Origin of the sequence: Microcoleus asticus IPMA8, assembly GCF_013179805.1 — a bacterium.
Lineage (GTDB): Bacteria > Cyanobacteriota > Cyanobacteriia > Cyanobacteriales > Microcoleaceae > Microcoleus > Microcoleus asticus.
Genome location: NZ_SRRZ01000052.1, coordinates 1 through 46,392 on the forward strand (window position 1 = coordinate 1; position 46,392 = coordinate 46,392).

The following is a 46,392-nucleotide window of genomic DNA, read 5'->3' on the forward strand; positions in this document are numbered from 1 at the left end:
AAGTTTGGTGATTTTGAGCCAACATTCTCATGAAACTAATGATCGATCGAACCCTCGATCGATTTATGAATGATTTGCGATCGCTATATATGTCAACTTCGCAGAAATGACCCAGAATTGACATTAAACCGAAAACCACGGCAGCCCAAGCAATCAATTTGAGAATGTATAATAAAAGATTAATAAATAAAAGTAAAATTTTACCTTGATTTCCCACCAAAAAATACCAACATTTAAATCTGATTCTTAATAAAAATATCCAAATATCATCACAAATTTCTTTGAGCCTGCGATTGCCCATAGCATTCTCCATTTAGCATGATTCTTACTCCCTCAGTAAGCTTTACAGAGCTTTAGGCGCTCTAGCTGCTGTTACAAGCCTAAGCCGTAAGGCGATATTTTACCGGAATTAGGGCTATTTTAAAAGTACCGTTGGCGATTGTGCTGAGTATAAACCCATTTGCGCGATCGACTACCTCTAAAGGAATATTAAAAAAAATATTTTTCAGAATTTATTAACATTTATTATAGTAATTGTAAGGTGCCGACCCTAAATATTCTCTGATTCTCCCAAAAAATCAAGACTGGCGCACCCTACTAGAATTGGTCGAACAGTCAGATTCACGCAAGTCAACCGCCAACACATAGTGAGGAAAATTGACAGATGACCGCCGACAAAACCGGATTCAGCATTAGCGCGACCGCCATTCGCCGCCACATCGGCACCCTCATGCTGACACTTGCTATTATAATCGTGGGCTTTTTCTACATCACCCAACTGCCCGTTGACTTGCTACCATCCATCACCTATCCCCGCATCGGCGTGCGCTTAAACGCCCCCGGAGTCTCCCCAGAAGTAGCAATAGACGAAGTGACCCGCCCCCTCGAACAAGGGCTTTCCGCCACTGAAGGCGTCATGCAAGTTTTCTCCCGCACTCGCGAAGGACAAGTCAGCGTCGATTTATTCTTCAAACCGGGGGGCAACATCGACCAGGCCCTCAACGACGCCACCGCCGCTGTCAACCGCATCCGCAACCGACTTCCCGATACAGTTGAATCGCCCACTCTCTTCAAAGTTGACCCTTCCCAGCAGCCGGTTTACGAATTTGCCCTCACTTCCGACTCCTTGCAAGGAGTTGATTTGCGCGTATTTGCCGACGAAGAATTATCCAGGGAATTAAACGTAATTCCTGGAATAGCAGCAATTGACGTTGCCGGCGGCGTGCAAGAAGAAATTCAAGTAAATATTGACTTAAATCGCTTGCAATCTTTAGGGGTCAGTATTTCCGACGTTTTATCAGCCCTCGAAGCCCGCAACCTCGACACTTCTGGCGGGCGGCTGCGGCAAGAAGCAGCAGAACCTTTAACCCGCACCGTCGGGCGATTTCAGAACGCGAAAGAAATTCAGGCAATTTCTTTTCAAGCATCGGGTTCCAATCCGCCAAAACGAGTTTTTTTGCGCGATTTTGCTCAGGTAATTGACGGTACAGAAGAAGAGCGAGTTAAAGTATTTCTCAATCAGAAAGCAGCAGTAAAAATTAGCATTCAAAAGCAGCCGGATGCCAATACAATCTCAGTTGTAGACGGCATAAAAAAGCGGCTAGAAGAATTAAAAGCATCCGGGGCAATTCCCGAAGGTACGACTATCGTCAATACCTTCGACGAGTCTAAGTTCATCCGCGATTCTATTAGCAACGTCCTATTTTCTGGTTTAACCGGGGCTGTTTTAGCGGGGGCATCTGTATTGCTTTTCCTCGCTTCCCTTCGCCAAACTTTGATTATTGTCCTGGCAATTCCCCTCGCAACTTTAATGGCGATTATCCTGATGGGAGTTTTTGGCCTATCTCTGAACGTTTTCAGTTTGGGCGGTTTGGCGCTGGGTGTGGGAATTGTGGTCGATAACTCGATCGTGATGCTGGAGAATATTGTCGAAGGAACCAGCAATAAAAACAGTGGAAACGGCAAGCAGCGCTTAAGTAACAAGCAGTTGATGCAGCAAGCAGAAAAAAGCAGCCAAGAATTAGAATCAGCTTTATTTGCTTCCACTATCACTAACTTAGTTGCCGTACTGCCATTTTTGCTAATAGGCGGCTTAGTTTCCTTACTTTTCAACGAATTAATCCTCACCATCACCTTTTCCGTCGCCGCCTCTCTGATTGTCGGATTGACAGTTGTACCGATGATGGCTTCTCGACTGCTAGCGCTGCGGGTATCCAGCGGTTTGAGCAACTTTTGGCCGCTGCGCGCATTCGATCGAGCTTTTACCAATGCTACCGCCGGTTACGGTAAATTTTTATCTGGCATAGTGCGGTGGCGGTTGATTATAATTGCAGTAGCGATTATTGGATTGGGCGGTGGCAGTTGGCTGATGGCCGGTCAAATCCCTCAGGAAATATTGCCCAGAATTAATACCGGTCAAGCGAGATTGTTCGCTTTGTTTCCTGCAGGCACAAATTTGGCAACCAACCAAAGAATCATGGCAGAAGCTGATAAAATTATCCTCAGCCAACCAGAAACTCAATACACTTTGACGACAGTGGGCGGGCTGTTGTTCGGCAACAACACTGTTGAGAATGTGCTGCGCGGCGGCTGCAACATTACGCTGAAACCAGGCACCAATACATTGGATTTTGTGCAGCGAGTTACGCAAGAATTGAATAAAAAAATTGATTTGCCCAAAAATACTCGTTTGCGTCTGAATCCAGAAAATGTGCGGGGTTTGGTTTTAACTAATTCGCCTGTGCGCGGCGCTGAAGTTGATGTCATGCTTCAGGGCGAAAACGAACAAATATTGCAGCAAGCCGGCCGCGAGATATTGGCAACTTTGGATCAGAAGGTAAATTTAGCTACTTTTCGCCCGGATGCAGACCCGCAGCAAACGGAAGTGCAGATTCGCCCCAACTGGGAACAAGCGGAAATCTACGGGTTGAATGCGAGGCAAATTGGAGAGGCGATTCAGACAGCAATTCAAGGTTCTGTTCCTACGCAATTGCAGCGGGGAAACCGTTTGGTTGATGTGCGGGTACAGTTCGATCGCGCTGCTGTTCAATCGATTTCCGCACTAAAATTTATCCCTTTAACTGCTAGGGATAACAGCATTATCCGCTTGAGCGATGTGGCGAATATTGAACTGGGAAAAGCGCCTGGGGAAATTCAAAGGCTTAACCAGCGCCAAGTTTTCATGATTGCTGGGAATGTTAATAAGGGATCGAGTTTGGGCGATGCTTTGAAACAAGTGGATGCAGTTTTGTCGGAAATCAAATTGCCGCCAGGAGTGCGAGTGATACCTAGTTCGGCGGCGGAAACTAACCGGGAATTGCAAAGTTCGCTGATTGTTTTGGGATCTTTGGCGGCGTTTTTGGTATTTGTGGTGATGGCGGTGCAGTACAATTCGCTTGTCGATCCGCTGGTGATTATGTTAACGGTGCCGCTGGCTTTGGCTGGGGGGATTTTCGGGCTATATGCGACTAAAACTGCGATCGGCGCAACGGTGATTGTGGGGGCGATTTTGCTGGTGGGAATTGTGGTAAATAATGCGATTATTATGGTGGAGTTGGCGAACCAAATTCAGGAAGATGAAAAGGTCGATCGCACAACAGCAATTCTCAGGGCGGCACCTCAGCGCTTGCGTCCGATTTTGATGACAACTATTACTACAGTTTTGGGTTTATTTCCCCTAGCTTTGGGCATTGGAGACGGTTCGGAATTCTTGCAACCTTTGGGGGTTGTGGTGTTTTCTGGTTTGTCGCTGGCAACTTTGCTGACGCTGTTTATTATTCCCTGTTTCTATATTTTGCTGCACGACTTCTTTGGGATGTTGGCAGCGAAGAAGAAACCGCAGGCGGTTGCTATTCCCGTGCAAAAGACGGCGGGAAAGACTCCGAATTGGTAAAATCCCGAGATCTTGCACCATTTTCAAGAACAGGCAAGATGCCTGTTCCACGAATGAGTTTTCTTGTGGGATGAGCATCCTGCCCGCCCGTAAAAGGATTATTGAAAATGGTGCAAGATTTTAGTTAAAATAGAGCCTATCTACGCAGCATATCTAAATATCTTGATGCTGATTTTACCAAAATATGAAAGACAAATTGACTGGTCGTTCTCATACATAAATCAACCCATTAATTCCGAGTGGGCGACGATTGTCAGTGGCGATCGCAAAAAAGTTACTTTAGTCGATCGCAACTTGTCGCCAAAATACGAATACCACCTTCCCGATGAAATTAGCTGTTTAGCCCTAAGTCCCAAAGGCGATTTGCTGGCAGCAATTATGGCAAATGGCAATCATTTAGCAATTGTGACAGCAGAAAACCAGCTAGTTTTTGAAGAACAACTACCTAACCCTCCTGTTAAAGTTTCATATTTGTATAACGATAATGGATTTCAGGACTGCTGGTTTGATACAGACGGCGTGCGTTTTTGGTGCATGAAAGTAATTGGGTTCGAGGAAGTCGAAATTCAAATTCGCGATACCAATTCATGGCAAATCCAGCGAAAGTTTTTGCTCAAAGACCCTTTTGGTGGCAGTACCTTTTCGTTTTGCCCGCACCCAGAAAATCAAATGTTAGCTCTTTGGGCTGCTTCCGGTCAGAACGGACAGCAAATCTACTGGCTTTATGATGATGGTGTGACAATTCACGGCGTGGAGATTCCGTTTCCCGATGTAACAGGGCCCCCAGAATTTCATCCTGCTGGTGGCGAATTTTTGGTTCTAAATAGTTGTGAACGACAACTCAGCCGATTAAGTTTTCCTGACTGCAATCTAATTGGAATATGCGAATGGCCTTGGCCTGATGCGGATGACGGTTTTGGGTATCATATGTGCTACCTATCGGACGAGCGCGTTCTAATTAACACTGGTAATGGGAGAATGTACCTCATCGATATTGACAAAATGGAGATATCAGATGAACTTATTTTAATTGGTCACGAACCGCGTCCGTGTAAAGAACTTTATCCTACTCTTAAGGATCTTAAAGAACAGCTTTGCGGTGATTTGCACCATTTCTATCGTTTTGATTCAGATAGCATTGTGTCGGTTCACTCACAACTGCCGAGTCAAAAACCTGACTGTAAACAGAAGACATTAGTTATCTTCGGGGGAAAAGAGCTGTTTGGTTCGCTGGCGAAGGTACAAGAATCCGCACCCTACAGTAAATTATTCATTCAATCTTTAGGCATTTCTTAAGGATTTTTAATTTTTAACAACAGGCAAGATGCCTGTTCCACAAAGAAAGAATCAGTTTTATTGTGGGGTGGGCATCCTGCCCGCCCCTAACGCGACTGATATCAGATCCGGTGGCATCGGAATTAACATTACCCACAATCAGGACACGGCAGTGCCGTTTCCCTACAATTAATCGGGCGATATTTAAATCTCTGATGGAGTGCTGATGATTATTTTGGAGTAGGGAAACGGCATTGCCGTGTCCTCCGTTGGCTATCATATCGCTCATGAAACCGGAATTGATATGACGCACCCTACGAGAATTAGTCTGTCAGGTGTATTTGACATCATAAATTGTTTATGTTACAATATGTACTACACGCAAATTAGCAAAACAAACTTAAACAAAAATGCCCTACGAAAAATTAGACATATCAACCCCAAAACCCGTGCTATCTTGGGCAAATCACGCCCTAGGCGAAAAAGAAACCAAGATGGCCGCAAACGTAGCATCTTTGCCCTTTGTATTCAAACACGTCGCACTAATGCCCGACGTACATTTAGGAAAAGGTGCTTTAGTCGGTTCCGTAATTGCCACAAAAGAAGCGATTATTCCCGCTGCTGTGGGCGTGGATATTGGCTGCTTTACTGATGATACACAAATTCCTCTAGTTGATGGCAAATCTTATGCGATCGGGGAATTGGCCAGGAGTGAAAAAGAATTTTCGATCTACTCCTGTACAGCAACAGGCAGAATTGTCGCTGCTAAGGCTACAGCCAAATTAACTAGAAAAAATGCCGAACTGGTTAAAGTGGTACTGGATAATGGAGAAGAAATCAAATGCACTCCCGATCATCAATTCATGTTGCGGAATGGTGAATACCGAGAAGCGCGGGATTTGACAACAGGAACGTCATTGATGCCTTTTTATTCCAAAATAGATAAGGATGGGTATACCTTAGTACAGCAAAATTATTCAGGTAGATGGCAAAAAGCTCATTGGATGATTGCTCGTTCTGGTTTGTTAGGATACATACCATCTTTCCACAATCAGAGAACTGTGATTCATCACAAAAACTTTGATGCCACAGATAATAGACCAGAAAATTTAGAATTCATGGGTAATAACGACCATTCTGCCTATCACCGCTCATTAGTTGATAGAAATACCCATTGGCAATCCCTGGAATTTGAACAGAAAAGAAAGCAAGCCCTAGCTAATAAAGCTCAAACCTCAGACGGACACAGGTATTACGCCGAACGCGGAACGAAAAACATCCTTAAGTATATGGAGGATAACCCCGAACACTTCAAAGAGTCAGTTACCGCAAATGGCGAACGAGGAAAGCAGTATCTAATTAATTACAATCAGAGTGAAAAGGGTAAAGCCAAGAGTAAAGAACTTGCTAATCGGCTATACACTTGTGAGACTTGTGGAGATAAAATTAAAACTCCTATCGGACTTCACAACCACAGAACAAATCAGCACGGCTACAACCACAAAGTAGTTGATATTATTCCTTTACTTGAAAAGCAAGATGTCTATTGCCTAACGGTTCCCGAATACGGCAACTTTGCCTTAACTGCGGGAGTTTTTGTTCACAACTGTGGTATGGCTGCTATAAAAATGCCATTCAATGCTAACAAATTAGAAGGCAAACTCAAACAAATTCGACTCGATATCGAAGCGGCGATTCCTGTGGGATTTGCGGAGAATAAAGAAGTAGAAAAAACTGTCACTAATTGGCAAAAATGGGGTGAATTTAAGAAACTTCATCAAGGCGTGCAGCATCAAAACAATAAAGCCTTAAAACAAATGGGTTCCCTCGGCGGCGGCAATCATTTTATTGAGGTTTGCGTTGATAGTGAAAACTTTGTTTGGCTGATGCTGCACTCCGGTTCTCGCGGCATTGGAAATTTGCTCGCACAGCAGCACATCGATACTGCTAAAGATTTAGCTAAACTGGCAGAAATTAATCTGGCTGACAAAGATTTGGCTTATTTTGTAGCGGGCACGCGGGAGTTTGCTGCTTACTGGCACGATTTGCAGTGGGCGCAAGATTATGCTCGTTTTAATCGCGATGTAATGATGAATCGGTTTAAGCGAATTGTGGAAAAGCACGTAGCGGGAGGCAAATCTGTTAAGCCGTTATTAGAGGTGAATTGCCACCACAATTACGCGGAAAAAGAGGTGCATTTTGGGGAAGATGTGTATGTGACTCGCAAGGGTGCCGTGCGCGCGGATGTAGAGGATTACGGGATTATTCCGGGTTCGATGGGGGCGAAGTCTTTCATTGTTAAAGGGAAGGGAAATGCTGAAAGTTACTGTTCTTGTTCTCACGGTGCGGGGCGCTTGATGTCTCGCACTCAAGCGAAGAATGTATTCACTCTCGATGATTTTGTGCGGCAGACTGACGGGGTTGAGTGTCGGAAAGATGAGCAATTTTTAGATGAAATTCCGGGGGCTTATAAGCCGATTGACGAAGTGATGAGTCAGCAGTCGGATTTGGTGGAAGTTGTGGCGACTTTGAAGCAGGTTGTTTGTGTCAAGGGGTGACAGAAACTGGTTTATTTGTACTTCACCTATCTGACAAGTGCTGTATGGGAAGAGGGGGAAATTGAGCTTAACTCGATTTCCCCCTCTTGACAAACGCTTTGTTTTCTGAAGCTTTTCTCTAACAGACCATCTGTCTCCACTCAATTTCTAGCAAGCGCAGGAGTCTTTCATCGCCATTGGCTTTGGCTGCTTGCGTTCGACGATCGAGAATATTGCAAATATTCGCCCGGTGCACTTGCGCCACTTCCACAACTGTTGGGTAAGAATTAACCGCCGCTGGGGCGCTAGCTGCGGCGACATCCCGATCGCCAGCTTGAGAATCTCCCTTTATGGTATAGTTTGGGCCGCCGGATTTTTGGGGCACCGGAATGTGTCTCGGATAGCGGTAGTTCCAGTTTTGGCCCCGATATTTGCCCGCGACTTCCCCTTCGATCATATCTACTGTCGGAATGTCGTACTCGTAGTTTACGCCGCGATAAGTAAGTTTCATATTTTTTGATCCTTATATGTATGGAGATAAAATGGGCAGTCAGGTCAGGTTTGCTTTTTAGTCAGTAAAAATTTTTTACTTTCTGTATTCTATTTTACCATTTAACCAAATAACCAGTCAAGTTAAAAAAAATTAATATTTTCACGGTTAGAGCGCACAAAAAAGCCCGCTACAGCGGGATCTCAAGGTTTGCTGGCGGTCAAGTTCGATCGACTCCAGCAACTAAGTTATGGCTAAAAAACTTTCGAGATCTAGTTTCCCAGCTTTGACAAGACCCTGGCATCCCCTCTCAACTCCCCTTAAACAGGGAAGCGAGGAGGGATCGCAGAGGTGAGCCAATAGGCTCTAGCCGACTGTCACCTGATCGGTTTGCACGTTTGTTGCGCCTTCTTCAGCAGAGGCGATCGCCACCAACTTGTCGAGAATTTCCTGACTCGGAACTTGACCTTTGAGAACAACCGTGCTGCTGAGCTGAGCCACATGAACAGTATCGATATCAGCAACTTCGGCATCGCCGTCAAAAGCTAAAGCAACCCGCTTCGCTAAGCCACTTTCGTCAAAATTTCCGTCTGGGCCGACTTTAGCAGGAGCGATAGATTGCGTTTGGGCAGCTTGCTGTACTACTTGTGCCATCGGTTCAGCCGGGGCTTCAGGCTTTTCGAGTCCGAACAGTCTTTTAAACCAACCCATAGTAGTTGAGTCTCCTGAAAATACACTTTTTACACAATAGCTCTAGAATTCCAAAAGACTCGTAATTGTTGCAAAACTCAGCGAAATTTATCAAAATGTTTTATCGGGAGACTTTCACAATCTAAAATCTTAAATAGTATCTAGATGTTGATGTTGCTATTTGATGTATAGGACGATCGCTACGCCTTGGATAGCAGAGGCGTAGTCGAAATAGTTGCCCCACTGTCACCTTAAAAAACTGCACAATGGGCCGGAATACATTCCCGGTTTGTTTAATTACCGGGGACATCTCGTGCCGGTCGTCGAACTGTGCCCACTGATACAGCGGACGGTAGCCCGCGCTTAATTGGGGGTAGTCCTGCATAAGTAGTGATGCGATTCGATCTAACCCGGTCTGTAAAAGCAGATGAAAGGCAAAAATCACTACTTGTTTACCAACTAGCAATTACCAATTACCAATTTAGGACTGACGCACGATTGTTTAGAAACCGGGTTTTTTTATGAAAATACGCGTTGTAGACCGCACTCAAGGTAAAAAACCCGGTTTCTGGGTCCCGATGCGTCCAGGACTGCAATTCTCAAGTCCCAATTACTACTCACCAATTCCCAATTAGAGATAGTTAAATCTCATGCTTAACTTTTTAGATAATAGTGTTCTGCTTCCGACCAATTCAGTTTAAGCAACGAATCATCTCCCCATTTCAGCTTGAGATTCGGCTTAATTGCTGTCACACCCAAAGCGCTAATAATCTGCGCTGCTACAGCTTTCGCCAACAGCGGCGGTACAGAATTTCCGACTTGGCGAAAACCGTGCCATTTTGTGACGTGAAATCTAAACCAGTCAGGATAGGAATGCAGCCGCGCAGCTTCTCTGACGGTAATGCACCGAGGCGCGATCGGGTGAATCGGTCTCGGCGAAGTATAAGCCCCCCTCGCCCTGTCGGTTCCAGCCCTGAGAGTGTTGCAAACCCCCTGGGGATGAAGCTTGTAAAAACGGCTGATCGGCTCTTTTTCGCCCTGTTTAGCAGCATGAAACCTTTCGATACATTCCAGAGAATGTTGAGTTCGCAAACTACAAGAGAGGATTTCTTGATCGTACTCGCGATTGTAGGAATAATCATCATCCAAACCTTCGATTCCGCGCATTATACTCGCATAAGTGCTGCTCTTTCCGTACTCCGCGATTACCCAATCTCGGTGCAGCAACTCGCTGTACTTTTCCACGTCCGGCAAATCTCCAATCGCCTCCCAAACTGTCGGGACAGCAGGTAAATTAACTTTTTTATAGCGTTTAGGAACTTTAATTTTTGGCAGTATAGTAGTTGGTTGAGGGTATTTTGGCAGCTCGTACTCTTTTTTGCAGCCAATCAGAAACAATCGTTTGCGAGCTTGCGGCACTCCGTAGTGAACGGCGTTGAGAACTTGATAGTTTTCTTCTACTTGATAGCCTGCTTCCAGAAAAGAGCTAATTAAGACATTCAGGAGTTCTTTGTGTTCTCCTGATGCAATTCCCGGCACATTTTCCATTACGAAAAACTTGGGTTTTAGCTCCAAAACTAAGCGCTGAAAGTGAAAAATTAGAGAATTTCGCGGGTCGTCCACATCGCGCTTGCCCATCATGGAGAATCCTTGACAGGGCGAACCGCTGATTACTACGTCTATATCGCGCCGGCCGATCGCCGATTTTTTCCGAATTTCCGATCCCGTAAGGTCTGCGACATCTTTGCACACAATAGAGCACAGCGGGAAATTAAACTCGTGTGTAGCGCAGTGAATTGGGTCAATTTCGACTGATGCAAGTACGTCAAAACCTGCTTGTTCAAAGCCCAGTGTCATGCCGCCCGCGCCTGCAAATAAATCAACAGCGATCGGTCGCTTTTTCCGATTGCTTGGCATAACATTTCAATAACAAAGTTGCTTTAATTTGCTGTATTTAATTTAACATTTTTCATTATTTCCGCAGCGGCCCGATCGCACACACCCACATCTCCGAGACTTTCGCGCATTTCCCGATAACCTGCCAAAGTTTGCTGGCGTCGATCGGCATTTTGCAGCAATTCCAGTGCGTGGTTCACTATATTTTCCGCAGTCGCCTCGTCTTGCAGCAACTCCGGGACGATCGGCTTCATTTGCACCAAATTGGGCGGAGACATAAAAGGAATCGAAAATTTCAGGACGTGGCGAGCAATAATCGCCGTAATCGGACTGACGCGGTAGGCGACAACTTGCGGAACGTCGAGCAAAGCTAGCTCCAGATTAACAGTACCAGATTTAGCGATCGCCAGATCCGCAGCCGCCAAGATTTCCAGAGTTTGATTTTCTAACAAAGTAGCCCGCAAACCGTAATTCTCGATCGCCTGTTCGATTTTGCTGCGGAAAGCTTTGTTAGCAAGCGGAATCCAAAAATGAACTTCCGACAATTTAGCTTGAATAATTTGAGCGGCCTCAAATATAACCGGCATCAGGTACTTGAGTTCTTGGTGTCTGGAAGCGGGAATTAGGGCGATCGACACCTGTTCCGGCTCAATTCCCAAAGTTTTGCGGGCAACTTCCCGGCTGGGTGCAGATTGCATTCTATCCACCAAAGGATGCCCAACCCAACTCACTTCGGCTCCTTTTTTTTGATAATAACAAGCTTCTTCGGGAAAAATTGCCAAAAGTTTGTCGCAAATATTGACAATCAGATCGGTATTGCGAGGAGAAATCGACCAAACCCATTCTTGAGGTGCGATGTACCAAACCACCGGCAAATCCGGCAAACAGCGGCGGATGTAGCTGCCAATGCCGAGATTTGGAGTCAAATAATCAATCAATACAACCGCATCGGGGGAGAAGTTTTTTAGATATTGTTTAGCTTTTTGCTGAACTTTGATCGTCGGCCAAATATAGGGTACAGATTCTATAAGGCCCATAGAACCAATGCCCGCAGTATCGCCTAAAATAGTAGCCCCAGCTTCCGCCATACGAGGCCCGCCCAATCCTGTTATTTCTAACTCCAAGCCAGCGGCGACAGCGTGACGTTTTAAGGCGGCAACTAACAATGCTCCTTGCAAATCGCCAGAAACCTCACCAGTGCTGATAAAAATTTTCATATTCTGACTTTAAACAGGTGAGATGTTTGCTAATAACTCGGTAACAGCATCATATTGATCGGGCATATTAGCACAGCGTAGGAGTAATTCTAAGTCTAGAGCGGGAAGGAATGTACTCCGGGCCACCTGCTCATAATTTTCACCTGTTAAGTAATAGAGAGATAACTGACTATTTTGCCAAAACCATACTTCCCGAACGCCCAACCTTTTGTATAATTCTAGAGTATTTATCCCCCCACTGGTAATTACGACTTCAATAGCAATATCTGGGAATGTTTTTGGGGTTCCTATGTCATAGGAATCATCCGGCTCTTTTCTACCGCCTAATTCTCTGTTACCCAGAGTCGGCCCGCCCTTACCGTAAAATCGAATCCCATTTGCTCTCATATATGCCTCTAGGAGCATACAGAGAGTTTTTTTGATGATTTCGTGTTCGGGCGAGACAGTCATAATTTGCAGTATTCGATCGAGATAGAAAAATTTCACACCGCCGATATCTTCAAAAGCTGCTTCTATCGCTTCAAACTGCTCCCAGCTAACGCCGTTGAAAGTCATGCAGCCATCTTTTCCTGCATCGGGAGATATAGATTTGGCTAAAGTAGATAAATTCATAGGGCAAGAATTGCTCAGTTCATTAGGTTTATTCTACCTGATTCATTTTTTCCCTGGAATCAAACCGCGCCGCCCTTTCGTTATAGACTGCTGCACAAATCTCCGCAGGTGCTGCAAATGGGGGTTTTCCTGCAACAAATCCAACTCTTCCAAAGCTTGATTTAGAGTGTAGCCAGAACGGTATAAAATACGAAAACTTTTCTTCAAAACTAGCAAATCTTCTGCGGTAAAACCTGCGCGTTCGAGGCCTATTTTGTTGATTGCTCGCACTCTCGAAGGATTCCCCTCGACTAGCATATAAGGAGGCACATCTCGATCGATCCTGCTCAAGCCGCCCACCATAGACAAGCGGCCGATGTGGACAAACTGATGAACGCCCAAAACACCGCTCAATCGGGCTTGAGATTCGATTTTAACGTGTCCGGCTAAGGCTACAGCATTCGCGATAATTACTCGATCGGCGATCGCGCAATTGTGTCCCACATGAACATAAGCCATCAATAGATTATGATTGCCAATTGTCGTGCTTTCCCCCGCTCCAGTAGCGCGGTTAATTGTCACGTATTCCCGAATCTGATTGCTGTCGCCAATTTTCACCCTAGTCTGAGAACCCTCGTATTTCAAATCTTGAGGTTCCAAACCAATCGCCGCACCGGGGAAAATTTGATTTCGAGCACCTATTTCTGTTAGCCCGTCGATAATTGCATGAGCACCAATCTTAGTCTCCGGCCCGATTTTCACTCTTTCTCCAATTACAGCATAAGCTCCCACTTCTACAGTCGGGTGAAGTTCAGCACCGGGATGAATCACAGCAGTTGGGTGAATCAAAGTAAGCATTTGTCAGTTTTTTGCTGGTAAGTGGGAAGGAAGTTCGGCAACGCGCAGTGTAAGGGATTGAACCGATTTAACGGATTTAACGGATGGATGTTGACGGAAGACGGAAGGAAGAAGGAAGAAGGAAGAAGGAAGAAGGAAGAAGGAAGAAGGAAGAGGGAAGAAGGAGTTTTTCAAATTTTAAGATTACTTCGTTCCTCGGAACGCTTCGCGGTTTTAATTGAAATTCAAAACTCACAACTCAAAACTACGCGCAAGCCCTCACCAATTCCCCAATTTAATCTACCATCGAAAACATCAATTCTCCTTCACAAACTTTTTGTCCGTCTACTTCAGCCAGAGCCTGTATTTTTGCGAAGCGACGGCGTTTTACCCACAGCAATTCTACAGTCATCAGCAACTGATCGCCCGGTACAACCTGACGGCGGAACTTGACTTTATCAATTCCCGTAAACATCCACAATCCTTGCTCAATGTCGGGCAACTGAGCCAGAACCATACCGCCAACTTGAGCCATCGCTTCAACAATTAATACCCCCGGCATAATCGGCCGTCCGGGAAAATGCCCTTGAAAATGCGGTTCGTTAAAAGTCACATTTTTAATTCCTACAGCCCTCTCGGACGGCACGTAATCAACAATCTTGTCAACCAGTGCAAAAGGATAGCGATGAGGCAATAATTTCTGAATTTCTTCGAGAGTAAAAGTAGATTTAACCGCTGGAGAATCCTCACCGTTTTCGGTGGGAACGGATTCAGAATTAGCAGTATTGAGGGTGTTAACTTCAGTCAGCGTGGACATTGCTTGAAGACTTTTGAGTGTGGTAGAAACGCGAGGGATCGCGTCTTGGGTTGTGAATTGTAACGGTGACTTGGCTGGCACCTTTTCTAACTTGTCTCCTTCACGGCCCAACCTTGGGATTTCAGTGCTAAGGCGAGTTGGACGTGCAAGTTGTGACTGGCTTTGTAAGCCAAGTAGTGAGCTTTTGGCCAAGTTCCCAGCAGGCTGAGGTCGCCTACTAAGTCTAAGATTTTATGGCGCACCGGTTCGTTGGCAAATCTCAAAGGCGGGTTGAGCCAGCCGGATCGATCGCAAACTAGGGCGTTTTCTAGGGTACCACCTTTGATCAAACCTGCTTGTCGCAATTGGTCAACTTGGCGAGCAAGTCCAAAAGTGCGGGCTGGGGCGATCGCGCTAGCAAAACTTTCTGCCTCTGGCGACCAACTGTACCATTGATTGCCGATCGCCTGTTCCTCAAAATCAATTCCGTAACTAAAGCGAGTTTCGGCTGACGGTACAGCCGCTGCAAAAGCATCCCCGTGACGCACCCAAATAGGCTGTTCTAGGACGCAGGAGGAAGTGGGGTCTTGCTTCGGTTCTTGAGGAACTAAGCCGGTACGGGCGATCGCCTCTACCCAAACCAGAGCCGAACCGTCCAGCAGTGGCAATTCCGGCCCATCAACCTCAATTCGAGCATTATCCGCTCCCATCCCCGCCAAAGCGGCTAATAGATGCTCTACAGTGCGAATTTGAGCCTCGATACCTGCCAGTTCAGTTGAAAGTGCAGTCTGACAAACCGCATCAATTTTTGCAGGAATTATTGGATCACCGGGCAAGTCTATTCTGACAAAATAGCGACCTTCCCCAACCGCAGCAGGCAAAACTCGGACGCGAGTTTGTTCGCCGCTGTGCAAACCGATTCCCGACAGTTCAAATTCAGATTTTAAGGTACGTTGAGTCATTAGTAATTAGTCATTAGTTAGTAGTCAGTAGTTAGTAGTCAGTAGTCAGTAGTCAACTGCCAACTGCCAACTGCCAACTATCAACTGCTTTCCTTAGAATCGCTCACCAATCCCAAAGTGAATTTGATTGTCGCCGGTGTCGTTGATACCGTAATCGATCCGGATTGGCCCTAAAGGAGATTGAATCCGCACGCCGAGGCCGTAACCGTAACCGCTACCGGGCTTTTCGCGGATACCGGCCGGGTCGCCCGGGACATTTTTGCCCGTGCCCAAGTCGGTGCCCGCATCCAAAAATAGCGCTCCGCCGATAAACGAAATAATCGGGAAACGGTACTCAACGCTGGCTTCTAGGAAGCTGCGACCGGCTCCCAGGTCGCCTTCGTCGTATCCGCGCACCGAGTTGGCGCCGCCCAAGGCGAAGGCTTCGTAGGGAGGCAAATCTCCGAATACGGTGCCGCCTCTAAAACTGAATGCCAGGGTTTGAGGGCCGGAGGCAAAGTTAGTGTACCTGACTGGTAGGTAAAAGCTGTAGCTGGCCCGCAGGCGGTTTAACAGGATGCTGCCGGAACCTACAGGAATCGATTGTTCCACCCCAAACCTGAGCAAAGAACCGCTAGTGGGGCGGAGGGCGTCGTTGCGCCGATCGCGCACAACACCTGCTTGCAGTGTTGTCAAGTCGTCGGAGCCGGAATCGCTAAAACTCAACTGGTTGCCGAGTTCGTCCTCGGATTCGCGACGGCCTTTGCGATCGGTAATTGAGACGCGCTGGTACTGCAAACCGAGTGAAGCAGTCCACTCAGAATCGGCAAAAAGATTGCGCGACAGGGGACGGGTGAAATTGATGCCGGCACCGGTGCGAACGATGCGGGGTCGATCCTCGTTGGGCAATCTGACTTCCCGTTCGCCACCGTCAAAAATCACGCTGATCGATCGTCTTCTAAAAACATTAGCGGTGAAAGAAGTGCGGTAAGGATCGCCCGCAATCCAGGGGTCAGTAAAACTCAGGTCAAACAGCGTTTGGCGTTCGCCGATTTGTACTTCAGCCCCCAATTTCTGGTTCCTACCGCCCAAGTTTTGCTGCTGGTAACTCACCGTACCGAACAAACCCGTCGCGGAACTCAAACCCGCACCAGCCGCCAAAGAACCAGTATTTTTCTCGATGACGTTGACAATTACCCTTGCCTTGCGGGGGTCAGTCGTTCCCGGTTCCAAGGCAAGCCGCACGTCTTCAAAAATTCCCAAACCAAACACCCGTCTCAAATCCCTTTCCGCCTTGGTGCGGTTAAAGATGTCTCCGGGCTTGAGTTCTACTTCGCGGGTGACGACAAAGCGGCGGGTGTTGCCTCCGATGGGCTGACCCGTGGCATCCGTTGCCTCTCCCTCCTTGTTCAGGAAGCGGACATCAACGGATTCGATCTGGCCTTCTGCCACTACCAGGGTGACTGTGCCGTCCTCTCCTACTTGCGGGGCATCAGTGATTTGGCCCAAAACATAGCCGTTCTCTTGGTACCACGCATTAATTTTTTTCACTCCCTCCTCAAAGCGGCGGAGGTTGAGAATTTGGCCGTACTGATCGCGGAAGCTTTCGTCAATTACGCTTTGGGGCAGCACTTGCTGGCCGGTGATTGTCACTCCCCGCAGCACCGGATTTGCCTGCACAATAAAAGTCACCCGGACGCCCAACGGGGTGTCTTCGGGTACTGCCCGCACGTTTCTGAAAAAGCCCGTGGCAAAAATGGCGTTGATGTCTTGTTGCAGTTGGGTGCGGTTGGTCGTGCGTCCCGGTTGGGTGCTGATAACTCGGTAAATCTCGCGTTCCAAGTCTCCCGTCGCCCCGGTGACGGTAACTTCTGCAACTAGCACTTGGGGTTCGGCCGCCCCGGCGGGTGCGGGGGTTTGTCTGGGCAGCGGTGCTGGGCCAGGGGGCAATGGAGGAACGGTGTTAGCCGGCGGTCTGGTCGGGGCAGGTCTGGGGGGAACTGGGGCGTTTTGAGCGATCGCCCCTGATTCCTCTGCTTTCCCTAACTCTGCTGCGATCCAGGCGGGCGTTACAGCCGCTTCCGATGGGGGGAGCGGGCTGCCCAGTTGCGTCTCTGGCAGGGCGTTTTGGCTGCTAGAGGCAGGGGAGGGGTTGGATGCTAGCTCGGGTTTGAGTTGAAGGCTCGGAGGTAAAACCGGGGAAGCCGGGTCTGTGAATCGGTCTGGGGGTTTGCGGTCGTTCTCTCCTCTGTCAGGGGCCGCCGCTATTTTTAGGGCTTCGGCTTTGCTAGTTTTAGCGGCTTTGCGGTTTTGAGGAGGATTTTGGGTTAATTCTGGAATGGGGCGATCGGGTAATTCGATCGACGGGGCGGGCGGAACGGCAGCCAAAGCTTCCTCTGCTGATTCAGAGTAGGATGTTTGGCCGTTTGCCGAATTTGATAACCCGAATGTTGCTGAGGCAGTAAAAACTGCCACCAATACAGCAGATAAACGCATTTTTGTTCACTTTTTTGGGCAATCAACACACCACATTAGTCATTATTCATTAGTCTTAGTCATTAGTTATATAAGTCGGTTGAATTTCGCGCTGACCGCTAATTGATGACTGTTGACCGCTGATTGCTGACATCGAAAGCAGAAGGGTGACAAACTGTGCAATTTTAGCGCATTGTTAAGGCCTCTAAACTTTCTGAGCTAAAACCCGCTGGAGAACTTGCTGGTAAGCACTTTCTACCGATCCTAAGTCGCGCCGGAATCGGTCTTTATCCATAACACGGGCATCGGGGTCAGTTTCTGTGTTGTCCCATAGGCGGCACGTGTCCGGACTGATTTCGTCGGCGAGGATCAGATTTTGATGTTGGTCGATACCGAATTCTAGTTTGAAGTCTACTAGGGTGATGCCGCACTCGGTGAAAAATTCTTTGAGTATTTCGTTAATTTCGCGGGCGGCGATTTCTAGTTGGTCTACTTGTTCGGGGGTAGCTAGCTGCATTAACTGGATTCTGCCGCGGGTCAGTAGCGGGTCTCCCAAATCGTCGTTTTTGTAATAAAATTCCACCAGCGGGGGATTGACAATTGTGCCTAGGGCGAGTCCTGTTTGCTTGCAAAGACTGCCGGCGGCAATATTTCTGACTACGACTTCCAAGGGCAAGATGTGGACGCGACAGACTCGCATTTGGTTGGGGGCCGGCGTGTCGATGAAGTGTGTGGGAATCCCTTTGGCTTCTAGCATCCGAAACAGGTGCGCGGATACGGCGCAGTTGATTTCGCCTTTGCCGACGATGCTGCCGCGTTTCTGGGCGTTAAAGGCTGTGGCGTCGTCTTTGAAGTGGGTCAGCAAAATTTCGCTGTCTTCGGTGGAGTACAGGATTTTGGCTTTGCCTTCGTAGAGTTTGCGATCGGCTGACATGGCGATTAATAATGTAGATAAGTTTTAGATTTTACAGTAGCTCGATCGGGCGTTATTGGCGAGTTTTTGGATCTAGGCTGCCCCACTTAGGCCCCGGACGGGCGAGTACCCCTGCAGGTAGATACCGCGATCGGCTGAGGCATAAATGATTCTTGACAAAGGACAATAGAGATGAGACTTGCTGGGTTCGCGATCGGTGCGCGATCGACCTCGCCAACGAGACTGATGCTTACAAAACATCTGCAAAGTGACTAATTTATGGAAGACAAAAAAATTCATATCCTCTTGGTTGAAGATGATGAGGTTGATGTAATGAACGTCCGGCGAGCGTTCAAAAAAAATAATATCGTTAACCCTCTCTACATGGCAGCCAACGGATTAGAAGCTCTGTCTATATTGCGCGGAGAAGGGAAAATCGAGCCTGCAATGCCTCAAGCGCGCCGGTTAATTCTGCTGGACTTAAATATGCCGAGAATGAACGGGATCGAGTTTTTGCGAGAATTGCGACTAGATGAATGTTTGAGGTCGATTCCGGTGATCGTCCTCACAACTTCTAATGAAGATAGAGATAAAGTAGAAGCTTATAATTTGAATGTAGCGGGCTATATTCTTAAACCTGTCACTTTTTCTAATTTCGTGGAAGTTATGGCTACCCTCAATAGATACTGGATGCTGAGCGAAATTCCCTAAATTAAGATAAATTTTAACAGGAAATTTTTCAAGGTAGCTTTGGTAATTTTTCAGCGGTGCATTTATTTTAATTACTTTTTGTAGGTCGCAGCTTTTTCGGAGTAATCCACAATTCGGTTGTTATGGACAAACTTATCAAAATTCTGATTGTTGATGACGATGCAGTCGATCGGATGGCGGTCAAACGCTCGCTCAAGTCGGCAGGCGTTTCTGCAGAAGTTATTGAAGCAGAAAACTGCGCCGATACCCTGGCAAAACTCTCGGTAAGTAAAAATTCTACCCAGGTAGCAGCGAAACTATCCAAACAAAATAAATCTCAACTTTTAAGCGAGGTTGAGGAGACAGAAAACGGCCTGCTATTAAATCAGATATTTGAGTGCGAATTTGACTGCGTATTCCTCGACTACGGATTGCCGGACGGAGACGGACTGAGTTTGGTACAAAATCTACGGGAAGCTGGGCTAAAAGTTCCCTTAATTGTCCTCACAGGTCAAGGCGACGAACAAATTGCTGTGGAATTGATGAAGGCTGGAGCTTCTGATTATATCGCTAAAAACAAGCTTTCTCCCGAGAGTTTATCCCGCAGTTTGTATAATGCTATGCGCGTTTACCGCGCCGAATCTCAGGCTTTTCATACCAGCCAAAAACTTAAGGAAAGTGAGGAACGGTACAGGTTAGTTTTAGAGGGAGTGAACGACGGAATTTGGGATTGGGATTTAAGTAAAAATGAGGTTTATTGGAACGATCGCCTTTTGGAAATTATCGGTTTGTCGCGAGAGCAATTTGGCAGGACTATGGAAGCTCTCTACAACCGCCTGCACCCCGAGGACAAGGACGGCATAGTCCGGGCGATCGCCGCTCACTTGGAACAAGAAATAGACTATAATGTAGAGTTTCGCCTGCTGCACTCTTCGGGTTTTTACCGCTACTGCACTTCTCAGGGAAAAGCTCAGCGGAATTATCATGGAAAACCGCTGCGGATGGCCGGTATGATTAGCGATATTACTGAGCGCAAACAGGCGGAAGATGCTCTGGAAAGGGAACGGCAGCAACTGAGACAAATTATTACTTGCGTGCCTGTAGCAATGGCGATGTTCGATACACAAATGCGCTATATGGCTAACTCTAAAAAATGGGTTAGTCAATTTAATTTGGAGTTGCCCTCCCTAAATAATCTCAGCCATTACGAATTGTTTCCAGATACGCCAAATCGCTGGAAAGCCATGTATCAAGAAGTGCTCAAAGGCCAGGTAGTGTCTGTGAGCGAAGATGCCTGGGAACGAGCAGACGGATCGGTTCTGTACCTGCGGTGGGCTGCTCACCCTTGGTACGATCCCGACGAAAAAGTCGGGGGAATTGTGATGGTTGCCGACAAGATTAATGAGTTGGTGGAAGCGCGGGAAACTGCCTTAGAAGCGAGCCGGGTGAAGTCGCAATTCTTGGCGAACATGAGTCACGAAATTCGCACTCCGATGAATGGGGTTTTGGCAATGGCTCAATTGCTGCTGCGCGCTACTCTGGAACCGAAACAACAGGAGTGCGCTCAGACTATTTACCGCAGTGCTGAACATTTGCTGAACGTTATTAATGATATACTCGATTTCTCTAAGATTGAAGCTGGAGAAATGCGGCTGGAAAAGGCGGATTTTGATTTGGATAGCTGCGTTGAGTCGGTGATAGAAATGACAGCGCATTTGGCAGAGGAAAAAGGTATTGAATTGAATATTTTAGTTGACAGTTCAGTGCCGAGAAAGTTGGTGGGCGACTCTGGCCGATTGAAGCAAGTTTTGCTGAATTTGGCGGGAAATGCCATAAAATTTACCGATCGCGGTCAAGTTCTAGTTCACGTAACTGTGAAACAGGGCAACCGACTGGCAGACGGTAGACAAGGGGCAAGATTGCTATTTTCGGTGCGGGATACTGGCATTGGAATTTCGGCAGAAGGGCAAACAAAGCTGTTCCAATCTTTTTCTCAGGTAGACGATTCTCCTACTAGGCCTTACGGGGGGACGGGTTTGGGTTTGGCTATTTGCAAGCAGTTAGTGGAGATGATGGGAGGCGAGATTGGAGTTCGCAGTTTGCTAGGCAGCGGTTCGACTTTTTGGTTTACTGTACCTTTGGAAAAACAGTTGCAAGTTGAGCCTCAAGATCCCGAACTTGCGGGCAAGAAGCTGTTAGTAGTCTCTGGAAGCGCTTTGAGGAGGGCAGCAGTGCGATCGCTCGCTCAAAGTTGGGGTGCCCGCTGCGACGAGGCAGAAACTGCTGCTGAGGCTTTGAGTTGGTTGAACAAGGCCCAGGGCCGGATTTCTCAACATTCGGGAGAGGGGGAAAAAAGCTGGGATGTGGTGCTTGTGGACTTGCAAATGCCAGAGTTGGATGCGGAGGAATTTGCTAGGGAAGTGCGATCGACCTCGACAGTGGGTTCGTTAATCGCCATGACTGCTTTGCGGGAACAGCCGAACGCTGAAGCGCTTTGCAGTCGGGGTTTTAGCGGGTATTTGATCGAGCCGGTGCGGCCGAGCCGCCTGCTTGAGGCTGTGCTGGCACCGGTTAAGGGAACGAGAGAGTTTGGGAGGTTGGAGGCTGCTAATACTTACAAGTTGCCAGCAGTTAATTCTCAATATGTTACTCCCAATTCGCCGTCATCCTTAAGAATTTTGCTGGCGGAAGACCACCCGATCAATCAACAAGTGCTTGTCGAACAGTTGGCAGTTTTAGGCTATCACGCTGACTGCGCGGTCAACGGTCAAGAAGCGCTGGATTTGCTGGCAAAAAAAAGCTATGATTTAGTGCTGATGGACTGTCAAATGCCCGTACTTGACGGTTACAAAACGGCGCAAAAGTTGAGGGAAATCGAAGGAAGCGATCGGCATACTTTTGTGATGGCTTTAACTGCTCATGCTATGCCGGGGGAACGAGAAAAGTGTCTGGCGGCGGGGATGGACGATTATCTCAGCAAACCTGTAGATTTAGATGCTTTGGCAGCGGCGCTGAAAAAGTATGAAGCCCGAAATGTTCAGTTTGAAAATAAGTATGGAGTTAAAAGTATTAATTCGGAAAATAAATCTCAATTAGCAACAAGTTATACAGAAGTTTTGGAAAAAGCGCAGATTGTGGCTGTGCCGGCACCAAGGGCGATCGCACTTCAAACTTGGGAAGATAGAGACTGCGACGGACTGTTCGACAAGAGCAGATTGGAGCAACTGGGACGAGTTAATATTAAATTGCCCGAGCGACTTTTGCAAGCTTTTGTGGCAGACGCGCAAGCTGATGTGGCTGCTGCCAAAAGAGCCGTAGAAGCTAAAGATTGGCAAACTGTGGAATATCAAGCACACCGTCTCAAGGGAACTTCGGCTAATGTGGGAGTTGCTCGGATGTCGGATTTAGCCACACAATTGGAGCATCAAGCGCGAGGCCTTCAATCTGAACCATCAGGGGGGAAATTGTCAAGTATTGAGAAGATTGAGAATATATTAGTGAGTTTGTCCAGTCATTTAGCCCGGGTTCAAGAATTTGTGGAAACTCGAATGTTTTGTTAATGTTTAAGTCTGTTTTTAGTGGGGAGATACGTCGGCGATTTTTAATCGCCACTCCTACACCAACTATCGTCCCTCTCTAAGAGACTAAGACATAAATTCGGCAATTGAAATTGCCACTACATCAACTATCTTCCTTTTATAAAAGACTAAAAAATAAAATCTTTCTGTCTTCCTTCATTCTGTGTCCTCTGCTTTCTCTGCGGTTAATTAAAAAATAATTAATTTAGCTATGAATTACGATACCAGTACAAACTCTATTTTAGAGAGCGATTCATTACAAAATAATGGAGAAATGCTAACTCCTTTGATGATGTTTGCTCGGGAACTTTTATTGTATGAAAACGAGGCTATTTCTGAGCAAGATTATGTAAAGGCTGTGCCGTCCCCACCCGACAAAATTAATGATTTTTGTGTTGACAATATGGTGGCCAAAGTGGCTCGCTGCTGTCGGGAAAGCAAGATTGGAAAAAAATTACCTACGGCTTTTTACGTTCATGTTTCTGCTTTGCAAGCACTCAACCCTGTCCTCGGAATCTACGAAAACTGTGCCAGACGCGCTCTCGAAAATATTGATGAAGCAACTTTAGTTAAATTTTCACTCCATCAACCTAAAATATCTTATCTTTTTTACCCTGATTTCGATACAGATGCTCACCCTGCTTTGCAAGCCAGCCTCCAAATTAATCTGGAAACAGGGGAAGTTAAATATTTCGATTACAGCAACAGCGAAAATCCCCCGGTTTTGCACCGCAAGGAAACTTTTGTAGCTGCGGATTATCCGAATTACGAAAAGTTTTCTCGACTCACTCGCAGCGAGGAAGGATGGGGACTGCTTGACAATACTAGCGTTATCGGCACTCGCGAGGGTTGGCTCAAATATTTGGGATATTGCGGTGTGGAAATTCAAGATCATGCTGTTGTCGAGCGTTTGAAACAGGAGAATAGCGACCTTTCAATTCCTAAAATCGAGCGACACAAAGCTGCGATGGTACGCCACTCTCTTTCTAAACCTTTGCGTTTAGTTTTAGAAGCTGATTTAGCAATCGATGGGACGACTTTTTTTGATTACGGTTGCGGTTACGGCGGCGATGTTAAATATATTGCACAAGAGGGTTATGCTATTTCTGGTTGGGACCCCTACTATCAGCCGAATACTCCGCGAACTTGTGCGGATATTGTGAATATTGGTTATGTGATTAATGTAATTGAATCTTTGGCGGAACGCCGAGAAGCTTTGCTGAATGCTTGGGAATTAACTAAGAATTTATTAGTTGTAGCGGCTCAAGTTTTGATTGATGATAGCGCTAGAGGTCAAATTGCTTATGGGGATGGGGTGATTACTTCTCGAAATACTTTTCAGAAGTATTACGAACAAGAAGAGTTGAAGGTTTATATCGACCAAGTTTTGAGTGTTGATGCAATTCCTGTGGCTTTGGGGATTTATTTTGTGTTTCGGGATGCTGCGGAGGGTGAAAGTTTTCGTGCTTCTCGGTTTCGATCGCACTTATCGACTCCCAGAGTGCGATCGCAAGTTAAGCGGTTTGAGGATTATGCGGAAATGCTGGCTCCTTTGATGGCTTTTGTGAGCGATCGGGGCCGCCTTCCGGTTAAAGGCGAATTAGCGGAAGAATCGCCAATTAAGGAGGAATTTCACAGTTTTAATCGCGCTTGGAGAGTGATTTTGCAAGCAACGGATGCGGATGATTGGGAGACAATCGCCGACAAGCGCCGCCAAGATTTGCTGGTATATCTCGCTCTCAACGGTTTGGGCGAGCGACCTTCAATCCGCCGACTCCCAGCTCAAATCCGCAACGACATCAAAGGTTTGTTTGACAATTATCAAAAAGCTTGCACTTTGGCAGATTTAATGCTGTACAGTCTGAGCAAACCTGATATTGTTGCCGATTGCTGCGAAGATAGTGCGATCGGCTACAAACAGCCCGGTACCCTTTCAGTTCACGTCTCTGCTTTAGAAGAACTAGACCCTTTACTCCGGCTCTACGAAGGCTGCGCTAACCGCACAATTGGCAGACTTGACGGCGCGACAATCATCAAATTTTACGCTCGCAAACCTCAAATTTCCTATTTATTTTATCCCGATTTTGACACTAACGCGCATCCAGCCCTCCACACAGCTATGCACATACATTTGCGCAACCTTTCTGTCAGCTATCAAGACTATTCTGATGTGTACAATCCGCCCATTTTAGTTAGAAAAGAAGCTTTTGTTACTGCTAGTTATCCCCATTATGACAAGTTTGCGAAACTCACCCGCCAAGAAGAAAAATTAGGGATTCTAGATCGTGGCGCAGTTAAAAAGCATCGGGAATGGGTGAAGTGTTTGGAGGAAAATTGCGTTAAAATTAAGGATCATAAGTTGTTTTGGCGATCGAATGCCGAGCCCGAAAAATTGAAAATGCTGCAAAAAGCTGCCTCGGAACGCCAGCAGAAAAAGATTGAGTTTAATGCAGGAAAGATTGAACAAACCGCAGAGAGCGCAGAGGGTACAGAGGATGGAAATGTTAGTGTCCAAGACAGTTGAACTTTGTTGGTAAGGTGTTTACAATTGAGGCTGTAGCGTTCCTAGCGGTTGACATGGAAGAATACTTGAAAGTGAGTGAAGTTATTGATTGGCAGCATCCTGAAGTTATGGAATGTGCTAAACAAATAGCATCGGAATATGAGACACCAACGGCAATAGCTAAGGCTTGCTTTGAGTGGGTGCGAGATGAAATTGGTCACAGTTATGACTATCAAATGAGTCCTGTGACCTGTAGAGCTTCAGATGTACTTCAGCACAAAACAGGGTATTGCTATGCGAAAAGTCACTTGTTAGCAGCGTTACTAAGAGCAAATGAAATTCCAGCAGGTCTTTGCTACCAGCGGTTGAGTATTGATGACAAGGGTGCGCCGTATAGTTTGCACAGTTTCAATGCCATCCACTTACCTGAAGTTGGTTGGTACCGAGTTGATGCAAGAGGTAACAAAGAAGGAGTCAACGCTCAGTTCACTCCACCTCAAGAACAGTTAGCGTTTAAGATTCAGTTTTCCGAAGAGGCAGATTTTCCAGCCATATTCTCAGAGCCGCTTCAAGTAGTTATAGAAGCATTGCAAGCACAGAAGACATGGGATGATATGCTTCGTAATCTCCCAGACATTTCGTTGGAGTCTGCCAAGAGTTATGGTCTGCTATGATACACATCTAATCCTGCTTTGGGCAGGCGCAGCGTTTTGAATTGTTCGCGGGCAAAAGAGCCGCAACATTCGTCTTTATGAGCGGCTCGGATAAGCTATTCAAGAGTGAAAAAATAAACAAACCCCTGTCGTTCCTGTTCATGCAGAAACAGTGAAAAGTCCCAACAAGCAGCACAGGCTGTGGCAATAGTTTGAAAACGATCGTTTTTTGTCATAACGTATTGACATTGTAAATACATTTTACCTATACTAGGGATCGTAAATGTATACTTCGTGCTCAATGGCATTACCTTTGTATGGGATGAGGGAAAAGCGCGGATAAATCCCACAAATCATGATGGGGTTACTTTTCAACAAGCTGCTGAATGCTTCTTTGACCCATTTCTAGTTGTCGTTGATGCCAGCCGCAATGAGGAAGCGCGTGATGCTGTGATTGGGCTAGATAGTCGGTGGAATCTACTGTATGTGGTTCAGATTGAGCGTGAAGAAAATGTCATTCGGACTATTTCAGCACGTAAAGCAACTCGTCAGGAGAGGGCAGAGTATGAAGATTGAAGCATTAAAGCAGCGATTAAACCGCAACCGTCCAATGACTAGCGTGACTATCCGTATGCCCGAAGATGTTGTGGAAGACCTAAAGAAAGTTGCACCATTGTTGGGTTTTTCGGGTTATCAGCCATTAATTCGTGCTTATATCGGTCAAGGTTTGCGCGTTGATTTAGAACGATTTGAAAGCGAGACAGTAACAGCCTTAGTTGCAAGTTTGAAGCGTCGAGGTGTCAGCGATGCAGTGATTGATGAGGCATTAAACGAAGTCATTCATGCTGAGTCCTGTTAATTGTGTCTAGCCAGCAGTACAACAAGGCGATCGATCTAACATTCAGATAGCTAACACAACACGGTATCTCATTACGAAAGTCACTGTCTCATGAACGCAGACGTTATGAACAATACCTCAAAAACCGACTGGGCTAGAATCGACGAAATGAGCGATAAATATATCGATACCTCCGATATTCCACCGCTGTCGGATGAGTTCTTTCATCGCCGATTAAAACTGTACAAATCCGCATTCGGACGATCGACCATTAATGAAAATATTCCCTGCTCGCATTCATATTCTGCTTGCCAGTCAAGCTCCCGTCGGACTAATCATTCGACGCGGCCCGTCGAAGCAGGTTGCGACAATGCTATGGGATCGACAATGCGATCGATTCCAACTGGGACAATGGTTAAAGGGACGCATCTACGAACGCCGGAGTGACCTCTCACCCGACGGCAAATATCTGATTTACTTCGCGATGAATGGTCGCTGGCAATCGGAGGCCTGTGGTGCCTGGACTGCGATTTCACAAGCACCATACCTCAAAGCGATCGCCATCTTCCCCAAGGGGATTGTTGGAATGGGGGTGGTCTGTGGACGAGCCAAGCCACCTACTGGCTCAACGACGGCTACTACGGCCACCAGATATTGCGGGATACTTCGACAGTCCGTCGCGACACCACCTACGCCCCAACCTGCAATTATGGCAACAACGAGTGTCTCGGCGTCTATTACCCTCGACTTTTACGCGATGGTTGGCAACTGGTCGATCGCGTACAGTTCGGCAAATGGAAAGCCCAACATATCTTTGAAAAATCGATCGGCAACGGTTGGATACTGCGCAAAATCGCCCATGCCGAGACTGATGCACCGGAGGGGAAAGGCTGTTATTGGGATGAACATACACTGGTTAACCGAGCTACCGATGCCACGATCGGCTATCCCCAATGGGAGTGGGCCGACCTCGATGGCAAACGGCTAGTCTGGGTGGCTGAAGGCAACCTCAATGCGGCAGAGGTAACAGCGAAAGGATTAACCAACGTTGCCGTATTATTTGATTTTAATGATATGCAATTTAAGCCGATCGCTGCGCCCTACTGAATCATCATCCACTTTTAACCAGAGAACCGATGACCGAACTTAAACCAATATTAAGCGAACTTAATTTTCAAATAATCATCCTCCATCTTCGCCCCCGAAGGTTGCAGCGCCGCTAAAGCTTGCGGCAAAACCAAATTGCGGCGGTGATTGCCAATCCGAACATTCAACTCATCTCCAGTTTTGCTCAACTGAATCTGATCCTTAGCAATTCCCGGCAAATACAGTTCAAGACTGTATTGATTGTTTTCCTGCACTATCTTAATCGTATTTTCTTTGTAATAAACTTGACTGGGGTCTTCGTCTTTGTAAAGCGTTTCTTTCAACCGTTCCAAAGCGGCCAAACCGCACATTTCTTCAGAATAAAGTGGCACTTCCTTAACTGGCAGCGGCATGAAATCTGAGTGGATTTCCTGACGGTACTGTTCCTGGCTTTCTTTCCACCGTTTGAAAAATGGGTCAGTTACTTCTGCGGGAATAATCCGGTTAGCTACTACTAAATCGGTAGCTACATTGTACAAACTCAAATAGGCATGAGCGCGCAGAGACTCTTTAATTACCATTTTTTCGGGATTGGTAACTAACCTTACCGAAGTGACAGTATTGTCAGTTAAAACCTTTTCCAAAGCTTCAATTTGTTCGTAAAATTCGTAAGGTGCATCCATCACCTCTTTGTCTGGTAAAGAAAAACCCGCAATTGGTCTAAAAATAGGTTCAACTAAAGGTCGAAGGGCGGCTGATATGCCTTGCAGCGGCTTGTAAAATTTTCTCATGTACCAGCCGCCAACTTCCGGCAAACTTAGCAGTCTCAATGCTGTGCCAGTCGGAGCAGAATCGATAATTAAAACATCAAATTCGCCTTCGTCGTAATGCCGCTTCATTCGCACTAAACCGAAGATTTCATCCATTCCTGGCAAGATGGCTAATTCTTCAGCTTGCACCCCTTCGAGCCCCTGCGCTCGCAAGACTTGAGTAATGTAGCGCTTAACGGCCCCCCAATTGCCTTCTAATTCCCTGAGAGCGTCTAATTCGGCTCCCCACAAATTCGGTTTCACCAGCCGCGAATCGTGTCCGAGTTCCATGTCAAAGCTGTCGGCTAAGGAGTGAGCAGGATCTGTGCTCAGCACTAGGGTTTTGTATCCCAATTCGGCACATCGCAGCCCAGTAGCAGCGGCTACGGAGGTTTTGCCGACGCCGCCTTTTCCGGTCATTAATATTAAGCGCATTGATTGTTTAGCTCGCCTGAAAATTCTTTACTTCTTTATTGTAACGGAATGTAACAGAAATTAATTTAACAGGACTGATGCACGGGGCCCTGCGGTAGGGTGCTGTATAAGCACCTTACTCAAAGGGGTTACTCTCATTCCCCATCTAAAATCTAAAATCTAAAATTTAAAATGGTATTACCAGTTGTTTGAGCACGTCTAGCCGCGAACAGTTCCAGTAATCGATGTGGGAAACGATTAAACCGTCATTGTTGACTTTAAGTTCGCTCCTACCGGCGATCGCCATTTTCGGTTTCCAAGGTAGCGGTGCGATCCAGCTCAGAGTCCAGCGAGTTTCGATAGTATCTCCCGATCGCGAAATGCCGTGCAAATCGAGTTTAATTTGTTTAAAAACAGTCCCCATAAACCCGATCATTTTGCGGTAGCGTTCGACTCCTGTAAATCGATTCACAGGGTCTTCAAAATAAACATCTTTTGCATAAATGCTGTAAGTCTGATTTTGGGGAAATCTTTGATAATCGTCTTTGAGAATTTCAATAATGTCCATTATGATTAGATATTTGCCTTAAATTATTATAATATAGTTTATACTTGCTTGAGAAAAGGCGGACAACTTATGATCGACCTCTACACTTTTACCACACCAAACGGCCGCAAAGTCTCGATCATGCTCGAAGAAATAGGTTTACCCTACAGCGTGCACGTCATTGACATCACAAAAAACGACCAATTTAGCCCCGAGTTCATCGCCATCAACCCCAACAGCAAAATTCCGGCCATAGTCGATCGAGATAACGGCATCACCGTCTTCGAGTCCGGCGCTATTCTGATCTATCTTGCCGAAAAAAGTGGCAGATTTCTGCCCACCGACAAACAAAAATACTTTCAAGTTATGGAGTGGCTGATGTTTCAAATGGCCAGCGTCGGCCCGATGTTTGGTCAGCTAAACCACTTCAAACGCTTTGCACCCGAACAAATTCCCTATGCGATCGGGCGCTACGAAAAAGAAACATTGCGCCTCTACGGAGTATTAGACACTCAACTAGCAAAATACGAATACATCTGCGGCGACTATTCTATAGCCGATATTGCTACCTATCCGTGGGTTGCTATTTACGAATTTCAAGGATTAACCCTCGACAACCACCCCCACCTCAAACGTTGGGTAGAAACCGTGCAGAAGCGTCCCGCCGTTGAGCGCGGAATGGCTGTTCCATCATTATAAACCCCGCATCTAAATTGTATTTTCGGGAGGGCGTCCCGCCCACCCCACAAAGCAAGTTTACTGGTTGTGGAACGGGCTTCTAGCCCGTTCAAAAAAAGCCCTCAAACTCAATCGGCGAAATGCTTAATAATCGCCTCAGCAAACTCCGAACACTTCAACTCAGGCACCGGGGGCTCCATCAACCTCGCCAAATCGTAAGTAACTTCACCGTTAGAAATTGCCGCTCCCAAACCCTTCTTAATCAAATCTGCGGCTTCTTGCCATCCCATGTATTCTAACATCATCACCCCGGACAAAATCAGGGAACCGGGATTGACTTTATCCAAACCGGCGTGTTTCGGTGCAGTGCCGTGAGTTGCCTCGAAAACAGCACATTCATCACCAATATTCGCGCCGGGTCCCATGCCCAATCCGCCGACAATTGCTGCCGCCGCATCGGACAAATAATCCCCGTTCAAATTCATCGTCGCCAAAATCGAATATTCGCCCGGTCGAGTTTGAATTTGTTGGAAAATACTGTCAGCAATTCGGTCGTTGACCATAATCTTTTCTTTCCACTGACCGCTGCCGTGACTGTCCCAAATTGCAAACAAAACGTCGGCAACTTCTTGACGAATTTTAGCTTGTTTTTCTGGAGTCAAAGCATCATATCCCGGATCTATTAGGCGGGCATTGTCTTCCAAGCTAATGTCGGGATTTTGTTCTTTGTTGCCGAGAACCCAAGACTCTCTTTCAGTCACGCACTGAGCGCGATATTCGGTGGTTGCCAGTTCGTAACCCCAATCTCGGAAAGCTCCTTCGGTGTATTTCATGATGTTGCCTTTGTGCACCAAAGTCACTTGCTGCTTGTCTTTCGGCAACCGCAAAGCGTGGGCGATGGCGCGCCGCACTAAACGTTGAGAACCGCTTTTGCTAATTGGTTTAATTCCTATTCCTGAATCGAGGCGAATTTGTTTTTTGCCGTGTTCGGGTGTTGCTGGAATCAACTCATTATTGAGGAATTCAATCAGTTTTTTGCCGGTTTCGCTGCCTTTGGGCCATTCAATTCCCAGGTAAATATCTTCTGTATTTTCCCGGTAAATAATTACGTCTAGCAGTTCAGGAGTTTTGTGCAGCGATGGTGTTCCAGCATAATATTTGCAGGGTCGCACGCAGGCGTAAAGGTCAAAGATTTGCCGCAAAGCTACGTTTAGCGATCGAATGCCGCCCCCAATTGGGGTTGTCAGCGGCCCTTTGATGGCGACTCCGTACTCTTTGATGGCGTCTAAGGAATCCTGCGGCAAATATTGGTAAGTGCCGTAGACATCGCAAGCTTCGTCGCCTACATATATTTTGAACCAGTTAATTTTCCGCTTGCCGCCGTAAGCTGTTTCTACCGCCGCATCCATGACTTTCTGGGATGCTGGCCACAAGTCCACACCCGTACCGTCACCGCGAATGAAGGGAATAATCGGGTCATCGGGGACGATCGGCGAACCGTCTTTGAAAGTAATTTTAGAACCTGTTGTCGGGGCTACAATCTTTTCGTACATATCTTAACAGCGCGGATAGGAATGTTCCCTATTTTGCCACGATTATCTGCCTAAACCTCAACCACGCCTAAATATTTGTATAAATTTAAGTTGGATTTTTGGGTGATCGGCTGGCCGTCACTGTGACTTTTGGGCGATCGTAAATTTAAAAATAGCTTTAAAAAAGTAGCAAATATAGCAGAAGTTTCTATCAAATATGCCTCTCTATCTTTCAGCCCTAATGTTGGGAAGATGCTGGAAGCGAGTCACTGGATTTTAGATTTTAGATTTTAGATTTTAGATTTACTCCACAGATTCATCTGGGATTTTGAACTCGGGTCTAAAACTTGGGGTCGCTCACGAATCCTGTAGGAAACTTGTACTCGTTTTTGAGCGGGATCAAAATGGTGATTGTCGCCGCAGATGAAAGCGAATCAACGCAGATTATTTTCACAAAATTTGCATTTATTTGCGATATTTTTCCTTCTGCATATTCTTTTTGACAACCCACAAAATAAACCAAATGACAATACTCACCACAACTATTTTGGAAACAGGGCCCAGATAATCATCGACAAGTCCATAATTTTCCCCGAGTTTATATCCGGCAAAAGTCAGGAAACTCACCCACAAAAGAGTGCCGGCTGTTGAGTAAAGTAAAAAAGGAATTAAAGGCATATTGTTGATGCCAGCGGGCAGGGAAATCAGGGTGCGAACTCCCGGTACGAGGCGACACAAAAACACGGCTTTGTTGCCGTGTCTGTTAAACCATCTATTCGCTTTGTCAATATCGGCGCCCGATACAGTGATCCATTTGCCGTATTTGTCGGCTAAATTCCTCAAGCGTTCTTCGCTCAATAATTTACCCGCATAGTACCAAGGAATCGCCCCCAGAACTGTACCGATTACCCCTGCTGCGATCGCCGGTGAAAACTCCATTCCGCCCTTGAATACCGTGAATCCTGCCAGCGGCATAATCAATTCTGAGGGTATGGGGGGGAAAAGGTTTTCTAAAAACATCAACAGGCCAATTCCGAGATAACCCATCGACTGCATTGTGTTAGTTATCCATTCAACCATTTTGATTTAATAATTGGTAATAGGTATAGCAGAAGGAAGTTCGGCAACGGATTATGTAACGGATGTCAGGAAGACCGAATGCCGAAGTTGGAAGAAGGAAGTTTATGAAGTAGGGACACGGCAATGCCGTGTCCCTACGGTGGGGATAGATCGATGATTAAGTGCCCGAAGTCCAAGAGTTAGTGTACTCAATTTGCTCGGCAGTCAAGGTATCAATGTGAATTCCCATTGCTTCCAATTTGAGACGGGCAATTTCTTTGTCAACTTCCACGGGGATTGAGTGAATACCAGGCTCTAGTTTGCCTTTGTTCGTAACCAGATATTCGCAGGCTAAAGCTTGGTTAGCAAAGCTCATATCCATCACGGCGCTGGGGTGTCCTTCCGCTGCTGCCAAGTTGATCAAACGGCCTTCGCCCAACACAATAATCGACTTGCCATTATTGAGGTGATATTCTTGAGTGAAAGACCTGACTGTTTTCACGTCGGTGCTTTTTTCGCCGAGGGATTTGAGGTCAATTTCAATGTCGAAGTGACCGGAATTGCAAACAATTGCGCCGTCTTTCATGGTCTCGAAATGTTCGGCACGAATGACGTGTTTGTTGCCGGTAACGGTAATGAATATATCTCCGACTGTTGCTGCTTCGTCCATCGGCATGACGCGGAAACCGTCCATCACTGCTTCGATCGCCCGAATCGGATCGATTTCGGTGACAATTACGTTAGCACCCATGCCGCGGGCGCGCAGTGCCGTGCCTTTGCCGCACCAACCGTAACCTGCAACCACAATATTTTTACCTGCTAACAAAATATTGGTAGCGCGGATAATGCCGTCTAGAGTAGATTGACCGGTGCCGTAGCGGTTGTCGAAAAAGTGCTTGGTGTCGGCGTCGTTGACGTTCATTGCGGGGAAAGTCAGCACACCGTCTTTCAACATTGCTCGCAGGCGCACGATGCCTGTGGTAGTTTCTTCGGTAGTTCCGATTAAGTCGGAAATTTGGTTCGGGCGGTGCTGGATCAGGGCAGCTACCACGTCGCTGCCGTCGTCGATGATAATATTGGGGCGGTGGTCTAGGGCTGTGTAGACGTGACGTTCGTAGGTAGCCGCGTCTTCTCCTTTGAGGGCGAAGACGGAAATGCCGTAGTCTTCAACTAAGCAAGCCGCTACGTCATCTTGAGTGCTCAAGGGGTTGCTGGCGATCAGTACGGCGTCGCCACCGCCGAGTTTGATGGCGATTGCCAAATGAGCGGTTTCTGTAGTTACGTGGCAGCAAGCAGCCAAGCGAATGCCAGCGAAAGGCTTTTCTTTAGCGAAGCGTTCTTGAATTTGCCGCAAAACGGGCATTTCCCGGCCGGCCCACTCGATGCGTTGCTTTCCCAAGGGGGCGAGGGACAAGTCTTTGACTTCGTGTTTAATCTTGACGGATGTAGCAACCATGTATGTTATTTCTGAGAAATCATCAAACTTTGTTAGTTTTAGCAGATTAAGCCATCGGCGGGCAAGTGCTGTGATTTTACTCGATGGGGGGCGGCGAGGCTAATCTTAAAATTTTGATTGTGTTCGATCGATTAGCGAGCGAGTCTATGGAGTCACCCACACAGCGAGAGTCAAACATTCCTGTCGGGCGATCGATCTCAATCTTTTGTGTTAGCGTGGCGTTCTTGAATTATTTGACACTCTCACTGGGGCTGCTGAAAGTTCGATCGTCTGCGTGATTTCGTTCCCGGCTTTGCGGCCGGGAGATACAGCAGATTCCATGTATATATGATACACGCTATTTAGTACATAAGCGAAAAAAATGAAACCTTATTCGCTCTAGTTGCGCGATCAAATAGTTAAAATCTATGAACAAGGTGATACCTAAATTAGGAAAGTAGCTGCCAGATTTGATGTAAGTAAAGGGTTTGTTCAAAAAAATTTAAAATAAAAACAAATGACTGGTCGCGTTCAACCAACACAACTTTCTTGTAAGTCTTAAAACTGTGTTAAACTCGCGCACAAATTAATCGAGGCAGATTGCAGAAAAATATCCGGATAGCACGCTGTCAGAACCCAAGTGAATATTGGCGTTTGAACTACAAGGAAGCTGTCAATCCTAGCATAATGTGTCTGCACTACAAAAACAAAATTTGACGCTAAAAAAAAGACCATACGCAGTCTGGGGGGGTGACAACCCGCCCCAAACCCATGGTTAGTAAGGATTGAGCCAACTTGTGATAAAAAAAGATAGGCAGCAGAATTGTTACACGCTTGCCTATCAAAAAAAATAATGATACTAAGATTCTACCAGACTCCTAGACAAAAATACCTGACGCCATCTCAGTTTTTGGTGATGGCAACCTTGCTATGGTTGATGAAATCAGAAAAACAAGTGAGAAGATTAGAACGGCTCTCGCGAGTATTTCCCTGTCTAATTACAGCCGAAAGCCGGCGACGTAAATTACAAATATTTTTAGATTTACCGAACTTAACAATCGAATTAATTTGGTTCCCATTAATTACTTATAGCCTTTCTCATGCAGATGAGGTATCATAGAAGTAATTTCAAATAATAGAAAATAAAGAACAGAAGATAGAACAAACTATAATTCAATTCCCGACTCAAAGCTTTACTCACAGCGAGGGATCGACTCACGGCGAGGGATTGTTGTATAAATCATCACACCTTACTTAAAATGAAATCTTACTCTGTTGATTATCGACAAAAAATAATCGATGTGTACCACAATGAACCGCTCTGTCAAAAAGCAATAGCCGAGCGTTTTTGTGGAGCTTCGGAGTTTTGTTCAAAAATTGCTCGAACAGTATCGTCTGACCCAAAATATTGCTCCTCAAACTTATCGATGTGGGAGTCAACTTAAACTTAATCCATAACAACTGCTTGTATTAGCAGAATTAATTGAAGCAAATAATGATGCGACTCTCAAAGAACTCCGTTATTTACTCTACCAAAAAATTGGTTTTGCCATCAGTAGAGCCACAATGGGAAAAATGACAAAGCTCTTGAACATGACGTAAAAAAAAAACAATTTTACCGAGCGCGAAAGGCACTGATAGAGTTCTCAACCTGCGATATGAGTTCGGGCAAAAAAATCTAGAAGTTTGTTGGAAAGACTTAATATTTATTATTGATAAATCAGGAGTTAGTTTGGCAATGGTTAGGTTATATGCTAGGTCTTTAAAAGGTTCAATGGCTCGGGGTCAAAACCTAGTAAACCTGGAAAAAATGTCTCAATAATTGGAGCCATATCGGTCAATTAAGTCCTAACATCAGTCAATTTAACAGGTACAACCGATGCAATTACATTTGAGGCTTTTATCATCCGAAAGCTCGTACCAAAATTATGGAAAGGTGCTTGTGTAGTGATGGATAATTGTATTATTCATACCGGAGAATAAATAGAAAAATCAATCAAAAATTAAGGGGCAAAATTAATATCCTTGTCGCCCTCTTCACCGGATTTCTCACCACTTGAAAATTTATGGTCAAAACTTAAAAATATTCCGTTCTATCAAGACGACTAATTATCAAGAGTTAGGTAAAGCCATAGAATTTGCATTTGATGAAGTTACAGAGCGAAAATATTTGGAATTGGCGCAAGTCACTGCTGTTATTAGACCTCTTGCAAAAAAGATAATATGTTATAATCAGAGGTTTTAAATTTAATCCCCTAGAGCTAACTCATAATTGTAAATTGCTGACAATAAATTACAACGCAGACCATAACGGCGACGGCGATTCCGATAACGGCTCGACAATATTTTAAAAATTTTGAGACTGCGATTAACGTGTTCAATTCCCTATTCGCTCCTGTGCTAAAACTCGATTGTAGTCTTTTTCTATACGAGAAAGTTTTCCATTTTTAGGTTTTTTTCTAGGGATATAACTATTGCTGTGATAATCCTTGATCCCTTGATAGCCACTATATTGTAAGCTATTTGTTTCGGGACAAAAATTAGTTTTACTTTTTTTAAACAAGTTAAAATCGTGGCAATGCCCTGGTCCAAAAGCAGTGCAAATAATTTCTCTTGTCTCTTGATTAATTACCAATTGAGTTTTTAGAGTATAACATTTTTTCTTACTTGAGAAATATTTCTTCTGTTTTTTTTTTTTCGTTCAATAGCTGTTTCTGTGACATCCATCACCACGAATTCTGGATAATCAGAGTCTTTGAGTAATGCCTTTGTCCCCGGAATACGGAACTTTCCCGTTTTCATTAAAGTTGATTCGATATCAGTTACAATTCGGCAAATAGTTGATTCAGATACTCCCCAACTTGTCCCAATATGAAAATATGTTCGATATTCTCGCCAATATTCCAAGGCGACTAAGACCTGTTCTTCGAGAGCGCCGGATGGTGCGACGTCCTCTTCTGTCTTTATGATTTTCTAACCTGAAGTTCTCTAAGGCGTTAACCATTGCTTTTAGGGTTTGAATCTTGATACCAAATCTACGTTGAAATTGACAAGGTTTCAAATTTAGATAAGATTGATTTTTCATGATTTACTTATTGTGTAACGACAACAGAACTTTCTAGCATTTTATCCTGTTTATAGCAAGACAAGAGTCAAAATAAGTTAGGACTTGGGATTCAATCAACTCTCAGCAAAACTTTTCATTATATCATAAAAATATTTTGCAAGAGGTCTATTGTACCTGATCTTTCTGAGAAAGGCTATAGCTGCTATTTGACTCAAGCGTTTGAGGATGCGGAGTACATCATGTAAATTATTGGTGCGATTGCTAATTCCCAATAAATCAGATGTGCTATATCGAGGGGATTTTTCTTTGACTAATTTAACAAAGATGAAACTGCCACCTGTAGCAATCATGCCGTAACTAGGTGTGTCAGAGTTGGGATTGGCCAGCATATAAGCTAAGATTTGCGCCAAGCCCGCTTCGATAGAAAATGAAACTCGTTTCGATTCTATTACCATCAGCCACAACTGCTCTTTTAAAACTAAAGTGTCGATGCTACCTTTGAGGATAACTTCTTCATCTTATTCGGAAATTTCGACGGATTTTTCTGGTTTAATGTAGAAAGGATGCAGATAAAACTCGCCGACAAATAACAGCGGAGAGACGATCGACAAACTGATGGTTTTTTCCAGATCGGCGGATACTCTAGCAAGTTGGAGTAACCTGCTTTAATCTGATCTAGCTGTCGTTTTTGAAAGTCGGTGATTTCTGGCAACTCGTATTGCCATTCTCTAAAAAATTGGTCGTCTGTGACAAGTTGCAGGTCAAAAAGCGTTTTTAATTCTTCTAATGTGACATTTTTAGATTGAATTGTTTGAACCATAATTGTAGGGCGTTAATTTTATGGGTACTTATAATTTTATCAAATTTCCAGCTAATATTATCTCCCTAGAACGATAATAACAAAATTGGTTCGTAGTGAAGAGGGAGAGTCTCGATCTAATTCGCTCTGACTTGCATTTTTCACTACGAAATAATAACGGTTATTTTACCGAAGATGATATAAGTCAAAATTTAATTCTACTAATTCCAAATTTTTTGCAAATTGAGAACAAATCCCGGCAAAACATTTTCCCCAGAAAGGGTGAGAGGAGATTGTAAAACTTCCACATCTTGACCGGGGCGATAAATTTCCACTTCCCGTTTTTTCCGGTTAATCAGCCAACCCAAACGGCAGCCATTTTCCATATATTCTTGCATTTTGTCCTGAGTTTTTTTCAGGCTGTCGCTGGGTGAGACTAATTCAATGACAAAATCGGGACAAAGCGGGATGAATTTTTCTCTTTGTTCGGGCGTCAAAGCTTCCCAGCGCGATTTTTCTACCCAAGACGCATCGGGAGAGCGATCGGCTTTGTTTGGGAGGGTAAATCCTGTGGAGGAATCAAACACTTCGCCGAGTTCGGTTTGTTCGTTCCAAATTCCTACCTGTAAGTTAAGTTTTGAGTTGCGTTTCCCTGTTTCTCCTCCGGTTGGCGGCATGACAATTAATTCTCCGTTGGCGCTGCGTTCTAGTTTCAATCCCGGGTTTTCTTCACACAGTTGATAAAACTGTTCGGAAGTTAATTTAATAATGGAATTGAGGTTTAATGTTATAGCAGTCATGTTTATTTACCTGCTGTTTGTATGAAATAAATCAAGAATTAAAAATGGGATTATTCATTTTTAATTCTTAATTCTTAACTTCTAATTCTACTGCAATTGTTTGATTCTGTTGAGCGCGTCTTGATAGGCGCTGGTTCTTCCGCCTTGTTTGTAAAGTTCTGCTGCTTTTTGAAAGTCCGCAATTGCTTTCGGTTGGTCTTTGCTGTCCAGGTAAGCTAAAGCTCGGTTGTAGTAAGCGTCGGCAAAACCGGGATTGGCTTCGATCGCCCGCGTGTATGCTTGAATAGCAGTGGAACCGCGTGTGGATTCCTGTGGGGGCAAGCCGACGGTGATGAAAGTGCGGGCATTACCGATATTAAAATACAATTCAGGGGTATATTTTGGCTTAAAAGCGAGTGCTCTGTTGAAATCCGCGATCGCCTCCCAAGCATCTCCTCGATCTAACAGCGAAAGTCCTCGAAAATAATAGGCTTGGGCGTCTTGCGGATTGGCGGTGGATACCGGGCCGCTGGTTGGGGGAGTATTGTCTACTTTTAACTCGGATTTGTTTATTCCCGCCGCCACTAGCTTCGCGATAAATGTATTGATTGGAACTGCTGCGTTAAATCCGGTTTTAATCGGGGCGACTTCCCCGGAACTGGTTTGAGCAAAACCGAATTCGCCTTGTCCGTGCAAACCGATGACTCTGCCTTCGGAGTCGAAAACTGGCCCGCCACTCATACCACTCCAAGTTACGGCTTGATACCGCAAAGTGTAACCTTCTGGGCGGTTGCGCGGGCGGCTGGTAACGAGTCCGGGAGAGAGTTCGGGTTCTCGTTCGGCGCCGAAAAGTCCGCCGGTAGCGGGATAGCCGTAAACGAAGATTTGAGTGCCGATGACGGCTAAATCAGAATCTGCGATCGTCGCGACTGGATATTCTTCGGGACTTTCAAATTTGATTACGGCTAAATCTGGGTCAGTTTCGGCGGTTTGCAAACGGGTGACGGAGGTTGCTTGATAGTTTTTTCCTAAAGACGTGCGAACGGTGTATTTCACGTCTGCTTTTTCTACGACGTGATTGACTGTTAAAACTGTGTAAGTTTTGCCGTTTTTGGCAATAATTACGCCAGAACCGTCTCCGAGGGAACTGTTAATTTGTACTGTCAGCGGCCCGGCAATGCTGGCGACTTCTTGGGGGGTTTTGGCGATCGCGGGTTGGCTGATGACTATAGTTAAGGCTGCGGTAGTTCCTGCTAGCAGGGTGCTTAAGGTGTCGTAACGAGAAAAATTTATATTCATGGCTATTGCTAATTAGTAGTTGGGTAGCGGGATTTGGGGAAGAAAGGGCGATCGGCGGTTTGTGCTTTTTTCTGTTTAGTTTTATTACTGATTTGACGCAAAGGCGATCGGCTTTGTTCTTTAGTGATAATTTTACTCGCTTTTTTGTTCCGCGATTCGCTATTTCAATGTAGGGTGAGTACGACGCACCTTACTTAATCTCAATGAATGCTGCCCAAATTACTTATTAAAACTAAACAATACATGACTCGAAATCGGTGGTTAGTTCTTCCTTAGTCATGGTTTCCCGTGCGACTCGCATGACTAAATCATATGCTCGATCGTCCGTCAAATTCAGAGTGCAACCATTTAAGCGCAAAAAGGTATCTGTCACTGCAAAAGCCGTTCGTTTATTGCCGTCAATAAAAGGATGGTTCATCGCTATGTGATAGAGATAGGCGGCAACTTGTTCGCTAATTGCTGGATGCAAAAATTGACCGCCAAAAGTTGCTTGCGGTTGAGCCAAAGCCGACTCTAACAAACCTTCGTCTCTGACACCAGGAGTGCCGCCAAAGCTCTCTATCTGTCTGGCGTGGATACTTAAAACCATACTTTTACTGACAAATTTAGGAGTTGGCAAGGCAACGGTAAACCTCCTTTCTTTAGCGTTCTGAATCTAGATATGCCTGCCATGCTTTGGCTTCTAGTTTTTGTTGTTCTTCTTCAGTCTTTAAGGAACGGACAAATTCAAGCACTTTCAGCAGCAAGGGTTCTGGTGCTTGGTCGAGTTCTTTAAGAAGTTGGTCTTTTGCGGTCATGTTTCTTTCCTCCTAGTTATCTTACAACTATTTTATCCGAAGTCATAAAAGTCTTGCAACCTAGAGATTGTACGCGATTATCCGTAAGGAGACGGCACTGCCGTGTCCTTACAGATAACTTTTTTTAAATGAGATTACAACTATTTTACAACCAACAGATTAGATAATCAACTGCTGTTCGATCGCACTTATACATTTTGATATTCTGCAACCCATTGGACGATCGCCTCAGTCAATCCGTCTAACGTGTATTCTTTGGCTTCCACATCTAACTTACCCAATAAATTCTGACAGCTTTTGGAAGTTTCCGGGCCGATGGATGCGATACAAATGCTTTCCAACCAATCCTGAGAACCGGACAAATGCAGGCTTTGTTCTATGAGATTGCAAAAGTTATGCACGGTTTTTGAACTGGCAAATGTTATGATATTTACGGCTTGATTTTGGAGTGCGGCTAGGGCGATCGGGTCGATAGTTTCGGGACAGCAAGATTGGTAAGCTGGCACTTCTATTACTTGCGCTCCTTTGGCGGTGAATTCTTTAACTAAAACTTCTCGACCGCCGCTTTCTACTCTGGGAAATAGGATTTTGCAGTTTTGCAAGTTATCTGGGAAGTTCTCGACTAGGGAATCGGCGACAAAGTTGGGGGGAATAAAGTCTGGTTGTAGAGAGTGCGATCGCAAACTTTCTGCTGTTTTTTTCCCGACAACTGCGATTTTAATACCAAACAAACTCCGGGCGTCTTTGCCTTTTGCTTGTAATCGTTGAAAAAAGCAGTCTACAGCGTTGTGGGAAGTGAGAATTAACCAGTGAAAGCTTGACAATTGTGCGATCGCACTGTCTAATGGTTCCCAAGTGGACGGCGGTCCAATTACCAAGGCGGGCATTTCGATAACGCGAGCTCCTTGTTGCTGGAGTCGAACGCTAAATTCAGCAGACTGAGAAACTGATCGCGTGACTAAAATGGTTTTTCCTGCTAGCGGCAATTGGCTGTTATTAGTGGTGACGGGTGTATCGATCATATTTGTGCTTTCTGGCTGGATTAAATATTCGCGCAATCTAACTACTTCCCCAATTATTATCACGCAAGGCGATAGAGATTGACCTGCTGTTTGCTGTACAATATTTGAGAGAGTACCCAGCCATATTTGCTGTTCGGGGCGGCCGCAATCTCGGATAATGGCGATCGGAGTTTCGGTCGATCGTCCGTGCTTTTGCAATTGCCAAATTATCTCGCTTAAATTGCGCCCTCCCATCAATATTACCAAAGTTTCTATCTGCACTAATGCTTCCCATTCTAAAGCATCCGGTTCGTGGGCGCTCATCACTGCAAAACAGCGGCTCATCACCGGATCAGTGAGGGGAATTCCAGCTAATAAAGGTGCGGATAGGGCGGAAGAAATTCCGGGTATTACTTCAAAGTCGCAGCCCGCTGTGATTAATGCTTGTATTTCTGAACTGGAGCGACCAAAAATAAACGGATCGCCGCTTTTTAGCCGCACGACTTGTTTGCCTAACTTGCAATGTTCTACCAGCAAACGGTTAATTTCTTGCTGCTGGGTGGAAGGTTTGCCGCCACGTTTGCCGACTTCTATTTTCTGACAAGTTGCTGGGATTAATTCGAGTTGCGGGATGTCGATTAGAGCGTCGTAGATTAATACTTCGGCTTGAGATAGCAGTTTGTGCGATCGCACTGTCATCAAGTTACAATCTCCGGGCCCCGCACCGACTAGATAAACTTTCCCTTTGTGGTTTTTCACAATTCCTCCTCGATTGTCTCGATAGTATAGTTTTATGAATATTGCGGTGCTTCGGCGCAACCTACCCTACCCTATAATTTAATCAGACTTTCCAAGCAGCCTGTAGGGGCGGGTTCACCCCTTCCCCTCAACGGTGCAAACAGGTTAAATAAACCCGTCCCCACCCAACGAGATGCACCCGTTAATATTTATGCAGATTATCATCATCACGGCCGCCGATGCAAATTACTTTGAATTGGTGCGAGGCACTATTTTATCGGTGCGGGAAAAACCAGAGGGTGAAAATGTGGCGATCGGCTTTTTCGATATCGGCTGCACTCCCGAACAGTTGCAGTGGTTAAAAACACAAGTTAATATCATTCAAAAGCCCTATTGGGACTTTGACTTTCCGGGCAAAAATGAAGCCCCTCACTATCTCAAAGGACTTTTAGCGCGTCCGTTTCTCCGTCGATATTTTCCCAATTTTGACATCTACCTTTGGATAGATGCCGATGCTTGGGTGCAAGATTGGCAAGCTGTTAAACTGTTAGTTAAAGGCGCCGCTAAACGGGGTTTAGCAGTTGTTCCAGAACTCGACCGGGGTTATTATTTAGCTTACGGCAAACAGCCTTGGTACTGGCAATTTGTTTACCGCGATTATCAAGCAGCTTTTGGCGAAGAAGTAGCCCAAAATTTGCACAGCTATCCAACCATAAATGCAGGTATTTTCGCGCTGCAAAAAGACGCCCCCCATTGGGAAATTTGGGCAGAATATCTGGAACAGGGATTGCAGCGGCACGTTTCTTTAATGAGCGACCAAGTAGCTTTAAATCGGTTAGTTTACGGCACGGAAATGTTTGACAAAACAGAGATGCTGCCGGCTCGCTGCAACTGGAGCTGCAACTTTGGTTTGCCCGTTTGGGACAAGCACCAAGCCTGTTTTGTGGAGCCGTATTTGCCACAGGAGGCGATCGGCATTCTGCACATCACTGGCCACAAACACGACTTGGTAAAACTAGCAACAACGGACGGAAATCAAATAGAAATTAGTCTCCGCTACCAACCGATAAAAAAGCAAAACTATCCTAACTTAACACGAGAAAAAATGACATTACCGCCGTTATCGGAAATCACAAACAATACTTTGCTGCCCGCCGGAGATTACGTCTCGCCCGGATTGAAAGTTATTCTCCCAGATGCGTACTTTCCCAACATGATTGTTGGGGATACTCAGACTTCTTCGTGGCCTTATTTGCGCCGGGAAATCAAGCACAATTGGTATGTCGATCGCCGTGCTAATTCAGTCGGATTTCTCAGTCGCGACGAAGCCCACATCCTTTACAATACAGCCCTGCAATTCAAAGGTAAAAAAGCATTAGAAATAGGTTGCTGGTTGGGGTGGTCTGCTTGTCATTTAGCCCTCGCAGGAGTTGAGTTAGATGTCGTCGATCCGCTATTAGAAAGACAAGATATCAGACAAAGCGTAATCGATTCAATTCAAGGCGCTCTAAATGCGTCGGGCGTTCAAACATCAGTCGAGCTAATACCCGGCTATAGCCCCCAAAGAGTAGAAGAATTTTCCGCTCAATTCAACCGCAAATGGTCGTTAATTTTTATTGACGGAGAACACGGAGGTGATGGGCCGTTAAATGATGCCATTGCGTGTGAAAAATTGGCTGAGGAAGATGCAATAATTTTATTTCACGATTTAACTGCTCCAGATGTTGCTCAAGGTTTAGATTACTTGAAGCAAAGGGGATGGCAAACGGTAGTATATCAAACAATGCAAATTATGGGGGCTGCTTGGCGGGGCAATGTCGAGCCAGTAAAACATCAACCCGATCCCAAGATTTCCTGGCAGTTGCCAGCACATTTGCACGGTTACAATATTAGCAGTTTAGAGACAATTAATTCTCAAACAGCCAGCCAAACTAATCAAAACCAACAGTCATCTTATACAAGAGATTTTTACCAATTAATCGGAGAAGGAACTCGCGCTTCTGCTAAAGAAATTATTCCCCTGCTGTTAGACTTGCTGCAACCCATTTTACCTAAAAGTGTGCTAGATGTGGGCTGCGGTACGGGAAGTTGGTTAGCTGCGTTTCATAAGTTGGGAATTGCTGATTGTTTGGGAATAGATGGCGATTATGTCGATCGCACTCTTTTACAAATTCCTTTAAATCAGTTCCAATCCGCCGATTTAAAGCAACCGCTGCAAATAAACAGAACGTTTGACTTAGTAATTTCTCTGGAAGTTGCCGAACATTTGCCGGCTACCTGTGCCGAAAATTTTGTTGATTCTCTCACTCAACTAGCACCAGTGATTCTGTTTTCTGCTGCGATACCATTTCAAGGAGGCGTCGAACACGTTAACGAACAGTGGCCACAATATTGGGTTTATTACTTTCAGAAAAACGGCTATGCAGTTATTGACGGCTTGAGAAAAAAAATATGGAACAATGACAAAGTAGAGCCTTGGTACGCTCAGAATATCTTGATTTTTGTTAAACAAGAATACTTGTCGGGATATCCGAGGTTAGTAAATGAATATCAAAATACCGATCTGAATCAATTAGCCATCGTCCATCCCAAGATTTATTTTTACAGCTTGCAAGCTGCTAGAAATTCGGCACATAATTTACAATCAGAAAGTGTCAAACAAGTTTCAGCATCGCCACAATTGGCAGATCGACCTTTGGTATCCGTGATTATTCCCTGCTACAATCAATCTCATTTTTTGCTGGAAGCAGTAACTAGCGTGATTAACCAAACTTACAAAAATTGGGAAATTATCATTGTCAATGACGGCAGCTTAGATACTACCAGCACAGTTGCCAAAAATTTAATAGTAGCAAATCCCCAATATCAAATTAGGCTTGTAGAACAAACAAATCAAGGGCTTTCAAGTGCTAGAAATGCTGGCATAGCAGCAGCAAACGGGGAATACATCATGCCTTTAGATGCCGATGATATCCTAGCTGAAAACGCCTTGACTGACCTTTTAGAAATATGTTTAAAATCAAATGTACCTTGCGTAGCATTTGGTTCTTATCAAATGTTTGGCAGTGAAAATCGCATAGTACCCAGTTACGAGTTGTATTCTCCGGAAAACATCAAGAAATCTAACATGATTCACCCGTCTTCAGTCTATCACAAATCTATTTTGGATTTGGTCAGCGGGTACAAAGTTGGGATGAAAGAAGGTTACGAAGATTGGGAGTTTTGGGTTAACTGCCACAAGCACAATATTCCCTTTTTGGGAACGAGAGAAATAGTTGTCAATTATCGGCGTTCCCAGGGTTCTATGTTGGCTAAAGCTCAGCAATATCATCAAAAGTTGGTAGCACAAATTGTTTGTTACAACCGGGAACTTTACGATATGGAAAGCGTTAATAGTGCTAAAAAGCTCTTGGGACAAATCGCAAGTTAATTTTGATTCTTTATTCTTTACTGGAGTTTAGACTAAAAGCGATATGAGAGAACGCAAATCAAATGGAATTAGAGATTAAAAATATTATCTTTTCAGCCTCAAAGCATCCG

General features: G+C 45.4%; 38 protein-coding genes and 2 pseudogenes. 15 read left to right on the top strand and 25 right to left on the bottom strand.

The features are described from left to right. Window positions 1-301 (bottom strand): hypothetical protein (locus E5S67_RS32450; protein ID WP_216670478.1); only part of this gene is annotated, 301 nt, incomplete at its 3' end. 363 nt (window positions 302-664) lie between these two features. Here E5S67_RS32450 and E5S67_RS15210 point away from each other — a divergent pair. Both E5S67_RS15210 and E5S67_RS15215 read left to right on the top strand, forming a co-directional pair. Beyond that, the gene (locus tag E5S67_RS15210; protein ID WP_172188582.1) at window positions 665-3,892 is read left to right on the top strand and encodes an efflux RND transporter permease subunit; all 3,228 of its coding nucleotides are present in this window, start codon (window positions 665-667) and stop codon (window positions 3,890-3,892) included. Between the two features lie 165 nt (window positions 3,893-4,057). After that, window positions 4,058-5,188, top strand: coding sequence for a hypothetical protein (locus E5S67_RS15215; protein ID WP_172188584.1), 1,131 nt, complete (start codon window positions 4,058-4,060; stop codon window positions 5,186-5,188). Between the two features lie 13 nt (window positions 5,189-5,201). On the opposite strand, the gene E5S67_RS15220 is transcribed toward E5S67_RS15215, so the two are convergent. After that, window positions 5,202-5,456 (bottom strand): hypothetical protein, encoded by a 255-nt coding sequence (locus E5S67_RS15220; RefSeq protein WP_172188586.1) that lies wholly within the window; start codon window positions 5,454-5,456, stop codon window positions 5,202-5,204. A gap of 121 nt (window positions 5,457-5,577) precedes the next feature. Here E5S67_RS15220 and E5S67_RS15225 point away from each other — a divergent pair, with 121 nt between their 5' ends. Further along, window positions 5,578-7,725, top strand: a complete 2,148-nt coding sequence (locus tag E5S67_RS15225) for an intein-containing RctB family protein (RefSeq protein WP_172188588.1) — start codon at window positions 5,578-5,580, stop codon at window positions 7,723-7,725. 118 nt (window positions 7,726-7,843) lie between these two features. On the opposite strand, the gene E5S67_RS15230 is transcribed toward E5S67_RS15225, so the two are convergent. The 6 genes from E5S67_RS15230 to lpxA form a co-directional block, all read right to left on the bottom strand. Beyond that, a complete protein-coding gene (locus tag E5S67_RS15230; protein WP_172188590.1) occupies window positions 7,844-8,215 on the bottom strand; it encodes a DUF4278 domain-containing protein in 372 nt (123 codons plus the stop codon). 345 nt (window positions 8,216-8,560) lie between these two features. Continuing rightward, window positions 8,561-8,905, bottom strand: coding sequence for a BON domain-containing protein (locus tag E5S67_RS15235; protein ID WP_172188612.1), 345 nt, complete (start codon window positions 8,903-8,905; stop codon window positions 8,561-8,563). A 633-nt stretch (window positions 8,906-9,538) separates the two neighbouring features. Further along, complete coding sequence (locus E5S67_RS15240) at window positions 9,539-10,801, bottom strand: DNA cytosine methyltransferase (protein WP_172188614.1); 1,263 nt, start codon at window positions 10,799-10,801, stop codon at window positions 9,539-9,541. A gap of 23 nt (window positions 10,802-10,824) precedes the next feature. Continuing rightward, on the bottom strand, window positions 10,825-11,997 hold the full coding sequence (gene lpxB, locus E5S67_RS15245; RefSeq protein ID WP_172188616.1) for a lipid-A-disaccharide synthase: 1,173 nt from the start codon (window positions 11,995-11,997) through the stop codon (window positions 10,825-10,827). A 9-nt stretch (window positions 11,998-12,006) separates the two neighbouring features. Next, on the bottom strand, window positions 12,007-12,609 hold the full coding sequence (locus tag E5S67_RS15250; RefSeq protein WP_172188618.1) for a Uma2 family endonuclease: 603 nt from the start codon (window positions 12,607-12,609) through the stop codon (window positions 12,007-12,009). 42 nt (window positions 12,610-12,651) lie between these two features. Continuing rightward, the gene (lpxA, locus tag E5S67_RS15255) at window positions 12,652-13,446 is read right to left on the bottom strand and encodes an acyl-ACP--UDP-N-acetylglucosamine O-acyltransferase (protein WP_172188620.1); all 795 of its coding nucleotides are present in this window, start codon (window positions 13,444-13,446) and stop codon (window positions 12,652-12,654) included. An 83-nt stretch (window positions 13,447-13,529) separates the two neighbouring features. On the opposite strand from lpxA, the gene E5S67_RS15260 reads away from it, so the two are divergent. Continuing rightward, window positions 13,530-13,667, top strand: coding sequence for a hypothetical protein (locus E5S67_RS15260; protein ID WP_172188622.1), 138 nt, complete (start codon window positions 13,530-13,532; stop codon window positions 13,665-13,667). 53 nt (window positions 13,668-13,720) lie between these two features. Here the strand turns inward: E5S67_RS15260 and fabZ are convergent, their stop codons facing one another. The 4 genes from fabZ to purC form a co-directional block, all read right to left on the bottom strand. Further along, window positions 13,721-14,242: a 3-hydroxyacyl-ACP dehydratase FabZ gene (fabZ, locus tag E5S67_RS15265; RefSeq protein ID WP_172188664.1), complete on the bottom strand. Its 522-nt coding sequence runs from the start codon at window positions 14,240-14,242 to the stop codon at window positions 13,721-13,723. 86 nt (window positions 14,243-14,328) lie between these two features. Beyond that, the gene (gene lpxC, locus E5S67_RS15270) at window positions 14,329-15,183 is read right to left on the bottom strand and encodes a UDP-3-O-acyl-N-acetylglucosamine deacetylase (RefSeq protein ID WP_172188624.1); all 855 of its coding nucleotides are present in this window, start codon (window positions 15,181-15,183) and stop codon (window positions 14,329-14,331) included. Between the two features lie 93 nt (window positions 15,184-15,276). Next, complete coding sequence (locus tag E5S67_RS15275; RefSeq protein ID WP_172188626.1) at window positions 15,277-17,658, bottom strand: BamA/TamA family outer membrane protein; 2,382 nt, start codon at window positions 17,656-17,658, stop codon at window positions 15,277-15,279. Window positions 17,659-17,842: 184 nt separating this feature from the next. Next, window positions 17,843-18,571, bottom strand: coding sequence for a phosphoribosylaminoimidazolesuccinocarboxamide synthase (purC, locus tag E5S67_RS15280; protein ID WP_172188628.1), 729 nt, complete (start codon window positions 18,569-18,571; stop codon window positions 17,843-17,845). Window positions 18,572-18,829: 258 nt separating this feature from the next. Here purC and E5S67_RS15285 point away from each other — a divergent pair, with 258 nt between their 5' ends. From E5S67_RS15285 to E5S67_RS32460, 8 genes are all read left to right on the top strand, one after another. After that, entirely contained in the window at window positions 18,830-19,261 is a 432-nt protein-coding gene (locus E5S67_RS15285) for a response regulator (RefSeq protein ID WP_172188630.1), read from the top strand. Between the two features lie 122 nt (window positions 19,262-19,383). Beyond that, window positions 19,384-22,800, top strand: a complete 3,417-nt coding sequence (locus E5S67_RS15290; RefSeq protein WP_172188632.1) for a response regulator — start codon at window positions 19,384-19,386, stop codon at window positions 22,798-22,800. 229 nt (window positions 22,801-23,029) lie between these two features. Then, a complete protein-coding gene (locus tag E5S67_RS15295; protein WP_172188634.1) occupies window positions 23,030-25,342 on the top strand; it encodes a DNA phosphorothioation-associated putative methyltransferase in 2,313 nt (770 codons plus the stop codon). Window positions 25,343-25,395: 53 nt separating this feature from the next. Continuing rightward, window positions 25,396-25,995: a transglutaminase-like domain-containing protein gene (locus E5S67_RS15300; RefSeq protein ID WP_172188636.1), complete on the top strand. Its 600-nt coding sequence runs from the start codon at window positions 25,396-25,398 to the stop codon at window positions 25,993-25,995. 273 nt (window positions 25,996-26,268) lie between these two features. Beyond that, complete coding sequence (locus E5S67_RS15305) at window positions 26,269-26,550, top strand: BrnT family toxin (RefSeq protein ID WP_339382878.1); 282 nt, start codon at window positions 26,269-26,271, stop codon at window positions 26,548-26,550. Then, window positions 26,540-26,833 (top strand): hypothetical protein, encoded by a 294-nt coding sequence (locus E5S67_RS15310; RefSeq protein WP_172188638.1) that lies wholly within the window; start codon window positions 26,540-26,542, stop codon window positions 26,831-26,833. The genes E5S67_RS15305 and E5S67_RS15310 overlap by 11 nt, the downstream gene beginning before the upstream one ends. 90 nt (window positions 26,834-26,923) lie before the next feature. Beyond that, the gene (locus E5S67_RS32455) at window positions 26,924-27,259 is read left to right on the top strand and encodes a hypothetical protein (protein WP_216670479.1); all 336 of its coding nucleotides are present in this window, start codon (window positions 26,924-26,926) and stop codon (window positions 27,257-27,259) included. Window positions 27,260-27,466: 207 nt separating this feature from the next. Then, window positions 27,467-27,919 carry a hypothetical protein gene (locus tag E5S67_RS32460; protein ID WP_216670480.1) on the top strand — a complete coding sequence of 151 codons (453 nt, stop codon included), beginning with the start codon at window positions 27,467-27,469 and terminating at the stop codon, window positions 27,917-27,919. Between the two features lie 50 nt (window positions 27,920-27,969). On the opposite strand, the gene E5S67_RS15320 is transcribed toward E5S67_RS32460, so the two are convergent. Both E5S67_RS15320 and E5S67_RS15325 read right to left on the bottom strand, forming a co-directional pair. Next, window positions 27,970-29,142, bottom strand: a complete 1,173-nt coding sequence (locus E5S67_RS15320; RefSeq protein WP_172188640.1) for a TRC40/GET3/ArsA family transport-energizing ATPase — start codon at window positions 29,140-29,142, stop codon at window positions 27,970-27,972. A gap of 166 nt (window positions 29,143-29,308) precedes the next feature. Further along, a complete protein-coding gene (locus tag E5S67_RS15325) occupies window positions 29,309-29,689 on the bottom strand; it encodes a C6orf136 family protein (protein WP_172188642.1) in 381 nt (126 codons plus the stop codon). A gap of 69 nt (window positions 29,690-29,758) precedes the next feature. Between E5S67_RS15325 and E5S67_RS15330 the strand changes: the two genes are divergently transcribed. After that, window positions 29,759-30,367: a glutathione S-transferase N-terminal domain-containing protein gene (locus E5S67_RS15330; RefSeq protein WP_172188644.1), complete on the top strand. Its 609-nt coding sequence runs from the start codon at window positions 29,759-29,761 to the stop codon at window positions 30,365-30,367. Between the two features lie 107 nt (window positions 30,368-30,474). Here E5S67_RS15330 and E5S67_RS15335 read toward each other — a convergent pair whose 3' ends face one another. The 3 genes from E5S67_RS15335 to ahcY form a co-directional block, all read right to left on the bottom strand. Then, window positions 30,475-31,899 carry an NADP-dependent isocitrate dehydrogenase gene (locus E5S67_RS15335; protein ID WP_172188646.1) on the bottom strand — a complete coding sequence of 475 codons (1,425 nt, stop codon included), beginning with the start codon at window positions 31,897-31,899 and terminating at the stop codon, window positions 30,475-30,477. A gap of 444 nt (window positions 31,900-32,343) precedes the next feature. Continuing rightward, on the bottom strand, window positions 32,344-32,958 hold the full coding sequence (locus E5S67_RS15340; protein ID WP_172188648.1) for a DedA family protein: 615 nt from the start codon (window positions 32,956-32,958) through the stop codon (window positions 32,344-32,346). A 157-nt stretch (window positions 32,959-33,115) separates the two neighbouring features. Beyond that, on the bottom strand, window positions 33,116-34,393 hold the full coding sequence (gene ahcY, locus E5S67_RS15345) for an adenosylhomocysteinase (protein ID WP_172188650.1): 1,278 nt from the start codon (window positions 34,391-34,393) through the stop codon (window positions 33,116-33,118). A 1,238-nt stretch (window positions 34,394-35,631) separates the two neighbouring features. On the opposite strand from ahcY, the pseudogene E5S67_RS34755 reads away from it, so the two are divergent. Continuing rightward, window positions 35,632-36,574 (top strand): annotated as a pseudogene (locus tag E5S67_RS34755) (IS630 family transposase). A gap of 45 nt (window positions 36,575-36,619) precedes the next feature. Here E5S67_RS34755 and E5S67_RS15350 read toward each other — a convergent pair. The 8 genes and pseudogenes from E5S67_RS15350 to cobA form a co-directional block, all read right to left on the bottom strand. Further along, a pseudogene (locus E5S67_RS15350) lies at window positions 36,620-37,457 on the bottom strand (IS5 family transposase). Window positions 37,458-37,552: 95 nt separating this feature from the next. Then, window positions 37,553-37,894, bottom strand: coding sequence for a hypothetical protein (locus E5S67_RS34430; protein ID WP_339382879.1), 342 nt, complete (start codon window positions 37,892-37,894; stop codon window positions 37,553-37,555). Window positions 37,895-37,917: 23 nt separating this feature from the next. Further along, on the bottom strand, window positions 37,918-38,259 hold the full coding sequence (locus tag E5S67_RS34435; RefSeq protein WP_339382880.1) for a hypothetical protein: 342 nt from the start codon (window positions 38,257-38,259) through the stop codon (window positions 37,918-37,920). A gap of 200 nt (window positions 38,260-38,459) precedes the next feature. Then, the gene (locus E5S67_RS15360) at window positions 38,460-39,038 is read right to left on the bottom strand and encodes a Uma2 family endonuclease (protein WP_172188652.1); all 579 of its coding nucleotides are present in this window, start codon (window positions 39,036-39,038) and stop codon (window positions 38,460-38,462) included. A gap of 87 nt (window positions 39,039-39,125) precedes the next feature. Continuing rightward, entirely contained in the window at window positions 39,126-40,316 is a 1,191-nt protein-coding gene (locus E5S67_RS15365; protein WP_172188654.1) for a tetratricopeptide repeat-containing S1 family peptidase, read from the bottom strand. A 232-nt stretch (window positions 40,317-40,548) separates the two neighbouring features. Next, window positions 40,549-40,905, bottom strand: a complete 357-nt coding sequence (locus tag E5S67_RS15370; protein WP_339382881.1) for a type II toxin-antitoxin system death-on-curing family toxin — start codon at window positions 40,903-40,905, stop codon at window positions 40,549-40,551. 52 nt (window positions 40,906-40,957) lie between these two features. Further along, complete coding sequence (locus E5S67_RS15375; RefSeq protein WP_172188658.1) at window positions 40,958-41,113, bottom strand: DUF2281 domain-containing protein; 156 nt, start codon at window positions 41,111-41,113, stop codon at window positions 40,958-40,960. Between the two features lie 188 nt (window positions 41,114-41,301). After that, window positions 41,302-42,873 carry a uroporphyrinogen-III C-methyltransferase gene (gene cobA / locus E5S67_RS15380; RefSeq protein ID WP_172188660.1) on the bottom strand — a complete coding sequence of 524 codons (1,572 nt, stop codon included), beginning with the start codon at window positions 42,871-42,873 and terminating at the stop codon, window positions 41,302-41,304. A 190-nt stretch (window positions 42,874-43,063) separates the two neighbouring features. Here cobA and E5S67_RS15385 point away from each other — a divergent pair, with 190 nt between their 5' ends. Beyond that, window positions 43,064-46,282 (top strand): glycosyltransferase, encoded by a 3,219-nt coding sequence (locus E5S67_RS15385; RefSeq protein ID WP_246276802.1) that lies wholly within the window; start codon window positions 43,064-43,066, stop codon window positions 46,280-46,282. Window positions 46,283-46,392: the final 110 nt, after the last annotated feature.

Coding starts and splice junctions, on each gene's coding strand:
- lpxB (WP_172188616.1), bottom strand. CDS start 11,997: ATGAAAATTTTTATCAGCACTGGTGAGGTTTCTGGCGATTTGCAAGGA.
- E5S67_RS15210 (WP_172188582.1), top strand. CDS start 665: ATGACCGCCGACAAAACCGGATTCAGCATTAGCGCGACCGCCATTCGC.
- E5S67_RS15260 (WP_172188622.1), top strand. CDS start 13,530: ATGGATGTTGACGGAAGACGGAAGGAAGAAGGAAGAAGGAAGAAGGAA.
- purC (WP_172188628.1), bottom strand. CDS start 18,571: ATGTCAGCCGATCGCAAACTCTACGAAGGCAAAGCCAAAATCCTGTAC.
- E5S67_RS15240 (WP_172188614.1), bottom strand. CDS start 10,801: ATGCCAAGCAATCGGAAAAAGCGACCGATCGCTGTTGATTTATTTGCA.
- E5S67_RS15320 (WP_172188640.1), bottom strand. CDS start 29,142: ATGCGCTTAATATTAATGACCGGAAAAGGCGGCGTCGGCAAAACCTCC.
- E5S67_RS15325 (WP_172188642.1), bottom strand. CDS start 29,689: ATGGACATTATTGAAATTCTCAAAGACGATTATCAAAGATTTCCCCAA.
- E5S67_RS15225 (WP_172188588.1), top strand. CDS start 5,578: ATGCCCTACGAAAAATTAGACATATCAACCCCAAAACCCGTGCTATCT.
- E5S67_RS15310 (WP_172188638.1), top strand. CDS start 26,540: ATGAAGATTGAAGCATTAAAGCAGCGATTAAACCGCAACCGTCCAATG.
- E5S67_RS32455 (WP_216670479.1), top strand. CDS start 26,924: ATGAACGCAGACGTTATGAACAATACCTCAAAAACCGACTGGGCTAGA.
- E5S67_RS15385 (WP_246276802.1), top strand. CDS start 43,064: ATGCAGATTATCATCATCACGGCCGCCGATGCAAATTACTTTGAATTG.
- E5S67_RS15275 (WP_172188626.1), bottom strand. CDS start 17,658: ATGCGTTTATCTGCTGTATTGGTGGCAGTTTTTACTGCCTCAGCAACA.
- lpxA (WP_172188620.1), bottom strand. CDS start 13,446: ATGCTTACTTTGATTCACCCAACTGCTGTGATTCATCCCGGTGCTGAA.
- E5S67_RS15375 (WP_172188658.1), bottom strand. CDS start 41,113: ATGACCGCAAAAGACCAACTTCTTAAAGAACTCGACCAAGCACCAGAA.
- E5S67_RS15220 (WP_172188586.1), bottom strand. CDS start 5,456: ATGAGCGATATGATAGCCAACGGAGGACACGGCAATGCCGTTTCCCTA.
- E5S67_RS15360 (WP_172188652.1), bottom strand. CDS start 39,038: ATGACTGCTATAACATTAAACCTCAATTCCATTATTAAATTAACTTCC.
- fabZ (WP_172188664.1), bottom strand. CDS start 14,242: ATGTCCACGCTGACTGAAGTTAACACCCTCAATACTGCTAATTCTGAA.
- E5S67_RS34430 (WP_339382879.1), bottom strand. CDS start 37,894: ATGGTAATAGAATCGAAACGAGTTTCATTTTCTATCGAAGCGGGCTTG.
- E5S67_RS15330 (WP_172188644.1), top strand. CDS start 29,759: ATGATCGACCTCTACACTTTTACCACACCAAACGGCCGCAAAGTCTCG.
- E5S67_RS15290 (WP_172188632.1), top strand. CDS start 19,384: ATGGACAAACTTATCAAAATTCTGATTGTTGATGACGATGCAGTCGAT.
- E5S67_RS15235 (WP_172188612.1), bottom strand. CDS start 8,905: ATGGGTTGGTTTAAAAGACTGTTCGGACTCGAAAAGCCTGAAGCCCCG.
- E5S67_RS15365 (WP_172188654.1), bottom strand. CDS start 40,316: ATGAATATAAATTTTTCTCGTTACGACACCTTAAGCACCCTGCTAGCA.
- E5S67_RS34435 (WP_339382880.1), bottom strand. CDS start 38,259: ATGGTTCAAACAATTCAATCTAAAAATGTCACATTAGAAGAATTAAAA.
- E5S67_RS15300 (WP_172188636.1), top strand. CDS start 25,396: ATGGAAGAATACTTGAAAGTGAGTGAAGTTATTGATTGGCAGCATCCT.
- E5S67_RS15230 (WP_172188590.1), bottom strand. CDS start 8,215: ATGAAACTTACTTATCGCGGCGTAAACTACGAGTACGACATTCCGACA.
- lpxC (WP_172188624.1), bottom strand. CDS start 15,183: ATGACTCAACGTACCTTAAAATCTGAATTTGAACTGTCGGGAATCGGT.
- ahcY (WP_172188650.1), bottom strand. CDS start 34,393: ATGGTTGCTACATCCGTCAAGATTAAACACGAAGTCAAAGACTTGTCC.
- E5S67_RS15340 (WP_172188648.1), bottom strand. CDS start 32,958: ATGGTTGAATGGATAACTAACACAATGCAGTCGATGGGTTATCTCGGA.
- E5S67_RS15250 (WP_172188618.1), bottom strand. CDS start 12,609: ATGAATTTATCTACTTTAGCCAAATCTATATCTCCCGATGCAGGAAAA.
- E5S67_RS15285 (WP_172188630.1), top strand. CDS start 18,830: ATGGAAGACAAAAAAATTCATATCCTCTTGGTTGAAGATGATGAGGTT.
- E5S67_RS15370 (WP_339382881.1), bottom strand. CDS start 40,905: ATGGTTTTAAGTATCCACGCCAGACAGATAGAGAGCTTTGGCGGCACT.
- E5S67_RS15295 (WP_172188634.1), top strand. CDS start 23,030: ATGAATTACGATACCAGTACAAACTCTATTTTAGAGAGCGATTCATTA.
- E5S67_RS15335 (WP_172188646.1), bottom strand. CDS start 31,899: ATGTACGAAAAGATTGTAGCCCCGACAACAGGTTCTAAAATTACTTTC.
- E5S67_RS15215 (WP_172188584.1), top strand. CDS start 4,058: ATGCTGATTTTACCAAAATATGAAAGACAAATTGACTGGTCGTTCTCA.